Genomic DNA, 55,597 nt, shown 5'->3' with positions numbered 1-55,597 from the left:
TTTTTCACACCTGGAACCGATGTGAAAATAAATGTCGAAACGGGCTTGATCCTAAAAAAGCTCTGACATAGGTTCCGCCGCCTCGCCGGGGGCCATCGCAAGATGAACCGGGCGAACCAGACCGCAAGGTCCGGGGCTTTAGCTCAGTTGGTAGAGCGCTTGCATGGCATGCAAGAGGTCAGCGGTTCGACTCCGCTAAGCTCCACCAGTTTCCAAGGGGCCGGCTGCGACGCAGCCGGCCCCTTTTAATTTTCCGGACCCTGATCGACTCCGCCCGCCGCCGCAAAGGCGTTTACCCTCAGTTGGTAAGTTGCGGCCTATGTTTCACCGAACGACGCTCAGAACGAGACGGTTAGTGAACATCCAGCATCATGATTTCGCCGTCACGGCCGGTCTCCCCGTCCAGCCGACAGCCATCATCGACCAGCTCGAAACAGCGCGTGCGCTGATCGAAAGCCGTTTCTCCGACGCCGGGGGCCGGCTGGCGGGGTCGTTGGAAATGGTGGGACGACTGATCGAATCCCTGGATCGGCTTGAGGTCACCCTGGACGCCAAATCCGTGTCGGACACGACCCAGGACCTGTTGTCCACGGCCGAGGGACTGAACGCCCTGCCGGAGGCCCAGCAGGACCGGATCGCCTATTTCGCCAACATCAAGGTCGCCGGCGCCCAGCTTCAGGCCAATATCGAGTCGATGCGCACAACGCTGCGCTACCTCCGGGCCTTTGCGCTGAACGTCAAGATAACGGCCGGGTCCACCATCCGCGCGTCGGACGAGTTCGCCGGCTTCGCCGAGCGCATGTGCAGCCAGCTGGACCTGGGCGTCGGCCAGTTGGACGAACTGGCCGATCAGCTGACGGATCTGTCGACCCGCCTGCAACAGGCCCTTGAGTTCGAACAGACTCTGAGCGGCAAATACGCCGCCCTGATCCCCGCCGTGCCGGACCGGCTGGCGGTCGACGCCCGCGCCATTCAGGAACAGCATACCCAGATCGCCGACGTCGCCCGTTCGATCGCGGCCATCGCCCGCGACATCCAGACCAAGGTCAGCAAGGCCCTGATGGCGCTTCAGATCGGCGACATCACCCGTCAGCGCATCGAACACGTCCAGCTGGGCCTGCGCGTCGCCAGCCGCCTGGCGGCCCAGTCGGACTTGGCCGAGGAGGCGCGCGACCGGGCCGAACGTCGGCTGCTGCACATGCTGGCTGCCCAGATGTCCGATATCGCGGCCGATTTCGAGGCGGAAGCGGTCAAGGTGACCCAGAGCCTGAACGGCATGGCGGCGGACACGGCCCAGATCCTGGCGGTCAACGCCCTGGGCGGCCGGGGCGGCAAGGGCGGATTGCGCGAACTGGAAGAGAGCCTGGGACACGCGGGCCTTCTCGTCGGCGACGTGACTGCGGCCATGGCCAACGCCCACAGGATCAGCAACGAAACCGTCTCGGCGGTCGAGGCCCTGTCGCGCCGGGTCGGCGCCATCCAGGGCGTCAAGCGCGACATCCAGCAGATGGCCATCAACAGCAGCCTGCGCTCCAACCGCCTGGGCGACATCGGCAAGCCTTTGAGCGTGATCGCCATCGAGCTGAGCAGCCACGCCGGCCAGCTGGAGGAAGAGGCCGATCTGACGCTCAGCTCCCTGAACGCACTGGCGGGCGTCGCCAATGACAGGCCGGCGGGCGGCGATCAGGACGGGCGGGTGGACGCCGGTCGTCTGAACGGGGTGCGCAGCCGTCTGCGCCAGGCCGCCGACGTGGTCGAGCACGACCTGAGCGGCCTCAGCGACCAGGGCGCCGCCACGGCGCGGTCCCTGACCGTCGCCGCCGAACAGCTGGGGCTGAAGGCCGACATGGGCGACGCCCTTCACGCCGCCGCCGCCGCCCTGGTCGAGGCCGCAGGGCCCGAGGTGGACGACCTGTCCCAGATCGAGGCCGCCCTGGACGAGGCGATGAACGAGATCGGGCGCTGCTATACGATGGCGCGCGAACGGCTGATCCATGCCGAATACGCCGTTCCCAAGGACGCTGCGCCGGAAGGCGAAGAGGCTCAGGCCGAGACGGCGGCCGTCGAAGCGGCGCCGGCCGAGGCGGACGAGTTCGCCGACCTGCTGTTCTGAAGATCACGCAGCCCTGAAATGAGAACGCCGCGCCGACGTCTCCGTCGGCGCGGCGTCAACTGTCGAACAGGCCGAAGACCAGGCCTGGTTCAGCGCGACCGATCGACCGCCATGATTTCGCGCGCGATATGTTCCAGCGCCATGATCTTTTGGGCGGCGCCCCGGGCGATGGCCTCCTTGGGCATGCCGAAGACGATCGAGCTGGCCTCGTCCTGGGCCACGGTCACGGCGCCGGCCTCCTTCATCTCCAGCAGGCCGCGCGCCCCGTCGTCGCCCATGCCGGTCATGATGACCCCCATGGCGTTGCGGCCGGCCGCGCGGGCGGCCGAGCGGAACAGGACGTCCACCGAGGGCCGGTGCCGCGAGACGGGCGGACCGTCCTTGATCGCCACCTGATAGCGGGCGCCCTGGCGTTCCAGCAGCATGTGTTTGTCGCCCGGCGCGATCAGGACGTGGCCGCGCAGGACGGGATCGCCGTGCTGGGCCTCCTTGACCTCGACCTCGCACAGGCTGTTCAGCCGTTTGGAGAAGGCGGCGGTGAAGCCGGCCGGCATATGCTGGACGATGACGATCCCCGGCGCATTGGCCGGCAGGGCCTGCAGGACTTCGCGGAGGGCTTCGGTGCCGCCGGTCGAGGCGCCCAGACAGGCGACCATTTCGGTGGTGCGGGCCATGGCCGCGCCGCTGGGCGGCGGCAGCATGGCGTCGGCCGTCAGCTTGGTGCCGGGATCCAGCGTCCGGGCGGTCGGGCGGCGGGCGCCGACGCGGGCGCGGGCGGCGGCCTTGACCACGTCGCGGATGCGGTCGCCGCTCTCGGCCAGATGGTCCGCCGCCCCGATCCGCGGCTTCAGGATGATGTCGACGGCGCCGGCTTCGAGCGCCTGCATCAGGGTCTCGGAGCCCGCCTCGGTCAGGGAGGAGCACATGACCACCGGGATCGGGCGCTGAGACATCAGTTTCCGAAGGAAGGTGATGCCGTCCATGCGCGGCATTTCCACATCCAGGGTGATGACGTCGGGCACGTCCTCGGCGATGCGGCGGGCGGCGACGAAGGGATCGGACGCCACCCCCATGACTTCGATCTGCGGATCCGCCGACAGCACGTCCACCAGGGTCTGGCGCACGCTGGCGGAATCGTCGATCACCAGAACACGAACCTTGGGCATGAGGTCAGGTCTTCCGGAAGATGGTGTTGGCGACGGTGACCAGCGGCAGTTCGATGCCGGTGATGCTTTCCGAATGGCCGATGAACAGATAGCCGCCGGGCCGCAGACGGGCGCACAGACGGTTCAGAACCTTGGCCTGGGTCTGTTTGTCGAAATAGATCATGACGTTGCGGCACATGATCATGTCGAACGGATCGCCGACCGAATAGGCCTCGTCCATCAGGTTCAGCCGCGCCAGCGACAGCTTGGACCGCAGGGACGGATGAATGCGGCTTTCGCGGCGGCTGGCGTCGCGCGCCCTCATCACCCAGCGCTTCATGTCCGCCGGCACGGGCGTCAGCATTTCGTCGGGATAGACGCCGCGCAGGGCCGTCTCCAGCACCTCGGTCGACAGATCGGTGCCCAGGATCTGATAGTCCGGCCCGCCCTCTTCGTCGGCGAACTTCTGCAGGACCATGGCCATCGTATAGGGCTCGGCGCCCGTGGAACAGGCCGCGCTCCAGGCGCGGATGCGACGCTGCCCGGCGGCCTTGAACTCGGGCAGGACGTGGCTGGCCATATAGTCGAAATGGCGCGGCTCGCGGAAGAAGTCGGTCTTGTTGGTCGTGACCGCGTCGATCAGGAAGACGGACTCGGTCTCCAGCCCGCCGTCCTTGAACAGATAGTCGCAATAGCGGTCGAAGGTCTCATGGCCGGTGACGCGCAGCCGGCGACGCAGCCGTCCCTCCAGCATGGTGCGCTTGGACGAGGGCATCTTGATGCCGCTGTAGTCATAGATGTAGCGCGCCAACCGTTCGAAGTTGCGGGCGCTGATCTGATCAAGCGTGGGGGCGGACCGTTCTAGCGCCGCTTGGGACAAGGCGTTTCTCTCTTCTTTTTTATGGGCCGTTCGCGCCGCCCTCAGGCGGCGCGTTCGACAGGGGCGAAGGCGGCGAGATCGGCCGCATCGCCAGTGGTGGACAGGAGGCGAGGCAGGTCGATCAGGACGACGAAGCCGTCGTCGCGCCGCACCACGCCGGAGATATAGTCCGAGCGCCATTTGACGCCGATGTCGGGCGAGGGCTCGATCTGGTCGGCGGCGAAGCTGGTCACCTCGAACACCCGGTCGGCGACCAGACCCAGGCTCAGGGTCCGGTCCTCCAGCGGAATGTCCAGGACCAGGATCCGGGTGTTCAGGGTCGGTTCGACCGGCGCCATCCCCAGGCGGATCCGCAGATCCGCCGTGGGCACGCCCTGGCCGCGCACATCCGTCAGACCCATCAGATAGGCGGGGCTGTTGGGGATGCGCGACGGGGGCTGATAGGTCAGGATCTCCCGCACCAGGCCGACCGGGGCGGCGAAGATTTCATCGCCCAGGCCGAAGGTGACGTACTGGCCCTCAGCCGCACCCGCTTTTTCCACGGGGCCGGACATCAGGCGCTCTCCCGGAAATCCATGTCCTCAGCGTCGGCGCCGCCGCTGGTCAGGTCCAGGGCGAAGCCCTGGGCCCGGGCCTGCTGGGCGTGGACCGGAGACTTGGCCGAAGACGGGGCCGCCGATTTGGCGACTGGACGGGCGGCGGGCTTGGGCGGCGACTTGAAGGTCGAGGCGCGGGCGGGAGCTCGGGCCGGAGCCCGTCCGCTGCGGCCGCCGGCCGAGTCGGTGCGGAAGAAGGCGATGGAGGCCTGAAGCTCTTCGGCCTGGGCCGCCAGTTCTTCCGAGGTCGCCGACATCTCTTCCGAGGCGCCCGCATTCTGTTGCGTCACCTTGTCGAGCTGCTGAATGGCCTCGTTGATCTGGTTGGCGCCGACGTCCTGCTCACGGCAGGCGGCGGAGATTTCCGAGACCAGTTCGGCGGTCTTGCGGATGTCCGGCACCAGGCGCTGCAGCATGTCGCCGGCCTCTTGAGCCGCCTTGACCGTGTCGCCCGAGACCGCGCTGATCTCGGCGGCGGCCGTCTGGCTGCGTTCGGCCAGTTTGCGCACTTCCGAAGCCACGACCGCGAAGCCCTTGCCGTGTTCCCCGGCGCGGGCGGCCTCGACCGCCGCGTTCAGGGCCAGCAGATCGGTCTGACGCGCGATCTCCTGCACGATGCCGATCTTGTCGGCGATGGTGCGCATGGCGTCCACCGCGCGGGTCACGGCCTCGCCGCTCAGTTCGGCGTCCTTGGCCGACTGGCGCGAGATCTTTTCGGTCTGGGCGGCGTTGTCGGCGTTTTGCTTGATGTTGGCGGCCATCTCCTCCATCGAGGCCGAGGCCTGTTCGGCGGCGGCGGCCTGTTCGGTGGCGCCCTGGCTCATCTGTTCGGAGGTGGCCGACAGCTCCTGGCTGCCCGAGGAGACGTTGTCGGCGGCCGACAGGGCGTCGGCGACCACGCCGCGCAGGCGTTCCACCATCGACTGCAGCGACAGGCCCAGGGTGTCCTTGTCCGACAGGGGCTTGGGCTGGACCGTCAGGTCGCCCTGAGCGATCTCGTCGGCCATGGCGGCGGTGGCGCGCAGATTGGCCGTCATGCGATCGACCGTATCGACCAGATCCTTGATCTCGTCATTGGTCGTGACCTTGATGTCCTGATCCAGGTCGCCGATGGCGACCGCCTCGATGGCTGTGGAGACCTTGCGCAGGCCCAGGGTGACGGTGCGCGAAATCCACAGGGCGGCGACCACGCCGATCACCAGTCCGGCGACCACCAGGGCGATGAACATCGTCCGGGCTTCGGCGAAGACCTTGTCGCCTTCGACGCTGGCGGCCTTGCCGCCGTCGACGTTCAGGTTCACGAGCTTCAGCAGGTCGGCCGACAGGTCGTCATACAGCGGCTTGCTGGCGCGCATGGCCTCGGCGGCGGCCTCGTTCTGATTGACGCGCGAGAAGGTCAGCATCCGCTCGCCGTCCCGCAGATAGTTTTCGAACTTGCCGGCGAACTGATTGTAGAGCGCCCGCTCGTCGTCCGAGGAGATGAGGGCCTCATACTTCGTCCGTTCGCTCTTGATCGTGTCGAGCGTGGCGGCGATGTCCTTTTCGACCTCGGCCATGCGCGCCGGATCGGTCGAGGTGATGTGGGCGTACTGCTGGGCCCGCAGGTCCGAGGTCGCCGTATTGAGGCTGTGGATGGCGTCGATGCTCGGCATCCAGTTTTCGGTGATGACGGTCGACTGATCGTTGACCGCGCTCATCTTTATGACGCCGACGACGCCCAGAACCATGGCGATCGCCAGGACGGCGGCGAAGGCGCCGGCCAGTTTTGCTTTAATCGTTAGGCGCATTTCAGAGCCCCTTTTCTGAAGTCAGGTCGGCGAATGGCGGACGCGGGTTACTGAGGACGGTACTGGGTCGGCGATGTTGGAGGACGGAGATTCCGGACATCAGGCGCTTTCCCGGAAGTCCATGTCCTCGGCGTCGGCGCCGCCGCTGGTCAGGTCCAGGGCGAAGCCCTGGGCCCGGGCCTGCTGGGCGTGGACCGGGGATTTCGCAGGGGACGCCGACTTGCCGACCGGACGGGCGGCGGACTTGGCGGGCGCCTTGAAGGTCGAGGTGCGGGGGGCGCGGGCCGGAGCCCGTCCGCCGCGACCGCCGGCCGAGTCGGTGCGGAAGAAGGCGATCGAGGTCTGAAGCTCTTCGGCCTGGGCCGCCAGTTCTTCCGAGGTGGCCGACATCTCTTCCGAGGCGCCCGCGTTCTGTTGCGTCACCTTGTCCAGCTGCTGGATGGCCTCGTTGATCTGGCTGGCGCCGACGTCCTGTTCGCGGCAGGCGGCGGAGATTTCCGAGACCAGTTCGGCGGTCTTGCGGATGTCCGGCACCAGACGTTGCAGCATCTCGCCCGCTTCCTGGGCGGCCTTGACCGTGTCGCCCGAGACCGCGCTGATCTCGGCGGCGGCCGTCTGGCTGCGTTCGGCCAGTTTGCGGACCTCGGAGGCGACGACGGCGAAGCCCTTGCCGTGTTCCCCGGCGCGGCGGCCTCGACCGCCGCGTTCAGGGCCAGCAGATCGGTCTGACGCGCGATCTCCTGCACGATGCCGATCTTGTCGGCGATGGTGCGCATGGCGTCCACGGCGCGGTTGACCGCCTCGCCGCTGGCCTCAGCGTCCCTCGACGACTGACGCGAGATCTTCTCGGTCTGGGCGGCGTTGTCGGCGTTCTGTTTGATGTTGGCGGCCATCTCCTCCATCGAGGCCGAGGCCTGTTCGGCGGCGGCGGCCTGTTCGGTGGCGCCCTGGCTCATCTGTTCGGAGGTGGCCGACAGCTCCTGGCTGCCCGAGGAGACGTTGTCGGCGGCCGACAGGGCGTCGGCGACCACGCCGCGCAGACGCTCCACCATCGACTGCAGCGACAGGCCCAGGGTGTCCTTGTCCGACAGCGGCTTGGGCTGAACCGTCAGGTCGCCCTGGGCGATCTCGTCGGCGATCGCCGCCGTCGTGCGCAGGTTCAGCGTCATCCGTTGCAGGGCCTGGCCCAGGATGTCCTTGTCCGACAGGGGCTTGGGCTCGACGCTCAGGTCGCCCACGGCGATCTGATCGGCCATGGCGGCCGTGGCGCGCAGGTTCCGGGTCATGCCTTGCAGCGAGAGACCCAGGGTGTCCTTGTCCGACAGGGGCTTGGGCTCGACGCTCAGGTCGCCCATGGCGATCTGATCGGCCATGGCGGCCGTGGCCTTCAGATTGTCGGTCATGGTGTTGAACACCCCGACCAGGTCCTTGATCTCGTCGTTCGACTTGATCTCGATCCGCTGGTCCAGATCGCCGATGGCGACGGCGTCGGCGACCGTCATCAGACGGCTGAGGCCGGCGCTGATGCCCAAGGCGATCCACAGGGCGAAGGCGACGGCGATGGCCAGGGCCGCGATCGTCAGACCGATGACCAGGTTGCGGGTGTCGGCGTACTGTTTGGACGTGTCCTGATCGGCCTTCACCATGGCGGCCTGGTTGCGCTCGACGATCTTGGCGAAGATCTCCGACATCTCGACCGCGATCTCGCGCGATTCGCCGGTCGACAGAGCGATGGCCTGGGCGTGCTGGCCCGAGCGCACCAGGTCGGCCATGCGGCCCTCCATCGTCGTCATCTGAGCCAGCAGGGCCTCCAGCCGCTGCCAGTCAGGCTTGTTGACCTCGGACGCCTTCTCCTCGCCGGCTTTCAGAAGTTCAGCCATCTCCTCGCGGGCCGTCTCACCCGTTTCGATGTGACGACGCATTTCCTCCGGCGTGGTCGAGAGGATCAGGTTCTTTTCAGCCCGGATCGACTCCAGCAGGCGGATGTTCGCCGTCTGCGAATTCTCCAGTCGCTTGGCCGGGCCCGACATGACGTCGTCCATGGCCTTGTTGAAGCTGCCCAGGCTGTGAATCCCGAGGAACGCAATCCCGATCAGCAGGACGATCATCATCCCGAAGCCGGCGGCCAGCTTGGCCTTAATCGTGAAACGCATGGCTGTTCTCCCCGAAGAGCCGGTCAGTGACGCGTGGCGGACGCGACCGGCGAGCGGGCGTCGTGCTGTTGGTTGAAGAGGGTCTGGAGGGCGGGAACGACGATGAATTCGCCGTCGCGCTTGACCAGGCATTGGATGAACTCGGGCCGCCAGCGCATGCCGACGCTGGGCGGGGCCTCGGCGTCGGCGCGGGCCAGGGTGGTGACCTCATGGACCTTGTCGGTGCGCAGGCCGACCAGGGTCGGCTCTCCGTCCAGATCGATCTCGATGACCACGATGCGGCTGTCGATGGTGGGCTCGCCCCGCTCCATGGCGAAGGCGACGCGCAGATCCGACAAGGGGATGACCTTGCCGCGGAAGTTGATCACGGCGCCGGCGAAGGCGCCGGCCCCTGGCACCACCGTCTCGGGCGCCAGGTCCATGATCTCCTGCACCGCGACGGCCTCCAGGGCGAACAGTTCGCCGTTCAGCTCGAAGGTCAGGACCTCCATCTGCTCCGCGCCGGTCCAGCCGGTGGTTTCAGCCGTCTCGCTCATACCGCCTCACGCATCTGCGCCTCCTGCTGCTGGCCCTTGGCGACCAGGTGGCCCACGTCCAGGATCAGGGCGACGCCGCCGTCGCCCAGGATGGTGGCCCCCGAGAAGGTCGGCAGGCCGGAATGAAGCTTGGACATCGACTTGATCACCGTCTGGTGGTCGCCGATGATCTGATCGACGACCAGGCCGATCCGCTCGGCGCCGGTCGAGACGACCACCACCTTCTGATGCAGTTCGGGCGGGGTGCCGGTGTCGAACATCTCGCGCAGGCGCAGGAAGGGCACCAGGCTGTTGCGCAGGGAGATGAAGCTGCGGCCGCGCGAACGCAGATCCTCGTCCAGCGACAGCTCCAGACACTCCTCGACCGCGTCCAGCGGAATGACGTAGCGGCCGTGGCCGACGCGAACCAGAAGGCCGTCGATGATGGCCAGGGTCAGGGGGATGCGCAGCGACACCTCCGACCCCTCTCCGGGCCGGCTGGCGATGTCGATGGAGCCGCGCAGGCCCTCAATGGTGCGTTTGACCACATCCATGCCGACGCCGCGGCCCGACAGGTTGGTGACCGCCGCCGCCGTCGAGAAGCCGGGATGGAAGATCATCTGCAGCAGGTCATGGTCGCTGATCGCCGCGCCGGGCTCGATCAGCCCCTGGCTCTCGGCCTTGGCGCGGACGCGGTCGCGGTCGATGCCCCGGCCGTCGTCGCGGATGGTGATGACCACTTCGCCGCCCGACTGATGGGCCGACAGGCGGATGCGGCCCGTAGCCGGCTTGCCGGCGGCGGCCCGGTCCTCGGCCGTTTCCAGACCGTGGTCGGCGGCGTTGCGGATCAGGTGGACCAGGGGGTCGGCCAGACGCTCGATGACGGTCTTGTCGATCTCGGTGCTCTCGCCGTCGGTCGACAGTTCGATCGCCTTGCCCGTCTCGCGCGCCAGGTCGTGGACCAGGCGGCGGAAACGGCCGAACAGGGTCGAGACGGGCACCATCCGCAGCACCATCATGGTGTCGCGCAGTTCGCCGGACAGGCGCTCGATTTCTTCCGACACGGCGCGCAGGGCCACGTCGGTCCCGCCGGCGGCGATCTGGCTCAGGCGGGACTGGGCGATGACCAGTTCGCCGACCCGGTCCATCAGCTCATCCAGGCGGTCGGCCGGAACGCGCACGCTCTCAGCAGCCTTGGCGGCCTTGGCGCCGCCTGCTTCAGCCGGTTCGGCGGCGGGCGCAGCAGGGGCGACGGCGGCGGGCTTGGCCGCCGAAACCGGAGCCTGAGCCGGCTCGGCGGCGGCCTGGACCGGGGCGTCTTGGGGGGCGTCTTGGGGGGCGGCTTGGGGGGCGGCTTGGGGAGCCTCTTGCGGGGCGGCGGCTTCGGCGTCCACCGCTTCGATGCTCAGGGTCATCTCGTCCATGACGAAGATGAAGACGTCCTCGATCGCCGAGCGGCCGTGCTCGGTCGTCAGGGTGACGGTCCAGCCCAGATGGAGGTCGGTCGGCTCCATCCGGCTGAGCGGCGGCACCCGCGAGGTATCGACCACCACATGGGCCTCGCCCAGGTCGCGCAGCTCGTTCAGCAGGGCCAGGGGGTTGGCGCCGTTGCGGAAGGCGTCGGCGGGCAGTTCGAACTTCACGCGCCAGGTCGTCGCGCCGGCCTTCGGGGTCTCCGGCGCGGCGGCGCCGTCAGCCTCGCGCACTGCGCGCTCCAGATCGGCCAGCAGGGCGTCGCCTGCGGCGCCGTGATCGCCCGACGGATCCTCCAGCAGCTGTCGCATGTGGTCGCGGGCGGCCAGAACCGCAGAGACCAGATCCGTGGTGGCCGCCACCTCGCCCTTGCGGACCCGGTCGAAGGCGGTTTCGCAATGGTGGGTGAAGCCGGCCAGGGCGTCGAAGCCGAACATGGCCCCCGACCCCTTCAGCGTGTGCAGGCCGCGGAAGACGGCGTCGACCAGATCCCGGTCTTCGGGACGATCCAGCAGGTCCAGCAGGCCCTGTTCGATCAGTTCCAGGTTCTCGCGCGCCTCAACCTGGAAGATGGCGATGGCTTCGTTCATCGGCCCAGCACCTTCTTAGCGATCCGCACCAGCTGGTCGGGATCGAACGGTTTGGTCAGCCAGCCCGTGGCGCCCGCGGCCTTGGCCCGCGCCTTCATGCCCTCGTCGGACTCGGTGGTCAGGAAGACGATCGGCACGCCCATCTGTTCGGGCATGCGGCGCATCTCTTCGATCATGGTCAGGCCGTCCATGACCGGCATGTTCAGATCGGTGATGATCAGGTCGAAGGCGCTGGCCTTGGCCTTGGCGATGCCCTCGGCGCCGTCGCCGGCCTCGGCGACCGAATAGCCGGCGCCGGTCAGGGCGATCTTCAAGGCCATGCGGATGCTGGGCGAGTCGTCAACGGTCAGGATGGAAGCCGTCATTGAACCGATCCTTCATGAAACCAGAACCGCAGGTCGTCCTCGGACGCCTCGGTCAGAAAACCCGCCGCTTCCAGCACCGGGCGAAACGCCTCGCCCGGATGCGCCAGGCTCAAGGTCTTGCCGACGGCCTGGGCCTGACGGCGCGCCGCCTCGATCAGCTGGACGCCGCACAGATCGACGGCCTCCTCGACCAGGTCCAGGGTGACGGCGTCGTCCTCTTCGAAGGCGTCCAGAATGGACTGGCGCAGACCCGCGACATTGCGAACCACCAGGGCCGCATCCACCAACACTCGTCTCATCCATCCCCCGCACGGCTATGGCGCTACAACTGGAAGCATCATTGACGTGGATGGTTAAATGCCGCCCAAGCTTGCCATACGCAGATGTACCTAGACTTGCGCGGGCAATATTTCACCGGCCCGATTTACTCCGACTTCATCTCCGTGCGGCATACTGAGGAGCTGAATCGTGTTGAGTGTTTAGGAGTTCAATGTTGAACAGGTTCGCTCCTCAAGCCGAGACGGCTTACGAAGGCGATGCTTTTCACGCCCAACTCGCAGAAGCTTGTCCAGCGAATGTATGGCTGCTTAACCCCTCGGGGCGAATAGTCTACGTCAACAGCGCGGCGCGGCGACTTCGAACTTCCGCTCCGAACGACCCCGCCCAGGATTGGCGCGACATATGGCCGTCCGCCTGCCGCGCCTCGGTGGATCTTGCGGTCAGGGAGGCGCGGGCCGGTCGCGCCTTCTCCTTCCGCGCCCGGCTTTCCAGGTCCGAAGGCGCTGAGGACGGCGCGGGCCTCTATCTGAACACCCTGGTCAGCGCGGTCCGCGACGATCAAGGCCGGATCGTGCGGCTGTTGGCCAAGTCGGAGGACGTGACGGCCGAGACGGAATCGAGCGCCTTTCTGAATACGGTCATCGATGTCCTGCCCCTGGCCCTGACGGTCAAGGACGCCCGGACCGGACGCTTCATCCTGGCCAACAGGGCCGCAGAGACCCTGTTCGACCGGGTGGGGGGCCTGGCGGGGCTGAAGCCCGCCGAGGTCCTGCCTTCGAGCCTGGCCGAATGGACGGCCGCCGCCATGACCAGAGGCCGAGAGACCGCCGTGCATGAGGATCACGGCCGCGGCGGCGTCCGCTATCTGGAGGCGACCAAGGTCGCCACCTATGACGACGACGGTCTGCGCCATCTGATCGGCCTGGCGGAAGACGTGACCCAGAGACAGCGAGACGCAGACGCCCTGCGATCCGCCCTGGAGCAGGCCGAACGCGCCAATCACGCCCGCAGCGCCTTCATATCGAACATCACCCACGAGATCCGCACGCCGCTGAACGGGGTGATCGCCGGCGCCGACCTTCTGGACAGTCGCGCCGACACCGTCGACATCCGCGAGATCGCCGCAATGATTCGGGCCTCGGCGACGTCGCTTCAGCACCGTTTCGAGGATCTGATGGCCGTGTCGCGCATGGGCGCTGCGCCCAGCGCGCCCAAGGCCGGGCCGTTCGAGCCGACCGCCTTCGCCGAACAGCTTGTCGCGCCCCACCGCGCGGCGGCGGAGGCCAAGGGTCTGGCCCTGCATCTCGAGATTTCGCCCGACCTCCCGGCCCGGCTGTTGGGCGACGCGGAGGCCCTGGGGCGCATCCTGACGCCCCTGTTGCAGAATGGACTGAAGTTCACCGACCGGGGCGAGATCCGCCTGAGGATCGAAGGCCGCGAGAACGGCGTGATCCGTTTCGCCTGTCTGGATACGGGCGTCGGCTTCGCGCCTGAAAAGAAGGACGCCCTGTTCACCCCCTTCCATCAGAGCGACGACGCCCTGACGCGGCGCTTCGGCGGCATGGGGCTGGGTCTGGCTCTGGCGCGCGAGCAGGCAAGGGCTATGGGCGGCGAGGTGGACGGCGAACCGCGCGAGGGCGGGGGCTCGGTCTTCTGGCTGGACATCCCCCTCGCCGCCGCCTGCGACGACCCGGGGGCTGCGGCGGCCGAAGGGCGAATGAACGTCCTGGTCGTCGACGATCACCCCACCAACCGGCGGATCGTCGAGATGATGCTGGACGGCGTCGCCGACGTGGTCATGGCGGAGGACGGGGTGGAGGCGGTGGAGGCCGTGGAGCGCGAACGGTTCGACCTGATCCTGATGGACATCCAGATGCCTCGGATGGACGGAATCACGGCGGTCGCTCGCATTCGCGACCAGGAACAGGCCGCGGGTCGGCCGCCGGCGCCCATCATCATGCTGACGGCCAATACCCAGGCGGAGCATGTGGCCGCCTGTCGGGAGGCCGGGGCGAACCGTCACCTGGGCAAGCCCTTCACCTCCGCCGGGCTGTTCGGCGAAATCCAGGCCGTCATGGGTCACTGACGGAAACGCGCGTCATCGCGGGCGGAACCTTGGCCTTTCGCCGCGCGCTTGAGGCGGATGGTCTCTACGATCGAGAAGCTGAACCTGGAGGCGATCGAACAGTCGCCGGTCCTGCGGATCGCCGGGGCCAGCCTGACCGTCGGCGGTCTGGTCGGCGCAGGCGTGATCCTGATCGGCGCCTTCTGCGTCAGCTGGCTGATCACCCGCGCCCTGCGGCGCGTGCGCGAACGGGCCGAACGCAGCCGTCAGGCCCTGTATCTGCTGGAGCGGCTGTCCGGCTATGCGGTGATCATACTGGGCGTCATGGCGGCCCTGTCGACGGCGGGGCTGAACCTGTCGTCCCTGGCGGTCTTCGCCGGCGCCCTGGGCATAGGCGTGGGTCTGGGCCTGCAAGGGGTGGTCAAGGAGTTCGTCTCGGGCCTGTTCCTGATCTTCGACCGGATGGTCTCTGTCGGCGACTATATCGAGATCGAGGACATCGGCATTCGCGGCGCCATCATGGAGATCGGGCCGCGCGCGACGCGGGTCAGGACCAATGACAACGTCAATGTCCTGGTGCCCAATTCGCGGCTGATCGAACAGCCGGTGACCAACTGGACCCTGAAGGGCGACACTCGGCGGATCCATGTCCCCTTCGCCGTCGCCTATGGGTCGGATCGGGGCAGGGTGCGCGAGGCGGTGCTGGCCTGCGCCCGGTCCAGCCCCTTCACCCTGCCCGAGACCGAGGCGCGCAAGAGCCAGGTCTGGCTGGTGGGGTTCGGCGACAAGGGGCTGGAGTTCGAACTGCTGGTCTGGCCGACGCGCGAGGCGGTCAAGCGACCGGCGGCCATGCACGCGGCCTATACCTGGCTGATCGCCGACGCCCTGGACGGGGCCGGCATCGAAGTCCCCTTCCCCCAGACCGACCTGCGGATTCGCAGCGCCTTCGGCCTGGAGGGCGACGAGGCGCTGGGCCGGTTCGGCTACGGCGATCGTGCGTGGTCGGCGACGAACCGCCCCGCCCCGCCGCCCGGTCCGGCCCAGGGTCAGACCTCCGGCGCCAACAATGACGCCGCCGAGGACCTGATGCTGGCCGAAGACGAGGACGGGCCGCTGGAGCGCGCGCCCGACCTCCCACCGGGGCGAACGGGGGGCTGAAGGCTTTTCCGTCCCGACACCCGGCGCTCACCCCGAGGGCGACGGACGCTGATTGGCGTCAGTGTGCGGCCTTCGCCTTAAGTCGATAGGCGTGAAGCAGGGGCTCGGTATAGCCGTTCGGCTGCTCCACCCCTTGGAACACCAGGGCGCGGGCCGCCTGATAGGCCAGGTTTGTATCGGGGCTGGCGTCCGGATCGGGCGCCATGGGACGATACAGCGGGTCGCCGGCGTTCTGGGCGTCCACCTTGGCGGCCATTCTCAGAAGGGCCGCGTCCACCTGTTCGGCCGTGCAGACGCCGTGCAACAGCCAGTTCGCGATATGCTGGGAGCTGATCCGCAGGGTGGCGCGGTCCTCCATCAGGCCGATGTCGTGGATGTCGGGCACCTTGGAGCAGCCGACCCCCTGGTCGATCCAGCGGACGACATAGCCGAGAATGCCCTGGGCGTTATTGTCCAGCTCGGCCTTCACCTCGTCCTCGGACCAGTTGACGCCGTTCGCCAGGGGCGGGGTCAGCAGATCGTCCAGCCCCGGCGTCGGCCGCGTCGCCACCTCGGCCTGGACGGCGAAGACGTCGACCGCGTGATAGTGGAGCGCATGCAGGGTGGCGGCGGTCGGCGACGGGGTCCAGGCGGTGTTGGCGCCGGTCCGCGGATGGGCGATCTTCTGCTCCAGCATGTCGGCCATCCGGTCGGGCGCGGCCCACATGCCCTTGCCGATCTGGGCCTTGCCTGACAGGCCGCATTTCAGGCCGATGGCGACGTTGCGCGCCTCATAGGCGGCGATCCAGGCGCTGGACTTGACGTCGCCCTTTCGCACTACCGGGCCGGCCCGCATGGCGGTGTGGATCTCGTCTCCGGTGCGGTCGAGGAAGCCGGTGTTGATGAAGACGATCCGGTCCCTCACCGCATGGATGCAGGCGGCCAGATTGGCCGAGGTGCGGCGCTCCTCGTCCATGACCCCGACCTTGATCGTGTGGCGCGGCAGGGCCAGCAGATCCTCGACCGCGTCGAACAGCCGGTTGGTGAAGCCGCACTCGTCCGGGCCGTGCATCTTGGGCTTGACGATATAGACCGAGCCCGTGGCGCTGTTGCCCAGCCCGCCCAGCCCCTTGATGTCGTACAGAGCGATCAGGCTGGTCACGACGGCGTCCAAAATCCCTTCCGGCGCCTCGGACCCGTCCGGCAGCCGGACGGCGGGGGTGGTCATCAGATGGCCGACGTTGCGCACGAACAGCAGCGAACGCCCCTTCAGCGTCAGGGTCGAACCGTCCGGCGCGATGAAGGCCCGGTCCGGGTTCAGGCGGCGGGTCAGGGTCTTGCCGCCCTTGTCGAAGGTCTCGACCAGGTCGCCCTTCATCAGACCCAGCCAGTTGCGATAGGCGCAGACCTTGTCCGCCGCATCGACGGCGGCCACCGAATCCTCCAGGTCGCAGATGGTGGTCAGGGCCGATTCCAGCACCACATCGGCGATTCCGGCCGGATCGGTGCGCCCGACCGGATGGGCGCGATCGACGATCACCTCGATATGCAGCCCGTTGTGGCGGAACAGGCGAGAGCCTTCCGTCCGCCCCACGAACTGGGCTGCATCCTTCAGCACGACGGCGTCGATGTCGGTCAGATCGGACCATGAGCCTTGGGCCAGAGAGACGGCCTCGTCCAGAAACGCCTTGGCGCGGGCCACGACCCGGGCGCCGCGTTCGGGATCATAGCCGCCGCCTTTCGGCAGGTCGCCCAGGGCGTCCGTCCCGTAAAGGGCGTCATACAGACTGCCCCAGCGGGCGTTGGCCGCGTTCAGCAGGAAACGGGCGTTTAGAATCGGGACCACCAGCTGCGGCCCCGCCATCCGGGCGATCTCGGCGTCCACCCCGGTCGTGCCGATGGTGAAGGGCTCAGGCTCTTCAACCAGATAGCCGATCTCGCGCAGGAAGGTCTGGGAGGCGGCGACGTCATAGGGCCGGCCTCGACGCCCGTCGTGCCAGTCGTCGATCCGGGCCTGAAGGGCGTCGCGATGGGCCAGAAGGGCGCGGTTTTCCGGGGCGAACCGGGCGAAGACGGCCGCCGTTCCCGACCAGAAGCCCGCCGGGTCCAGACCCAGGCCCGGCAGGACCTCCTGTTCGATCAGGGCCGCGAGTTCGGCCGCGACCTGCAATCCAGCGCGATCTTCATAAACGGTCATGCGGAACCCTTTCCGGCGGCGGCCAGGCTGTAACAATGCGTGATCACGTAAGCCGACCACGCCGGGCTTCGCAAGGGTCACGTCGCGTCAGCCCCTTCGCTTTTCGTCTAGGGGCGCGCGGGGGCTCGGTCGCCCCTTGCCGAGGGCGCGCCGGGCGTCATGATCGGCGGTCATGAGCCTGTTTCGCCCCCTTCGCCTCTACGGCGTCCTCCTCGCCAGCCTGGGGGTGGTGATCGCCGTCGCCCTCTTCACCCCTGTGGCCGACGACGCCTTGACCCGGACGGCCTATGGCTGGATCGCCGGGGTCGCGGTCTTCATCGCCGCCACCCTGGCGCGGATGGCCCGGGCCCAGGACGCCGATGCGATCCGCCGGCGCGCCGCCGCCCTGGATCAGACCGGCGCGGCCGTCCTGCCGCTCAGCCTTCTGGCGGCGGCGGCCAGCGTCGTCGTGGTGGTCGGCGAGGCGCGCAGCCACGGCTCTCCCCTGACGGGCGGCCTGCTGGCCCTCGGGACGGTCGCCCTGTCCTGGACCTTCATCCATCTGATGTTCGCCCTGCACTACGCCCACGCCTTCTATCAGCGGGATCACGAGGGCGGGGACCGCGGCGGCCTGATGTTTCCCGGCGAGACCCAGCCCGACTATTGGGATTTTCTGCATTTCGCCCTGATCATCGGCGTAGCCTGCCAGACGGCTGATGTGCAGATCAGCGACCGGGGGGTCCGTCGGCTGTCCAGCGTCCACAGCCTGACCGCCTTCGTCTTCAACACCGTGATCGTAGCCCTGGCGGTCAATCTGGCGGTGGGCGCCCTGGGTGCGGGGTGATGGGCGTGGGGTGATGGACGCGGGCTGAGCCCGCCGGTCACAAAGGCTTAACCGCGTCCGTGAACGGGACTGCAAGCCAAGGCGGCTAAAACGGGGATCACGGACGACATCGCGTCCGGATCGCCGAAGGCGTCGCGCCCATGCTGTTTCTTCTGAACGACGTCGTGTTCGACCTGGACGAGGCCTGCCCGGTCACGCCCGCCGACGCGCGCCGGTTCGAGAAGCTGGGCTTCGACTATGTGCTGGAGCTGGGTTGCGAGCTGTTCGCCGAGGATCCGCTGCTGCACCGCAACGATCCCGCACGGGCGCGCCGCCTGGCCTGGCTGATCGCCGAGCGCAGCCCGGACGTCAACGCCGCCCTGTTCGCCGCGCCCGAGGCCGGGTGCAATCCCGATCTGGTCGAGCCGCGCTTCTGCACCCTGCCCGACGCCGTCATGGGACAGCTGCACGACAAGGGCCGTCGCCTCGACGCGATCGCCGCCGATCGCGCCGTCTGGAACCGTCTGGCCGCCTGAAGCGGCGGCCTTCAAACCCGCGTCAGAGCGCCGTGAACAGGATGTGCACGACGGCGGCGACGGCGAAGATGAAGCCGAAGCCCATCGCCAGCCCTATGGCCGGGTGCATCTTGCGCGGGCGCTCGTAGGACGAGCGATCGAGGCCCGAAACGCGGTCTTCTGGATGGATCACAGCCATCGTCATTTCCTTTCCCTATGAACCCGGATCGCTCCGGGAGAGGAACGCCCGGCTCTGACGGCCTGATCGCTTCCTCAAAGCCGAGCATGACTCCAATAGCCCCTGATGGCGAGGGGTTATTTGATGTGGCGCAAAGGCGCAGCGCTCCGGCGAGTGACTTTCTGCGCCGGGCGCGCTAGTCGCGCGCCATGTCCTCACTGACCCTGCCTGAAGAAGCCGCGCGCCGGCGCACCTTCGCCATCATCGCCCACCCGGACGCCGGCAAGACGACCTTGACCGAGCATATCCTGCTGGCCGGGGGCGCCATTCGCGCGGCCGGCGCCGTGCGGGCGCGGGGCGAGAACCGGCGGACCCGGTCCGACTGGATGAAGATCGAGAAGGAGCGCGGCATTTCCGTCAGTGCCTCGGTCATGACGTTCGAGCACGACGGCAAGATGTTCAACCTGCTCGATACGCCCGGGCACGAGGACTTCTCGGAAGACACCTATCGCACCCTGACCGCCGCCGACTGCGCCATCATGGTGCTGGACGCCGCCAAGGGGATCGAGCCGCAGACGCTGAAACTGTTCGAGGTCTGTCGTCTTCGGGACATTCCGATCATCACCTTCATCAACAAGCTGGACCGCGAGGCCCAGGATCCGATGGCCCTGCTGGACGACATCGCCTCGCGGCTGCAACTGGACCCGGCGCCCATCTGGTGGCCGGCCGAGAGCGGCAATCGTCTGCGCGGCATGGTCGAGGTCGGGACCGGCCGGTTCCAGCCCTATGCCCGCAAGGCCGCCGGCGCCGCCGAGGACCCCGACCATCCCCCCGCCCTGCCCCTGGACCAGGCGGCCCAGTATTTCGAGGCGGGCGAGCAGGCGGCCCTGAGCGAGGCGGTGGAGCTGGTCGAAGGCGGCTATCCGGCCTTTGACCGTCAGGCCTTCCTGGAGGGCCATATGACCCCGGTCCTGTGGGGTTCGGCCCTGCGCCATTTCGGCATAGACGAACTGCTGAAGGCCATCGGCGACTGGGCGCCGGCGCCCAAGGTGATGAAGGCCCGGAAGGAAGCCCCGCCTGAGACCCGCAACGCCCCGGCGCCCGTAGAGACGACGGTGGAGCCCGGCGCCGAAGAAGTCACCGGCTTCGTCTTCAAGGTCCAGGCCAATATGGACCCCAACCATCGCGACCGGATCGCCATGTTCCGCATGGCCTCGGGCGCCTTCAAGCGCGGCATGAAGCTGAAGGTCCAGAACACCGGCAAGTCCCTGTCGGTCAATGCGCCGATCATGTTCTTCGCCAGTGACCGGGAACTGGCCGACGACGCCTTCGCCGGCGACGTGATCGGCATTCCGAACCACGGGGTGCTGCGGGTCGGCGACAGCCTGTCGGAGAGCGGGGTGGTGCGCTTCGCCGGCCTGCCGAACTTCGCGCCTGAAATCCTGCAGCGGGTCCGGGTCAAGGACCCGCTGAAGGCCAAACACCTGAAGAAGGCGCTGGAGGGTCTGGCCGAGGAAGGCGTGACCCAGCTGTTCCGCCCGGAGATCGGGGCGGACTTCATCGTCGGCGCCGTGGGCCAGCTGCAGTTCGAGGTCATGGCCGACCGGCTGGGCGAGGAATACGGCCTGGACGTCGTCTTCGAACCCAGCCCCTATGCCGAGGCCCGCTGGATCGCCCCGACCTCCGACGCGTCCGACGCCGATCTGGAGGACTTCATGGGCAAATACCGCCCCCAGATGGCCCGCGACATCGACCAGGCCCCCGTCTTCCTGGCCAAGTCCAGCTGGGAGACCGGCTACGTCGGCGAACGCTTCCCCAAGGTGGCCTTCACCAAGACGAAGGAGCGGGGTTAGTTGAACGAAACATCGTCAGAGGCGGCTTCAGCAGCCCTCTCCGAAATGGAGCCTGCCCTTCGGACTTTGGCTCGCGAATGGGCCTTTTCGCCTCGACGACCCCGCCCCTCTGCCGAAGCGCTCAAGCGTTGGGATCTTGTGATCGAAGCTTGGGCTGAATCAGATTTGCCCCTGCTATGCCGCACGCCCAATTGGGGGCGCGGCGCTGAGGATGTCCATGATTCAGGTCGGCTCCTTACATGCGCCGATAACACTCCGGCGCACTGGGCCTTCGCCATGGCGCTGAAAGGCCAAACCCCCACGCTTGAGGAAATCTCAACGCTGTTCGACCGCGGGGAAATGCCTTTGGCTTTCGCGATCAAGGCCGCAGAGAAGCCTCGCCTGAAGTACGCGCGTGGAGGGCTTTCTTCCAAACTGAGGCTCAACAAGGACGGCTGGAAGGTCTGCCACGTTTCGCAAGCAGGTCTTCGCCTTCCCGGCCATCCGACCACTCACCCGTTGCCGATTATTAAGGCCCACTTCAAACGGTTCATGTCGCCCAGAAACATGTTTTTGGTGCCGCTCGCCCTTGGCGGTCTAGGAGAGACGCCGCAGATGATCGACGCGATCAGGGACGCCGACCAAACGCCGATCTACCTGTGAGGGCTCAGCCCCGCGCCATGGCGTCCTCGATGATCCGGATCGCCTTGTCCGGCCCGAGGCCATAGGCGACGGCGGTGCGGAACTTGCCGTCCGGTCCCATCAGATAGACGGTCAGGGAGTGGTTCATCGTATAGCCCTCCCCCTCGCCGACCTTTTCGTAATAGGCGCGGTAGGCCTTGGCCGCCTGGGCCACCTGGTCCGGCGTGCCCGTCAGGCCGATGGTCCCCTTGGGGAAGCCGTCTGAGGACAGATAGTCCTTCAGCTGCTGAGGCGTGTCGCGTTCGGGGTCGATGCTGACGAAGACGATCTGGAGATCGTCGGCCTTGTCGCCCAGCCGCTGCTGCACCGCGGCCAGCTCGGCCAGGGTGGTGGGGCAGAACTCGGGGCAGTAGGTGAAGCCGAAGAAGACCAGGCTCCATTTGCCGTTCAGCAGGGTCTGATCGACCGGACGCCCGTCCTGGTTCACCAGTTGGAAGTCGCCGCCGACCAGGGGCTGGCCGGTCGCGCCGATCTCGCCCCGGGTCGCGCTGGGCCGATTGCCGACCACCACCACGGTGACGATGGCCAGGGCGGCGGCGATGGCGAGACAGGCGCCGGCGAACAGCAGGATGGAACGACGCGGCATGACGACCTCTGACGAAAACCTCGGCCCCGGTCTATAGAAGGCCCGTGACCTCGACAGAAGACCACATCGCGCCGCACGGGCGGCCGTCCCTTTCAGAGGGGGCGGCCGTGGACAGCGCCCTGTCGCAGCCCGGCCCCGCCGACGGCGCCCGTAGGGGACGCGGCTTTTCCCTGCGGACTTTGATCGTCCTGCGCTGGCTGACCATACTGGGGCAGAGCGCGGCGATCCTGACGGCGTCTCAGGGGCTGCATTTCCCCCTGCCGCTGTGGCCCTGTCTGATCGTCATCGCCGTCAGCGCTGCGGTGAACGTGGGCGCCATGGCGCGGGTGCGGCGGCTGGAGGCCAGCCTGCCGGACGGACGCACCACGGCCCTGCACCTGGGGTTCGACATTTTTCAGCTCAGCCTTCTGCTGGGCCTGACCGGCGGGCTGGAGAACCCCTTCTGTCTGCTGCTGGTGGCCCCGGTGACGATCGCGGCCGCCGCCCTGCCCGCGCGCCAGGCCGTGGCGCTGGGCCTTCTGGCCCTGATCGCCGTGGGGGTGCTGTTCTTCTGGTCCGAGCCCCTGCCCTGGCGTCCGGGCGAGAATTTTCACCTGCCCCTGCTCTATCGGCTGGGGATGGCCATGGCCCTGGTGACCGGTGTGGTCTTCACCGCCGGCTACGCCTGGCGGGTGGCGGCCGACGCCGAGAAGCTGGAGCTGGCCCTGGCCACGACCCAGGACGTGCTGCAGCGCGAACAGAGACTGGCGGCCCTGGGCGGTCTGGCGGCGGCCGCGGCCCATGAGTTGGGCACGCCGCTGGCCACCATCCAGGTCGTAGCCAAGGAACTTCAGCGCGCCTCGGCGCCCGACAGCGACGCCGCCGAGGACGCGGCCCTGATCCTGCAACAGGCCGAACGGTGCCGGGGCATATTGGCCCAGCTGTCGCGCCGACCGGAGGGGGACGACGCCCTGTACGCCGACGTGGCCCTGAAGGCCCTGCTGGAGGAGGTGGTCGAGCCGCACCGGGGCTTCGACCTGGCCTTTGAGGTCCTGGTCAAGACCCCGCCCGGTCAGCCGGCCCCGCGCGTGCGCCGCCTGTCCGAAGTGGTGCACGGCCTGTCGACCCTGGTCGAGAACGCCGCCGACTTCGCCGCCTCCACCGTGCGGGTCCAGGCCCAGGTCGACGCCGGCTGGATCGAGATCGCCATTCTGGACGACGGGCCGGGCTTTCCCAGCGACATCCTGCCCCGGCTGGGCGAGCCCTATGTGACCAGCCGCCCGCACGGCAAGGCGCGCCTGGCCCTGGCGGCCCAGATCGCCGCTGCGGCCTCCGGCGCCGGGCGCGGCGGGCCGGAGACCACGGTCGCCCCCAGCCAGGGCGGCATGGGCCTGGGCTTCTTCATCGCCCGCACCCTGCTGGAGCGGACCGGCGGGGTGGTCAGCGTGGGCCAGGGCCTGCCGCGGCCGGGCGCCGCCCCCGAAGGCCGCGCTCCCCTGCGCGGCGCGCGCGTGGCGGTGCGATGGGCCCGTCCGGCGCTGGAGGTGGCGGCCTGAGCGCGTCCAAACCCCGTCCCCGCCCGTATTGGGTCGAAGCGTCGCAGGCGGCCGCTCGCCCTTGACCGAACGACTTCCGGCCCCGACTTGATTCAGCAGGAGAACAGAATGCCCGAGCTTGAGACCCGCATCGCCGCCCTGCCCGACAAGTCCCTGCTGCTGCTGGACGACGACCAGGCCCTGCGCACCCGGATGGGGCGGGCGCTGGAGGCGCGCGGCTTCGAGGTGACCACCGCCGCCTCGGTCGCCGAGGCTCAGCTGCGGCTGAACGAAAAGGCCCCGGCCTTCGCCGTCCTGGACATGCGGCTGGAGGACGGCAACGGGCTGAAGATCGTCGAGGCGGTGCGCGAGCGGCGCGAGGACGCCCGGATCGTGATGCTGACCGGCTACGGCGCCATCGCCACGGCGGTTGCGGCGGTCAAGGCCGGCGCCGTCGACTATCTGTCCAAGCCCGCCGACGCCGACGACGTGGTCAAGGCCCTGCTGGCGAGCGGCGACGCGGCCCCCGAGCCGCCCGAAAACCCGATGAGCGCCGACCGGGTGCGCTGGGAGCATATCCAGCGGGTCTATGAGCTGTGCGACCACAATGTCTCGGAAACCGCCCGCCGCCTGGGCATGCACCGCCGCACCCTGCAACGCATCCTGGCGAAACGCGCGCCGCGGTAAGGGGCGAGGCGAGGCCGTGGGCTGAGAGCGGTCGTGCTCGCTTCCTGGTCGATCGTTGGCGAACCTCCGGGCCGCCATCTGTGGCTGATGTCGCGCACGCCCCAACCTTCGCCTCAGGTCCGCGACGCCCTGATGAACCGCGCCCGCGACCTGGGCTACGACCTGACCCTGCTGCGACCGACACAACAGCCACAGCCCTGAACGGCGCATGCGCTGGGCTCGACAAGTCTTCGATTGTCTTGGGGAGGAATGGTGGACGCGACAGGGATTGAACCTGTGACCCCTACGATGTCAACGTAGTGCTCTCCCGCTGAGCTACGCGTCCGCCGTGGCGGCTCTCGATCGGTTCGAGAGCGGGAAGGGCGGTCGTATAGCGGCACGACCGGCCCGCATCAAGCGGCTTTGACCGCCGCAACGAGATTTCTGGAAAACCGTCGCGATTTCAACGCTCAGGCCGCCACCATCCGTTCGACCTCATTGACCAGGTCACGCAGATGGACGGGCTTGGACAGGACCTTGGCCTGGGGCGAGGCCTGGGCGGCGGTCAGGGCGACGGCGGCGAAGCCGGTGATGAACATGATGCGCAGGCCCGGCTGGCGGGCGGCGGCGACGCGGGCCACCTCGATCCCGTCGGCGCCGGGCATGACGATGTCAGTCAGCAGCAGGTCGTAGGGGCCGTGCTCCAGGGCGTCGATGGCGTCGTCGCCGTTTTCGCAGTCGATGACCTGATGGCCCGCCCGCTCCAGGGCGCGGGTCAGGAACCCGCGCAGCGAACTGTCGTCTTCGGCCAGGAGGATGCGCGCCATTCGAAAAGGCCCCTTGAATTCAGAGGAGCGACGCTAGGCCCACAACGGTAAACCGGCGATGAAATTCGCCGGTCGCACGACTTCCTTCCACAGCGAAACGCGCTATGCGGTGGACATGACCCCGGCCGGCGCCAATTTCGCGATCACGACGCCGCCTGCGGACGCGCCCCAGACGGCCCTGGTCTTCGCCTCGCCCCATTCGGGCGATCTCTATCCGGCGGACATGGCGCCCGCCCCCGGCCTGGCGGACGCCAGTCTGAAGAGCGCGGAGGACGCCCGGGTCAACGCCTTGGTGCAGGCCGGGCCGGCGTGCGGCGCGCCCCTGATCGAGGGCCGGATCGGCCGCGCCTATGTGGATCTGAACCGTGACCCCGCCGAACTGGACCCCGAACTGATCGAAGGGGCTGACGGTGCGGTCGGGGCCAAGACCCGAGCCGGATACGGCGTCATCCCCCGCCGCAGCGGCGACGGCCTGCCGCTTTATGACCGGCGCCTGTCGCGGGCCGAGGCGGAGGCCCGGATCGCGGCGGTCCACCGGCCCTATCATCAGGCGCTGGAGGGCCTGATGCGTCAGACCCTGGCCCGCCAGGGGCGCGCACTGCTGATCGACTGGCATTCGATGCCGGCGCGGGCCGCCGGGGTGGAGGTGGTGCTGGGCGACCGACACGGCGCCGCCTGCGATCCGCGGCTGACGCGGCGGCTGCGCGACCTGTTCCAGGGGCTGGGCTGGCGGGTGGGCCTGAACCACCCCTACGCCGGGGGCTGGTCCACCCAGGTCTGGGGCCGGCCGAAGGAGGGGTTTCACGCCGTCCAGATCGAACTGAACCGCCGTCTGTATCTGGACGAGGGCCGCCAGGCGCCCAACGCCGCCTATCAGAAGACGCACAAGGCCCTGACCCGCGTCATCGCCGCCCTGTGCTCTGAGCCCTGGGGCGTTTAGGCCGGCGCGACTTATCGGCGACCAGCCAAAAAAAAGCCGCGCCCGGAGGCGCGGCATGAAAGTCTATAGGGAGGAAACGCCCAGGAAGGGCAAGACGCCCGGAGGCGTCAGAGGAGAACTTAGGTTGCAACGCACAAACGGTCAAGGGCTCTGCGCGTCCTGACGGTCACAGGATGTTACGCAATTACGGCGGTTACGGTCCTAATTCGCCTCATAGGCGCCACACCGCGCGGGAAGCCCGTTGTGCGCCTGCACAATGATCAGCCTTCTCCCAGCAGACGGCGGGCGTTGCGAATGGCGCGCGCGGCCGGCGACGCCTCCTGGCGATAGATCAGAAGGCCGAAGGCCGAAGCCACGCCCAGGGCCAGCCACATCGGGCCGAACAGCCAGGCCGCCGCCGCCAGGGCGAAATAATAGCCCCTGACCCCCTGGCTGAAGGCGCTGAGCGCGGGGTTCAGCAACTCCCCCGCCGCCTGGCCATAGGCCTTGCGGTCCGTTTCGGACTGGATCTCGGGCGCCGCCCCGATCAGGGCCAGGGCGTAGTTCATCTGACGCAGGGCCCAGATGAAGTCCAAAAAGCCGCGCGCCAGGCACATCAGCACCAGGGCCAGCTTGGCCTCCAGAATGCGGATCGGCACGTTTTCGGCCCCCACGGCGGCGAAGCCTTCCAGCTTGCTCTCCCCGCCGAACAGAATCCCCCCCACCGCCGCGATCAGCAGCAGATTGGTCGAGGCGAAAAACGAGGCCGAATTGATCGAATGGCCCATCAGCTGGCTGTCCACCAGCCGGATCTCGCGGTGGGTCATGGCCGCCATCCACCGATTGCGGACATGGACCATGTCCTCGTTCAGGGCGCCGCCGTGCCGGGCGATGAATCTCAGGATCGGCCCATAGCCCAGCCAGCAGACGAAAAAGAGGGTCAGGGCGGTCCAGTCGATCCAGGTCATGGCGCCTAGTGAACCCGCTCCGACGCCGGGCGCAAGGGTCTGAACGCACGTCGCCCTTGCCCAGGCGGCCCGCCCGTCCTATCACCCCTCGCTTTCAAGATTTTCGCAGTCGCAGCAAAGACCCGCCATGAACCTCGACGCCATTCCGGTCGGCCCGAACGCTCCCTGGGACATCAATGTCATCATCGAGATCCCGCAAGGCGGTCTGCCGGTGAAGTATGAGATGGACAAGGAGTCCGGCGCCCTGTTCGTCGACCGCTTCCTGCACACGGCCATGTACTATCCCGGCAACTACGGCTTCGTTCCCCATACCCTGTCGGACGACGGCGACCCCTGCGACGTGATCGTGCTGAACCCGACGCCGGTGGTGCCGGGCTGCGTCATCCGCTCGCGCCCGATCGGCGTGCTGAAGATGGTGGACGAGGCCGGCGGCGACGAGAAGATCCTGGCCGTGCCGGTCGACAAGCTGAACCCCTATTACACCGAGATCGCCAGCTATCGTCAGCTGCCGGCCATCCTGATCGAACAGATCGAACACTTCTTCACCCGCTACAAGGACCTGGAGAAGGGCAAGTCGGTCACGGTCAAGGGCTGGGGCGACGCCGGCGAGGCCGCCGAACTGATCTCGGCCGGCATGAAGGCCCACCAGGACAAGCTGGCCGCCAAGAAGGCCGGCAAGGCCGCCTGAACCGGCGACGACGTCTGGCGCATTGAGACGTCCTCCGGTCCGGGGGACGTCTTTTTGCTATCCGCCGACCCGGCGGCCGTCGGCGTCGATCACCACCTCGCCGTCCGCTTTGACGAAGGGTTTCAGCCCCTCGTCGGGCAGCAGGTCCAGCACCGCCTCGGACGGCCGGCACAGTTTCACGCCGCGCGGCGAGACCACGATCGGCCGGTTCATCAGGATCGGATGGGCCTCGATTGCGTCCAGCAGCTGATCGTCCGACAGGCCGGGGTCGCCCAGGCCCAGCTCCGCATAGGGGGTGCCCTTTTCGCGCAGGATGTCGCGCACCGATCCGCCCGTCCGTTCGATCATCTGCGCCACCAGGGTCCGGCTGGGCGGGGTCTTCAGGTATTCGACCACATGGGGCTCGATCCCGACGTGGCGGATCAGGGCCAGGGTGTTGCGGGACGTCCCGCAGGCGGGGTTGTGATAGATGACGATGTCCATAGGGGCCTCAGTCGCAGCAGGGGGCCAGTTCGGCCAGCAGGGGTCGGCAAAGTTCGGCGCGGCCCTGGCAGCAGTCCTTCAGCAGGAACAGCACCAGGTCGCCCAGCCGATCCAGATCGGCGCGATAGACGATCGAGCGGCTGCGTCTCTGGGCGCGGATCAGCCCCGCCCGCGACAGCACGCCCAGATGGGCCGACATCGTATTGGCCGGAACCGCCAGCCGATCCGCCACCGCGCCGGCCGCCAGGCCGTCCGGCTCGCTGCGAACCAGCAGGCGAAAGGCCTCCAGCCGCGTGGGCTGGGCCAGGGCCGCGAGGGCGAGGATGGCGGGTTCGGATTCCATTATTCCAAGATACTAGAAATATGACGCGGCGCAAGCTACAGGTTCGCTGCGGACGCCGGTCCGCGCTAGGATCCGCCCATGATCGTCGCCCTTCTGATCTTCGCCGTCACCATCGTCCTGGTGCTGTGGCAGCCCAAGGGGCTGCAGATCGGCTGGAGCGCCCTGGGCGGGGCGGCGGCGGCCCTGCTGCTGGGGGTGGTGGCCCTGAACGACATCCCCGTGGTCTGGGGCATCGTCTGGAATGCGACGGCGGCCTTTGTCGCCATCATCGTCATCAGCCTGCTGCTGGACGAGGCCGGCTTCTTCGAATGGGCGGCCCTTCACATCGGTCGCTGGGGCGGGGGCCATGGGCGGCGGCTGTTCGGCCTGGTGGTCCTGCTGGGCGCGGCCGTCTCGGCCCTGTTCGCCAATGACGGGGCGGCCCTGATCCTGACGCCCATCGTCATCGCCATGCTGCTGGCCCTGGGCTATGGGCCCAAGGCGACCCTGGCCTTCGTCATGGCGGCGGGCTTCATCGCCGACACGGCCAGCCTGCCGCTGGTCGTCTCCAACCTGGTCAATATCGTCTCGGCCGACTTCTTCGACATCGGCTTTGATCGCTATGCGGCGGTCATGGTTCCGGTGAATCTGGCCTCGGTCGCGGCGACCCTGGCCGTCCTGTTCGCCGTCTTCGGGCGCGACATCCCCAAGGCCTATGAGGTGGACCGCCTGCCACGGCCCGAGACCGCCATCAAGGACCGGGCGACCTTCATCGCCGGCTGGCTGGTGCTGGGTCTGCTGCTGCTGGGCTTCTTCGTTCTGGAGCCTCGGGGTCTTCCCGTCTCGGCCATCGCCGCCGCCGGCGCCGTCGTGCTGCTGATCGTCGCCGGGCGCGGGTCGAAGATCAGCACCACCAAGGTCCTGCGCGAGGCGCCCTGGCAGGTCGTGATCTTCTCGCTGGGCATGTATCTGGTGGTCTATGGACTGGGCGACGCCGGGCTGACGCGCCATCTGGCCCAGCTGATGGACGGCTTCGCCGAAGGCGGCGTCTGGGGGGCGACCTTCGGAACCGGCTTCCTCACTGCGGCCTTGTCGGCCGTCGCCAACAACCTGCCCACGGTCCTGATCGCCGCCCTGTCCATCGACGCCTCCTCGGCGACCGGCCCGGTGCGCGAGGCCATGATCTACGCCAATGTCATCGGCAGCGACCTGGGCCCCAAGATGACCCCCATCGGCTCCCTGGCCACCCTGCTGTGGCTGCACGTCCTGGCCCGAAAGGGGGTCCGCATCGGCTGGGTCTATTACATCAAGATCGGCCTGATCCTGACCCTCCCCGTCCTTGCCGTCGCCCTGACCGCCCTGGCGTTGAGGCTGGCGGTCTAGCGAAACAGCGCCGCGACGCCCTGCCCTCTCCCGCAACGGTTCTCGGCCTCCTATGTGAGCGCCATGACTGACCTTTCCCCCCGCGAAATCGTCTCCGAACTGGATCGCTACATCGTCGGCCAGGACGACGCCAAGCGCGCCGTGGCCGTGGCCCTGCGTAATCGCTGGCGTCGCAAGCGCGTGCCCGAGGATCTGCGCGACGAGGTGACGCCCAAGAATATTCTGATGATCGGCCCGACCGGCGTGGGCAAGACCGAGATCGCCCGGCGGCTGGCGCGGCTGGCGGGGTCGCCCTTTCTGAAGGTCGAGGCGACCAAGTTCACCGAGGTCGGCTATGTCGGCCGCGACGTCGATCAGATCATGCGCGACCTGGTCGAGAGCGCCCTGGTCATGGTGCGCGACCGTCGCCGCGGCGAGGTGCGGGCGCGGGCGGAAGGGGCGGCCGAGGACCGGATTCTGGACGCCCTGGTCGGCCCCGGCGCGGGGCCGACGACGCGCGACAGCTTCAGGAAGAAGCTGCGGGCCGGCGAGCTGGACGACAAGGAGATCGAGATCGCCCTGGCCGACACGGGGTCGCCGATCCAGGGGCTGGACATCCCCGGCGGCGGGGCCGTGGGCCTGCTGAACCTGTCGGAGATGCTGGGCAAGATGGGCGGCGGCCGGACCAAGACGGTCAAGCTGACGGTCCGCGACGCCGTCGCCCCCCTGATCGCCGAGGAGGGCGACAAGCTCTTGGATCAGGACAGCCTGACCAAGGAGGCCCTGATCCTGGCCGAGAACGAGGGCATCGTCTTCCTGGACGAGATCGACAAGGTGGCGGCGCGTCAGGGGGCCTCCGGCGCCGACGTGTCGCGCGAGGGGGTGCAGCGCGACCTCCTGCCCCTGATCGAGGGGACCACCGTCTCGACCAAATACGGGCCGGTGAAGACCGACCATGTGCTGTTCATCGCCTCGGGCGCCTTCCATGTGGCCAAGCCGTCGGACCTGCTGCCCGAACTTCAGGGGCGGCTGCCGATCCGGGTCGAGCTGAAGGCTCTGACGCGCGACGACTTCAAGCGGATCCTGACCGAGCCCGAGGCCAATCTGATCCGTCAGAACCAGGCCCTGCTGGCGACCGAGGACGTGACCCTGACCTTCACCGAGGACGCGATCGAGGCCCTGGCCGATGCGGCGGTGGCGGCCAATTCGGCGGTGGAGAACATCGGCGCCCGGCGGCTTCAGACCGTGCTGGAGCGGGTGCTGGAGGAGACCAGTTTCAAGGCCTCGGACCTGGCGGGCCAGACCGTCACCTTCGACGGGGCGGCGGTGCGCGACAAGTTGAGTCTGCTGACCAAGGACGTCGACCTGAGCCGCTTCATTCTGTAGCGGCCGCGTCCCGCTCGCGGCGGCTGCGGCGGCGCGTCAGCCGGTCGGCCATGGCCTCGGCGTGGCGCTGGGTGAAGGCCAGGGCGGCCGGATTGCCCCGGCGCGCGCCCACCGTATCGGCGACCTTGGCGCCCCGATCCCCGATCGGCTGAGGCTTGCCGGTCGTGGTGTCCATGGCCGTCTGGTGCTCGATCTCGGCGTTCAGCTCGGCCCCCATCAGGATCACCTGCACCGACAGCCAGGTCCACAGCAGAAAGCCCATAATGGCCGCCAGGGGGCCGTAGGAGTCGGTGCGGACGAAGTTGGTCAGATACCAGCTGAAGAGGAAGGAGACGGTCAGGCTGAGCAAGGCGGCGAAGAGGGCGCCCGGCGTCAGCCAGCGCCAGCGCGCCTTCTGCCGACAGGGGCCGAACCGATAGATCAGGGTCAGGGCCGCGACATAGCCGACCAGCAGCAGGGGCCAGCGCAAAAGGGCGAACAGGCCCCATTCCTCCTGAAGGCCGAACAGCCGGATCACCACCGGCGCCCCGACGACCAGGGCCGAGGTCAGCAACAGGGCCAGAATGGCCCCGATGGTGAAGCCCATGCACAGCAGATTATAGCGGACGATGTTACGCCGCTCGACCTCGTGATAGGCGACGTTCAGCCCGTAGAACAGCACCTTGACCGCCCCGTTGGCGGTCCACAGCGAGAGGGCCAGGGTCCAGATCAGGGTGAAGGTCAGCTGGCCGCTGGAGTTCCGGGCCAGCCGCTCCATCTCTCCGCCCAGGAACTGGGCGATGCTGTCGGGCATGACGGCATAGAGGAACTGCAGCCGGCTCCAGGCGTCGGCCGGATCGGCGAACAGGCCGTAAAGGGTGACGAAACTCCCCAGCAGCGGAAACAGGGACAAGAGGGTGAAGAAGGTCACGCCCCCCGCGACGAAACCGACCCGGTCGCCGAAATAGGAGCCGCCGGTCCGCCACAGTATGTCGATCCAGCCCTTGTGTGGAATCTGTTCCGGCCGTCTGGCCAGCCGGCCCCGGCCCGGCTCCCTGGCTTCATAGTCTTCAGGCGTCGGCGGCTTGGGCGGCAGGGGTTCGGGGCGTTTGGGGCGCAGCTCCACCCCCACCTTATGCCCCTGGGTGTAGAGCAGATGGGCCGCGCCCGCCCCGGCGGTCAGGCCGCCCAGGGCGGCGGCGACGAACCTCCACCAGGGACGACGACGGGGCTGCGGCGAAGATCTGAACCTGAACATCAGCAGGCGAACGGCGAAGCCGCCCCCCGCGTTCCCAGGCCACGGCGCCCGGTCGCGCTTGAAATCCCCTGTGCGAAGGGCCAATCAGCCGTCATGACCCTCGAGCCCCTCTCCCCCAAGCCCGCCGACGGCGCCGCGACCCTGTTGACCGTGTGGAAGGCCGCCCAGGCCCGACTGAAGGACGGCCGCATCGACAGCCCGGCCATCGACGCCCGCCTGTTGCTGGAGGCCGCCGCCGGCGCCAGCCGCACCGACATACTGACCGACCCCTATCGGATCGTCACCCCCGAGCAGCAGGCCGCCTATACGGCCATGATCGACCGCCGCCTGCGCCGCGAGCCGGTCTCGCGCATCGTCGGCAAGAAAGGTTTTTGGAAGATCATGCTGAACGTCACCCCCGACGTCCTCAGCCCCCGGCCCGACACCGAGACCCTGTTGGACGTCGCCCTCCTGGCCTTCGCCCGGCACGAAGCCTTCACCGCCGTCGACCTGGGCACGGGTTCAGGCGCCATTCTGCTGGCCCTGCTGGCCGAGCGGACGGCGGCCAAGGGGGTGGGCACCGACATCTCCACCGAGGCCCTGGCGGTCGCCAAGGAGAACGCCGCCAATCTGGATCTGAACGAGCGCGCCACCTTCCTGCGCACGGAATGGGCGGCCGGTTTCGGCGACGCGAGCTTTGACCTGGTGCTGTCCAACCCGCCCTATATCCCGACCGACCTTATCGCCGGCCTGGACCCGGAGGTGCGCGACCACGACCCGCATCTGGCCCTGGACGGCGGCCCCGATGGCTTGCAGGCCTATCGCGACCTGGCCCCCGAGATCCGGCGCATCCTGAAGCCTGGCGGCGTCTTCGCGGTCGAGATCGGCTGGGACCAGGGCCCGCAGGTCAAGGCCCTGTTCGAGGCGGAAGGCTTTGCGGACGTCAAGATCGTCAAGGATCTGGGCGACCGCGACCGCGTCGTCACAAACGGCCCCGACCCCCGCACCAACCCCATTCCGCAGGAATAGGGTCGGGGCTCAAGGCCGGTTCAGAAGGGCAGCAGATTGCGCTGGCGGCTGTAGCTCATGGTGCCGACATTGGCGCCCAGGCGCAGGCCCACGCCGGTGCGGATGGGGGCCAGGGTGATCCCGTCGGCCCGCTGATAGTTCACGCCCAGGCCCGCGATCAGATAGGCCGAGCCTTCGACGCCCGGAAAGCGGCGATAGATCATGTCCGGATGATACAGGCCATAGACCAGGGTGAAGACGCGGCTGGCGTTGCCGCCCCAGTCCCAACCCACCGAGGCGCCTTGCCAGAACACTTCCTGAGAGGCCGACAGGTCCTTCATATGCAGGGCGCCGCGGCCGTAGCGGGCGCCGACGACCACGGCGCCGGAGCCTTCCTCACCCGCGATATAGGCGGTGGGGCGATCGCCCTGGTCGGCGAAGACCCGCTCGATCGCCCCGCCCACCACCTCGGCGGCGATGCCCAGCTCCTTGGACCCGGCCGCGACCAGCTCGTCGAAGGTGTAGGCGGGCGCCGAATTGTCGGAGCTGATCGGATAGTTGGGATTGGCCGGCGCCGAGGCGCAGGCGCCCAGAGACGAGGCCCCTGCGGCGGTGGCCAGGCCGGACAGGATCATTTGGCGGCGATGCATGGGGGGGGCTCCGAGAACGGCGAGAAGACGGGTCGGCGGGTCCGCCGAGGTTCGCGGCACCGTCCCCGACCTTTACGGCAGACTTGCGGCTTCAAGGTTAACGCAGGCTTACGTCTGGACCCCGTCCGCGTCCGGCAGATCCTTCAGAAAGGCCAGCAGCAGGGCGTTCACCGCCTCGGCCTTCTCCTGCTGAATCCAGTGACCGGCGCCGGGCACGACCACCGACCGGCTCAGGTTCGGAACCCAGTCCTTCAGCCCCGCCTCGGCCGATCCTGCGTAGTGGCGCACAGGGTCGTTCTCGCCGACGATGAACAGGGCCGGCTGGAGGATTCGCTGCTCCTGCGCAAAGGCCGTCAGCGACCAGTTCAGGTCGATGGCGCGGTACCAGTTCAGCGGGGCGTCAAAGCCGCCGGCCGAAAAGGCCTCCACATATTCGGCGAAATGGGCCGCGCTCATCCACGGCGGCAGGTCGGCGGCGTCATCAATACTGTCCAGCAGGCCGACGCCCCGCGCCATGAAGCCGGTGGCCCGTTTCGACGCCGGAGTGGCGCCGTCATAGGCCCAGAACAGCTTCCTCAGCGTCATCGCCGGATCGGCCTCCAGCGCCAGATGAGCGTCGGCCGCCTGGAACCGGTTGATATAGAGGTCGCCCATCCCGGCCCGTTCGGACAGGACGGCCATGACGGTCGTCGGCGGTCCCTGGGGCCGGCGCGGCTGAAACGGCACGGACAGGCCGGCCACCGCCGTAAACAGATCAGGCCGCAGCAGGGCGCAGCACCAGGCGACCGGCGCGCCCCAGTCGTGGCCCACGACGACGGCGCTCGATTTGCCCAGGGCCCGCACCAGATCGACCATGTCCCCGACCAGATGCAGGATCGAAAAGGCGGCGGCGCCCTGGGGCTTGTCCGTGCCGCCGTAACCGCGCATGTCCGGCGCCGCGACATGGTATCCCGCCAGGGACAGGGCTTCGACCTGGGCGCGCCAGCTGATCCCCAGTTCGGGGAAGCCGTGGATCAGCAGGACCAGGGGCGCGTTAGGCTGTTCATACCCCGCCTCCAGCACCTGTTGGACAAGGCCGTCGGTCTTGATAAGCCGGGTACGCATCTCAACCTCTCCATACCCAAGCCAAGGCGGCCTTTCGCCGCGAATGGAACAGGACCGACATGACCCGCCTCGTCACCTTTGCAGACGGTACGACCGTTCCCGCCCTGGGCCAAGGGACGTGGGAGATCGGCGACCATCCCGCCCGGCGCGACGCCGAACAGCAGGCCCTGGCCCGCGGCATCGACCTGGGCCTGACCCTGATCGACACGGCCGAACTGTACGGCGACGGCCGCTCCGAACGGCTGGTGGGCGAGGTGATCGCCGGCCGTCGCGACGAGGTCTTTCTGGTGTCCAAGGTCCGACCCGAGAACGCCTCCGAACTGAAGATGATGCTGGCCTGCGAAAAGTCGCTGGAACGGCTGGGGACGGACCGGCTGGACCTCTATCTGCTGCACTGGGAGGGCCGCGTCCCCCTGGAGGAGACGGTCGCCGCCTTCCAGGAACTGGTCGATGAAGGGATGATCGTCCGCTGGGGCGTGTCCAACCTGGACCTGCGCGCCATGAAGCGGCTGATGGAGATCGAGGGAGGCGAGGACTGCGCGGCCAATCAGCTGCTCTATCATCTGGGGTCGCGCGGGGTCGAGTTCGACCTGCTGCCCTGGCTGCAGGCGCGCGACATGCCGATGATGGCCTATTCGCCCCTGGGGCGCGGCGGCCTGCTGGACCATCCGCTGATCCGCGACATCGCCGACCGCCACGACGCCGACCCGGCCCAGGTGGCCTTGGCCGCCGTCCTGCGCCAGGACGGGGTGATCGCCATCCCCAAGGCGAGCTCGGTCGAGCACGTGGAGGCCAACGCCGACGCCCTGGAGATCCAGTTCGACGCCGAGGACCTGCACCGCCTCGACGAAGCCTTCCCCCCGCCGACGCGGGAGACGCCGCTGGACATCATCTGACGGGCGCGCGGCGGCTCACCCGCCCGCGATCAAATCCAACAGCCGCGCCCGCGCCTCCCCCGCATAGGGAACCGCCGGTCCTCGCCCCCAGACCGGATCGGGCCACAGGCCGTCGTCGCGGCGGCGCCCCACCACATGGACGTGCAACTGGGCCGTCACATTGCCGATGGCCCCGACGTTCAGCTTATCGACCGGCCCCAGTCTCCGCACCAGCGCCCCCGCCCGCACCGTCTCCTCCATCAGCACGGCCCGCCGTTCGACGCTGAGGTCCTCCAGCTCCACCGCGCCTTCGACGCGCGGGATCAGGATCAGCCAGGGGAAGCGGGCGTCGTCCTGAAGCCGCACATGACACAGCGGCCATTCGGCGGCGGCGATGGAGCCGGCGGCGAAGGCGGGGTCTGGACGAAAGTCGGTCATTGGGGCTCCTGATCGAACGTCGGCCAGCCTTGCAGCGCCGCCCTTGCGGGTCTAGACCGCCCGCACGATTAATCCCCTTTCGCACACGCAATAACCGGAGACATCCATGGCTCGCGCGAAGATCGCCCTTATCGGCGCCGGCATGATCGGCGGCACCCTGGCCCATGTGGCCGCCCGCGAAGCGCTGGGCGACGTGATCCTGTTCGACATCGCCGAAGGCACCCCCCAGGGCAAGGCGCTGGACATCGCCGAAGCCACCGCCGTCTTCGGCTCGGATGTGGCCCTGAAGGGCGCCAACGACTATGCCGACATCGCGGGCGCCGACGTCTGCATCGTCACCGCCGGCGTGCCGCGCAAGCCGGGCATGAGCCGCGACGACCTGATCGGCATCAATCTGAAGGTCATGAAGGCTGTCGGCGAGGGCATCAAGGCACACGCCCCCAACGCCTTCGTCATCTGCATCACCAACCCGCTCGACGCCATGGTCTGGGCCCTGCAGAAGTTCTCAGGCCTGCCCAAGGAGAAGGTCGTCGGCATGGCCGGCGTGCTGGACTCGGCGCGCTTCGCCTACTTCCTGGCTGAAAAGACCGGCGTCTCGGTTCAGGACATCCACGCCTGGACCCTGGGCGGTCACGGCGACGACATGGTGCCGATGGTGCGCCACTCGACCGTCGGCGGCCTGCCCCTGCCGGACGCCGTCTCGGCCGGCTTCCTGAGCCAGGACGAACTGGACGCCATCGTCGAGCGCACCCGCAAGGGCGGCGGCGAGATCGTCGCCCTGTTGAAGACCGGTTCGGCCTTCTACGCCCCGGCTGAATCGGCCATCGCCATGGCCAAGTCCTATCTGAAGGACGAGAAGCGCGTCCTGCCCTGCGCTGTCTGGCTGTCGGGCGAATACGGCCTGTCCGACCTCTATGTCGGCGTCCCGGCCCTGATCGGCGCCGCAGGCGTCGAGAAGGTGGTCGAGTTCACCACCAATGACGACGAAAAGGCGATGCTGGCCAAGTCGGTCGCCTCGGTCCAGGGCCTGATCCAGGCGTGCAAGGACATCGACAGCTCGCTGGCCTAAGCCACTCTTAATCTCAATGACGACGGGCCGCAGAGCGATCTGCGGCCCTTTTCTTGGGATGCTCAGACCTTCCCCCGCTTGCGGGGGAAGTGTCAGGTCGTGGCGCGCAGCGACACGCCTGACGATGGGGGAAGGCGTCTTTCAGCCAAGCAAGACTCCCCTCTCCGAGCCTGGTCCGCTGCGCGGACGCCGGCCCACCTCTCCCGCAAGCGGGAGAGGGTCTTCTGTCACTCCCGCACGTGGGCCAGCCAGTCCCTGCTCTGCATCTCGTTGAACCGCGACACGGTGCGTTCGAACTCGAACGCCCCCACGCCTTCGGTATAGAGGGCCTCGGGCCGGGCGGCGGCCAGCACGATCAGCTTGGTCTTGGCCTCATAGAGGGCGTCCACCAGGGTCACCAGACGGCGCGCCTCATGGTGGTTGGCGGGCCCCAGGATCGGCACATCCTCCAGGAACAGGGTGTGGAACCGCTCGGCGATCGCCAGATAGTCCTGCGGCCCCAGCGGCCGGCCGCACAGGTCCGCAAAGCTGGCCCGGGCCATGGCCCCCACGGTCCGCTCCACCACGACATCCCGCCCCAGGACGGTCAGGTGCGCCGGTTCTTCCGGCTCGCCCCCCTTCAGTTCGCGCCACAGGGCTTCGAACCCGGCGCGGTCGTCGGGCGTGTGCCAGACCTGGGCGGAACTGAGCCGGTCCAGCCGCCAGTCGCGCGCGCCCGCCGTCTGCACCACTTCGCAGCGGTCGCGGATGATGTCGATGAAGGGGGTGAAGAGCTGGCGGTTGATGCCGTTCTTGTAGAGGTCCTCCGGCGCCCGGTTCGAGGTGACGGCCAGCACCACCTTGTCCTCGAACAGGGCCTCGAACAGCCGGCCCAGGATCATGGCGTCGGCGATGTCGGTCACCTGAAGCTCGTCGAAACACAGCAGCCGGGCTTCGGAGGCGATCAGCTTGGCGATCGGCGGAATGGGATCGTCGCCCTTGTGCGTTCCGAACACGGCCTTTCGGCTTTTGGAGTCCCCCTCGCGCCACTGGCGCACCAGGTCGTGGATCCGGGCCATGAAGGCGTGGAAATGGGCGCGCTTTTTCCGCGGCTCGGGCGTGGCCGAATAGAAGAGGTCCATCAGCATGGACTTGCCCCGCCCCGGCGGGCCGTAGAGGTAGATCCCCTTCACCTCAGGCGGCCGCCCGAACAGGCCGCGCCTGGCCAGATCGCGCTCCAGCCGCTCAAGGGCGACCAGGACTTCGGCCTGAGCCGGATCGGGCGACAGAACGCCCTCTTCCACGCGGATGTCGTAGGCGTTTCGGATGCGGGAGGTCATGAGAGCCCTGCTTAAAGCCCCAGGCGCCGAAAAGCGATTGCTTCGCGGCTGCGAACGCCTAAATGCACTTCGCAATCACCAAAATCGCGCTCAAGCAGCGAGGCTCCGCCGAGCCGAGCGGTAGCGCGTCCGAAGGACCAAGCATCATGGGTTATCGCGTCGCGATCGTCGGGGCCACGGGCAATGTGGGCCGCGAAATGCTGAACATCCTCGAGGAGCTGAATTTCCCCGTCGATGAAATCCACGCCATCGCCTCGCGCAAGTCCAAGGGGGTCGAGGTCTCGTTCGGCGACCGGACCGTCAAATGCCAGGACATCGAACAGTTCGACTTCTCATCCGTCGACATCGTCCTGATGTCGGCCGGCGGCGCGGTGTCGCGGGAGTGGTCCGAAAGGATCGGCAAGGCCGGCCCCATCGTGATCGACAACTCCTCGGCCTTCCGCAAGGACCCGGACGTGCCGCTGATCGTGCCCGAGGTGAACCCCGACGCGGTCAAGGACGCCAAGAAGAAGAACATCATCGCCAACCCCAACTGCTCGACCGCCCAGCTGGTCGTGGCCCTGAAGCCCCTGCACGACGCAGCCAGGATCAAGCGGGTGGTGGTCTCGACCTATCAGTCGGTGTCCGGCGCCGGCAAGGAAGGCATGGACGAGCTGTGGAACCAGACCAAGGCCATCTACGGCCTGGGCGACGCCACGCCCAAGAAGTTCCCCAAACAGATCGCCTTCAACGTCATCCCCTTCATCGGCGCCTTCAACGAGGACGGCTATACCGACGAAGAGCAGAAGATGTGGGACGAGACCCACAAGATGCTGGATCCGAACATCAAGCTGACGGTCACCTGCGTGCGGGTGCCGGTCTTCGTCGGCCATTCGGAAGCGGTGACGGTCGAGTTCGATCGCCCCATCGAACCGGACGAGGCCCGCGCCATCCTACGCGAGGCGCCGGGCGTGCTGGTCGTCGATAAGCAGGAGCATGACGGCTACATCACCCCGGTCGACGCCGCCGGCGAGTTCGCCGTCTACGTCAGCCGCATCCGCAAGGACCCGACGGTCGAGAACGGCCTGAGCTTCTGGGTGGTGTCCGACAATCTGCGCAAGGGCGCGGCCCTGAACGCCGTCCAGATCGCCCAGCTGCTGGACGAGACGGGCACGATCAAGCCGTCGTCGGGGTATCGTTCGATCACGGTCTAAACCGCTCCGCTTAGCTTTCGTCATCCTCCGGCAAGCCGCGTCTTCGCGGCGCAGACCGGGGGACCCAGCGCGCCGAAGGCGAAATCCATCCGCCGCTGGGTACGAAAGACCTCTTCTGCGACAGGTTCGCGCTCGCGCGCGCCGCTGGGTCCCCCGGTTCCGCTTCGCGGCCCGGAGGATGACGAAAGTAAAATCACGTGCGCTCCCCCATGACCGCCTCCCCCTCCCCCAACGATCCCCGCGCGGTCGGCACGGCCATCGCCTGCTACACCCTGTGGGGTCTTCTGCCCCTGCTGTTCATGGCCCTGGCGGCCCACGGCTTCAGCGCGCCCGAGATCCTGGCTCACCGGGCGGTCTGGTCGGTCTTCGTGGCGGGTCTGGTCCTGCTGCTGGCGGGACAGTGGAACGAGGCGAAACAGGCGCTGGCGACGCCGCGCGTCTTCGGCTGGCTGGCCCTGTCGGCGGCGATGATCGCGGTCAACTGGAGCCTCTATGTCTTCGCCACCACCCATCATGCGACGCTGGAGGCCAGCCTCGGCTATTACATCAACCCGCTCTTGAACATGGCCGCAGGGGCCCTGCTGTTCCGCGAGAAGATCGACCGCTGGAGCGGCGTCGCCATCGCCCTGGCCGCCGTGGGGGTGGCCGTCCAGACCGTCGCCCTGGGCCATGTGCCGATCATCGGACTGACGCTCGCCGTCACCTTCTGCGCCTATGCGGTGATCAGAAAGCGCGTGCCCGCCTCGGCCCAGACCGGCCTGTTCGTCGAATGTCTGGTGCTGATGCCGTTCGGCGCCCTGTTCCTGGCCTGGCTGGCGGCCCATGGGCAGGCGACCGGCTTTTCCTCGCCCGCCGGACTGGCCTGGGCCCTGGTCAACGGACCGGCGACGGTCATTCCTCTGGTGCTGTTCGCCTGGTCGGCGCGGCGTCTGCCCCTGTCCACCGTCGGCTTCATCCAGTTTCTGGCGCCGACGCTGCAGTTCGCCTGCGGCGTCTGGGCGGGCGAGCCCCTGACCCCGCTGCGGATCGTCTCCTTCGGCTTCATCTGGGCCGGAGCGGGCGTCTTCGCCCTGGGCGCGGCGCAGCGGTCGCGCGCCGCCCGACGCGCGGTCGTCCTGTCGGAAACCATCTAGACCGCGGCGTAGAGGGCGTCCAGCAGGCGCCGGGGGCGCGGGTCGCCGATCAGGTGCGGCGACTGGCGCGTCATCACATAGGCGGCCGACAGGCGACGCGACGGATCGGCCATGGCCATGGATCCGCCCCAGCCGTAGTGACCGAAGGACTCGCCCGGTCCGAAGACGTTCAGCCCGTCGTTGCGCATCAGGCCCGCCGCCCAGCTGATCACATAGGGCAGCACCTTGTCCTGACCGTGGATCCGCTCGCGCGTCAGGTCGCGCAGCACGCCCTTGGACAGCACCCTTCGCCCGTCCAGCATCCCCTCATTGGCCACGACGCCCAGCATCCGCGCCAGGCCCGCCGCCGTGGCGTGCATATTGGCCGAGGGGATCTCCATCTTGCGCCATTCGGTCGAACCGCGCCCGCCCGGCGCCGAGCCCCGGTCCAGGAAGGCCGCCTGTTTGATCGGATTTATGGTCCCCAGGCTGGGCGCGGCCGAGGGTTTGCGCATCTGGGCCACCCGCCCGTGCTGGTCCTCCGGCAGGCCGATCCACAGGTCCAGGTCGGCGAAGTCGGCACGCAGGGCCTGGCCCATGGTCCGGCCCGTCGTCAGGCGGAACACCTCATTGGCCAGATAGCCGACCGTGACCGGATGATAGCCCGAGGCCGTCCCCGGTTCCCACATGGGCGCCTGGGCCGCCAGCCGGGCGTTGACCGCCGCCGGATCGAACCACAGCGACGGCTCCACCGGCTCCGAGAAGCCGGGCAGGCCCGACTGGTGGCTCATCAGCTGGGCGACCGTGACCTTGTCCTTGCCGGCCTGGCCGAAGGTGGGCCAGATATGGGAGACCTTCTCGTCATAGGCCACCTTGCCCGCCTCGACCGCCGTGGCCATCAACAGGGCCATCACCGCCTTGCCGGTCGAGAAGACCGGGGTCAGGGTGTCCTCGGCGAAAGGCGTCGTCTTGGCCGTATCGGCGTGCCCCGCCCACAGATCGACGACCGGCGCCCCCTCGATCATCAAGCAGAACCGCGCCCCCACCTCGTTCAGCCCCTCGGGCGCATCGGTGAAGTTGGCGGCGAAGGCGTCCTTCACCGATGCGAAACGCGGATCGCAGGCGCCGTGGATGTCGAGAGCTTCGGTCATGGAGGCGTTCTAGCCCTTCCCCCGCTTGCGGGGGAAGTGTCAGCTCGTCGAGCGGAGCGAGACGGCTGACGATGGGGGAAGTCTTCTTCCGGAGTGAAACCTCCCCCTCCGTCGCTGGATCGCTTCGCGATCGACGCGACACCTCCCCCGCAAGCGGGAGAGGGCAAAGAAAAAGGCCCCCCGCCGAAACGGGAGGCCTCACTCTTTACGACCCTGAGAAAGGATCAGGCCGCGACGACCTCAGTCGCCTGTTCGGCCAGGATGGTCAGGCCTTCGCCGTTGACGTCGGCGAAGCCGCCCTTGACGTCGTACTGGGTCCTGGTCCCGCCGACATAGACGGTCACCAGGCCCTCGCGCAGGGCCGTCATGAAGGGGGCGTGGGCCGGCAGGACGCCGAAGTCGCCCTCGACGCCCGGCGCATCCACCTGGTCCACGAGGCCCGAAAAGACCTCGCGTTCCGGCGAGACGAGGGAGAAGTTCAGCTTGCCGGCCATGTTCAGGCTTCCGCCGCCATCTTCTCGGCCTTGGCGACGGCCTCTTCGATCGGGCCGACCATGTAGAAGGCGGCTTCCGGCAGGTGGTCGTACTCGCCGGCCACGATGCCCTTGAACGAGCGGATCGTGTCCTTCAGGTCCACGAAGGCGCCGGGGGTGTTGGTGAACTGTTCGGCCACGTGGAAGGGCTGGGACAGGAAGCGCTGGATCTTGCGGGCGCGGGCCACGATCAGCTTGTCCTCTTCCGACAGCTCGTCCATGCCCAAAATGGCGATGATGTCCTTCAGGCCCTTGTACTGCTGCAGGACTTCCTGAACCGAACGGGCGACCTGATAGTGCTCCTCGCCGATCACCAGCGGGTCCATGATCCGCGAGGTGGAGTCCAGCGGGTCCACGGCCGGGAAGATGGCCTGGGCGGCGATGTCGCGGCTCAGAACGGTCGTCGCGTCCAGGTGGGCGAAGGAGGCGGCGGGCGCCGGGTCGGTCAGGTCGTCGGCGGGGACGTAGATGGCCTGGACCGAGGTGATCGAACCCTTCTTGGTCGAGGTGATCCGCTCTTGCAGGTTGCCCATCTCGGTCGCCAGGGTCGGCTGATAGCCCACGGCCGAGGGGATGCGGCCCAGCAGAGCCGACACTTCGGAGCCGGCCTGGGTGAAGCGGAAGATGTTGTCGACGAACAGCAGGACGTCCTTGCCTTCCTCGTCACGGAAGTATTCCGCGATCGACAGGCCGGTCAGGGCGACGCGGGCGCGGGCGCCGGGGGGCTCGTTCATCTGGCCGTAGACCAGGGCGCATTTGGAGCCCTCGGTCGAACCGCCGTTCTTGGCCGGGTCCACGTTCACGTTGGACTCGATCATCTCGTGATACAGGTCGTTGCCTTCGCGGGTGCGCTCACCCACGCCGGCCAGAACCGAATAACCGCCGTAAGCCTTGGCGATGTTGTTGATCAGTTCCTGCATGGTCACGGTCTTGCCCACGCCGGCGCCGCCGAACAGGCCGATCTTGCCGCCCTTGGTGTAGGGGCACATCAGGTCGATGACCTTGATGCCGGTGACCAGGATCTCGGCCGAGGTCGACTGCTCGTCGAAACTCGGGGCTTCCTTGTGGATCGGACGGTAAAGCTCGGTCTTGATCGGGCCGGCTTCGTCGATCGGCTGGCCGACGACGTTCATGATGCGGCCCAGGGTGCCGGGGCCGACCGGCGCCTGGATCGAGGAGCCTGTGTCGGTGACGGGCTGGCCGCGGGTCAGGCCCTCGGTCGTGTCCATGGCGATGGCGCGGACCATGTTCTCACCCAGGTGCTGGGCGACTTCCAGAACCAGGGTGAAGGGCTCGCCCGTCTTCTGATCGACGTTCTGGGTGTGCAGGGCGCTGAGGATGGCCGGCAGATGGCCGTCAAACTCGACGTCCACGACGGCGCCGATGACCTGGGCGATCCGGCCCGTGGCGACGGCGGAGACAGGGGCGGCGGGCGCGGCGGCCTTTTTGGCGACGGCCTTGGGGGCGGCCGGCTTGCGGGCGGCGGGCTTTTTGGGGGCGACGGTGTCGGTCATGGCTGGGGTCCGTATCGGAATGTCTGTTCGGTCGGGATCAGAGGGCTTCGGCGCCGGCGATGATCTCGATCAGCTCGGTGGTGATCTGGGCTTGGCGCTTGCGGTTGTACTGCAGCGTCAGGGCGTTGATGAGGTCGCCGGCGTTGCGCGTCGCATTGTCCATCGCCGCCATCTGCGAACCGAAGAAGCCCGCCTGGTTCTCATAGAGGGCGGCCAGGATCTGGGTCGTCAGGTTGCGCGGCAGCAGGGTCTCGAGGATTTCCTCTTCCGAGGGCTCGTACTCATAGACCGCGCCGTTCAGGTCGACCGGGGCCGCGTCGCCCTCGACCACAGCCGGGATCAGCTGTTTGGCGGTCGGAACCTGGGAGATGACAGACCTGAACTGGCTGTAGAACAGGGTGACCACATCGGCCTGACCGTCCTCGAAGGCCGTGGCGATCATTTCGGCGATGGGCTGGGCCGAGGGCAGGCCCACCGTCTTGTGCTCGCTCAGTTCGAAGGTGCGGACCAGCTTGTCGCCGTACAGGCGCGACAGCTGATCGCGCGACTTGCGGCCGACCGCGATGATCCGGACGTCCTTGCCGTTCGCGATCAGGCTGTTGATCCGTTCGCGCGCGGCGCGGATGACATTGGTCGAGAAACCGCCCGCCAGGCCCTTGTCCGCCGTCGCCACCACGATCAGGTGACGCTGGTCCTGACCCGTGCCGGCCAGCAAGCGCGGCGCATCGGCGCCCGAGACGCCGGCGGCCAGGTTGGCGATGACCGAGGCCATCTTCTTCGCATAGGGCCGGGCGCTTTCGGCCTGGTCCTGGGCGCGTTTCAGCTTGGCCGCGGCGACCATCTGCATGGCTTTCGTGATCTTCTGCGTGGCTTTCACGCTTCCGATCCGATTGCGCATTTCCTTGAGGCTGGCCATCCGGCGCTACTCTCTCAGCTTATCCGGTTGAACTCAGGCGAAGGTCTTGACGAAGGCGGCCAGGATGTCCTTCAGCTCGGCCTCGAGGTCGGCGGTCAGGTCCTTCTTGGTGCGAATGCCGTCCAGCAGCGAGGCGTGGTTGGCGTGGATGCGCGCCAGCAGCTCCTTCTCGAACCGGCCGACGTCGCCGACCGCGATGCCGTCGATATAGCCGCGCGTGCCGGCGTAGACCGAGACGACCTGTTCTTCCATCGACAGGGGCGAATACTGGGGCTGCTTCAGCAGCTCGGTCAGTCGGGCGCCGCGGGCCAGCAGCTTCTGGGTCGAGGCGTCCAGGTCCGAGCCGAACTTGGCGAAGGCGGCCATCTCGCGATACTGGGCCAGTTCGCCCTTGATGGTGCCGGCGACCTTCTTCATCGCCTTGGTCTGGGCCGAGGAGCCCACGCGCGACACCGAGATGCCGACGTTCACGGCCGGACGGATGCCCTGATAGAAGAGGTCCGATTCCAGGAAGATCTGGCCGTCGGTGATCGAGATCACATTGGTCGGAATATAGGCCGAAACGTCGTTGGCCTGGGTTTCGATGATCGGCAGGGCGGTCATGGAGCCCGAACCATAGTCCTCGTTCAGCTTGGCCGAACGCTCCAAGAGGCGGCTATGCAGGTAGAAGACGTCGCCCGGATAGGCTTCGCGGCCCGGCGGACGGCGCAGCAGCAGCGACATCTGGCGATACGCGACAGCCTGTTTCGACAGGTCGTCATAGACGATCAGGGCGTGCATGCCGTTGTCGCGGAAGAACTCACCCATGGCGGTGCCGGCGAACGGGGCCAGGAACTGCAGCGGGGCCGGCTCGGACGCCGTGGCGGCGACGACGATGGTGTATTCCAGCGCGCCCGACTCTTCGAGGGTCTTGACGATCTGGGCGACGGTCGAACGCTTCTGACCGATGGCGACGTAGATGCAGTAGAGCTTGGCGCTCTCGTCGTCGGACTTGTTGACGTTCTTCTGGTTCAGAATGGTGTCGACGGCGACGGCGGTCTTGCCGACCTGACGGTCGCCGATGATCAGCTCGCGCTGGCCGCGGCCGACGGGGATCAGGGTGTCGATGGCCTTCAGGCCGGTCTGCATCGGCTCATGAACCGACTTGCGGGGGATGATGCCCGGCGCCTTGACGTCGACGCGGCGGCGCTCGGTGAACTGGATCGGGCCCTTGCCGTCGATCGGCTCGCCCAGCGGGTTGACGACGCGGCCCAGGAGGCCCTTGCCGACCGGCACGTCCACGATCTCGCCCAGGCGGCGCACGTCGTCGCCCTCGGCGATGGCGGCGTCGGCGCCGAAGATCACGGCGCCCACATTGTCGCGCTCCAGGTTCAGGGCCATGCCCTTCACGCCGGCCTTGGTGAACTCGACCATTTCGCCGGCCTGGACATTGTCCAGACCGTGGATGCGGGCGATGCCGTCGCCGACCGACAGCACGCTGCCGACGTCGGAAACGTCGGCTTCGACGCCGAAGTTGGCGATCTGCGACTTGAGGATGGCCGAGATTTCAGCGGCGCGGATGTCCATGACGGGCTCTCTGTTCTTCAGTCTTTTTGCGGTTGCGCCGTTCAGGCGCCGACAATCGGGTGGACGGGGGCGGCGCTTACGCGCGCTTTAGGGCGAACTTCATCTGGTCGAGCTTGGTCTTCAGCGAGGCGTCGAACAGTTTCGAGCCGACCTTGACCTTCAGGCCGCCCAGGATGGCCGGATCGACCCGCGTGGTCAGTTCCGGCGCCTTGCCCAGGCTCTTGTTCAGGGCGGTCTTGATCGCGGTCAGCTGCTTGTCGTCCAGCGGCTGGGCCGAGATCACCTCGGCGGCGACGATCCCGGCGTGTTTGGCGTACAGGCGCTCGAAACCGGCGATCACCGCGGCCAGATCACGGGCGCGGCCGTTCTGGGCCAGCAGCCCCAGGAAGTTGACGGTGTTCGGCTCGAACCTGGCCTTGGCGGCGACGGCGGTCAGGCCCTTGACCTGATCGTCGGCCGAAATGACCGGCGAGGTCGCCAGGCGGCGCAGATCGGCGCTCTCGATCCAGGCGGTCTTCAGCGAGACGACGTCGGCGCGAACGGCGTCCAGGCGGCCGGTTTCCAGCGCCAGATCAAACAGCGCCTGTGCGTAGCGATCGCCGACTTCCGTCGTTCTGAAATCATCAGCCACTGATTAGGGTCCGAGGTCGTTGTGTCAGGGTCGCGACCGACTGCGAGGGTCGCAACGGTCAAAAGCTTGAAATGCTTGCGGAAAGCACGACAGAGGCCGTATTGGTGAATACGCCCCCTTCAAGCCGGGCGCCTGATAGCACGGGGTTTTGCCGCTCGCAACATTGCGTGAAGGGTGAAGAAGCCGCACCCGGCGTCGCACCTCGGTCATAGCCCCGTGCGACATTCGTCTTTCTTCTCGTCGTCTTAGAGATTCGCCATGAAGTTCCGCGTCCTGATGATCGCTCTCGTCACCGTCCTGACGGGAACGGCCGCCGCCCGCGCAGAGCCTTTCGCAGCGCCCGAGCCCCAGCCGATCCGGCTGATGAGCTACAACATCCGCTACGACGCCCCTGACGATCGGCCGAACTGGCCCGAACGGCGCCCGCACATGGCGCGTCAGATCGCCTTCTTCGCCCCGGACGTGCTGGGCGTTCAGGAGGCCCTGATTCCCATGGTCGCCTATCTGGCCGAACAGGCGCCGGACTACGACCACTACGGCCTGGGCCGCGACGACGGGGCCGAGAGCGGGGAGACGACCACCCTGTTCTGGCGCCGCGACCGGTTCGAGGTCGTCCGCAAACAGACTCTCTGGTGTTCGCCGACCCCGGATCGCCCTTCGAAGGGCTGGGACGCGGCCCTGCCCCGCACCCTGACGCGGGTGGTGCTGCGCGACCGCTCTGACGGTCGTCTGCTGGACGTCCGCAACGCCCATTTCGACCATGTCGGGGTGATCGCCCGCGAGCAGTGCGCCGCCCTGGCGGCCGATCTGCCGCCTGCGACCGCCCAAGGCGAAACGGCGGCCGTGGTCTTGCTGGGCGACTTCAACACCGGGCCCGACAGCGCTCCCTATCGCCGGATCGTGTCGGCCGGCCTGCGCGACGCCCGCACCATCAGCCCCGTCGTCTTCGGCCCTTCGGCCACCTACAACGGCTTCGACCTCGCCAAGGCCGCGGACGGGGCGCCCATCGACCATGTCTTCGTCGATCCCCGCCTGGCGGTGGAAAGGTTCGGCGTCCTGACGGACTCCTTTTCGGGCCAGGTGATCTCGGACCACTTCCCCCTGGTGGTCGATGTGACCTTCGCCGCGCGGTGAGCCAGGGTGCGACCATTGCACCGCACCCCCGCGCTTGATCGGAACCTGAGCCGGGCCTAGCTGTTCCCGCCGACGCCTTTCCCCTCCTGGACATTCCATGCTCGACAGCATCCTGCCCCTTCTCTCCGACCCGGCCGCCTGGGCGGCCCTGGTGACCCTGGTGGTGATGGAGGTCGTGCTCGGCATCGACAATCTGATCTTCATCTCGATCCTGTCGAACAAACTGCCCGAGCATCAGCGCCAGAAGGTGCGGCGCATCGGCATCGGCCTGGCCCTGGTCATGCGCCTGGCCCTGCTGTCGATCATCGCCTGGCTGGTGGGCCTGGTTCAGCCGGTCTTCACCGTCGCGGGCAATGCGTTCTCGTGGAAGGACCTGATCCTGATCGCGGGCGGCCTGTTCCTGGTCTGGAAGGCCACCAAGGAGATCCACCACACCGTCGATCCCACGCCCACCCATGACGTCATGGACAAGAAGGACGTGATGATCACCAACGCCGGTGCGGCCATCTTCCAGATCATCCTGCTGGACCTGGTCTTCTCGATCGACTCCATCCTGACCGCCGTGGGCATGACCGAGCACCTGCCCATCATGGTCGTGGCCGTCCTGGTCGCCGTGACGGTGATGCTGCTGGCCGCCGACCCGCTGGCCAACTTCATCAACGACAACCCCAGCGTCGTCATGCTGGCCCTGGGCTTCCTGCTGATGATCGGCATGGTGCTGATCGCCGACGGCTTCGGCTATCATGTGCCCAAGGGCTATATCTACGCCGCCATGGCCTTCTCGGCCGGGGTCGAGGCCCTGAACATGCTGGGCCGTCGCTCCGCCTCCAAGAAGGAAAAGGCCGAGGCCGCCCGCGCCGAGGCCGACCGAGCCGAGGCCCGCGCCCGCAAGGCCGAGGCGGAAGCGGCCGGCGAAGGCGCCTGACCATGCCGCGCCCGCCCCTGCGCTTCGCCGGCCTGATCGTCGGCCTGCTTCTGGCGGCGGGCGCGACCCTGCCCGTTCGGGCCGAGGTTCCGACCCAGGCCTATCAGGTGGTGCGCGCCTATCCGCATGACCGGACGGCCTTCACCGAGGGCCTCTTCTTCCACGCCGGCGCCCTTTACGAGAGCACGGGCCTCTATCCGTCGTCGGTGCGCCAGGTGCGTTTGGAGGACGGTGAAATCCTGCGTCGACGCGACCTTCCCACCGTCTATTTCGGCGAGGGTTTGGCCGCCCTGAACGGCAAGCTCTACAATCTGACCTGGCGCAACCACATCGGCTTCATCTTCAAGCTGGAGGACTTCTCGCCCCTGGGCGGCTTCTCCTATCCGGGCGAGGGTTGGGGGCTGACCACCGACGGACGTCGACTGATCATGAGCGACGGCACCGATCAGATCCGCTTCCTCGATCCCGACACCCTGGCCGAGACCGGCCGGATCTCCGTCACCGCCGACGGTCGGCCGCTGGACCAGATCAATGAGCTGGAATGGATCGACGGCGAGGTCTTCGCCAATCTGTGGCAGGACAACCGCATCGCGCGCATCGACCCGGAGACCGGTGTGGTGAAGGCCTTCATCGACCTGACGGACCTGGTCCCCAAGGACGCGGGCCTGGACCCGAACGACGACGTCCTGAACGGCATCGCCTGGGATGCGGCGGGCAAGCGGCTGTTCGTCACCGGCAAGCGCTGGCCCCAGCTGTACGAGATCAGGCTGCGCTGACCGGGGCGAGGTGTTCCGCGCCGAAAAGGCTGAGATAGGCGTCCAGCTCGGCGCTTTTCAGACCCAGCGAGTCCAGCACCGCCCCCATGAAGCTGACCGGCGCCGTGCCCGCCGCCGTGACGATTCGGTCGGCCAGAACGGCGCGAGGCTGGTCGCGGTAATGGGCCGCCCCGCCGTAGCCGGTGATGGAGAGGCTGTCGGGCCCGTTGGCGGTATGGGGCCTCTGGTCCAGAAGCCCCGCGCGCGCCAGGGCCAGGGTTCCGTCGCAGATGCCGCCCACCGTCTTGCCCGCCCCATGCGCCCAACGCAGCAGGTCCGAGACGTCCGGCGCGCCGGGCTGACGCCAGATGGAGCCGCCGTTGACCAGGATGGCGTCCACCGCCTCGACGTCGATGTCTTCGATCGAAAGATGGGGAACGACCAACAGGCCGCCGGCCGACACCACCTCCTCCCCATCGGGCGAGGCGAACAGGGTCTCAAACCCATAATGGCTGCGCGCCCCCGCCATGATCAGGGCGGTCTCCCAATCCGCATAGTCCGGCGTCAGAAGCGTTACGATGGTGGTCATGGCGGCGTCCCCTGCTGTCGCCCCAGTTTAACGGCGCTGCGTGACAGTTCATCAGACAAGGATAAGGGCGGACGTCTTGCGACGCCCGCCCCCTTCGCCTCTGCTTCAAAGCCCGATCAGCCGCGCAGGTCGAACCGGTCCAGCTCCATGACCTTGGTCCAGGCCGCCACGAAATCCTCGACGAACTTCTTCTGGGCGTCTGCGGCGGCGTAGACCTCGGCCAAGGCGCGCAGCACGGCGTTCGAGCCGAACACCAGATCCACGCGCGTCCCGGTCCAGCGCAGGGCGCCGGTCTGGCGGTCGCGGCCTTCGAAGACGTCGCGCGCCGCGCTGGTCGGGGTCCACTTCACCCCCATGTCCAGCAGATTGACGAAGACGTCGTTGGTCAGGACGCCGGGCCGTTCGGTCAGCACCCCGTGGGTCGAGCCGCGCACATTGATGTTGATGGCGCGCAAGCCCCCGATCAGCACCGTCATCTCCGGCGCCGTCAGGGTCAGCCGCTGGGCCTGGTCGATCAGCAGGGCCTCGGCCGGGACGCTGTAGCGGGCCTTCTGATAGTTGCGGAAGCCGTCGGCGACCGGCTCCAGATAGGCGAAGGATTCGACGTCCGTCTGGTCCTGGCGGGCGTCGGTCCGACCCGGATTGAAGCGGACGGTCGTCTCATGACCGGCCGCCTTGGCCGCCGCCTCGATCCCGGCGTTTCCGGCCAGGACGATCAGATCGGCCATGGAGACCTTCTTGCCGCCGATCTGGGCCTGGTTGAAGGCGGACTGGACGCCCTCCAGGGTCTTCAGGACGCGGTCGAGGTGTTCAGGCTGGTTGACGTCCCAGTCCTTCTGCGGGGCCAGGCGGATGCGGGCGCCGTTGGCGCCGCCGCGCTTGTCGCCGCCCCGGAAGGTCGAGGCCGAGGCCCAGGCGACGCCGACCAGTTCGGACACGCTCAGACCCGTGGCCAGAATCTGCGCCTTCAGGGCGGCCGCGTCGGCGGCGTCGATCAGCGGATGGTCGACGGCCGGAACCGGGTCCTGCCACACCAGCTCCTCCTTGGGGACTTCCGGCCCGATATAGCGCGAGCGCGGGCCCAGATCGCGGTGGGTCAGTTTGAACCAGGCCCGGGCGAAGGCGTCGGCGAAGGCCTGGGGGTTGTTCAGGAAGCGCCGCGAGATCTTCTCGTATTCCGGGTCGAACCGCAGCGACAGGTCCGTGGTCAGCATGGTCGGCCGACGCTTCTTGGACGGGTCATGGGCGTCGGGAATGATTTCGCCCGCGTCCTTGGCCACCCACTGGTGGGCGCCGGCCGGCGACTTCTCCAGCTCCCATTCGAAGCCGAACAGGTTTTCGAAGAAGAAGTTGCTCCACTGGGCCGGGGTCTGGGTCCAGGTGACTTCCAGGCCGCTGGTGATGGCGTCGCCGGCCTTGCCGCTGCCGTAGCTGGAGGTCCAGCCCAAGCCTTGCGCCTCCAGTTCGTCGGCCTCGGGCTCGGGGCCGACATGGTCAGCCGGGCCGGCGCCGTGGGTCTTGCCGAAGGTGTGGCCCCCGGCGATCAGGGCGACGGTCTCCTCGTCGTTCATCGCCATGCGGGCGAAGGTGTCGCGGATGTCGCGCGCGGCGGCGATCGGATCGGGATTGCCGTCCGGGCCTTCCGGGTTGACGTAGATCAGGCCCATCTGGACCGCCGCCAGCGGGTTCTCCAGATCGCGCGTATGCTGGACCCCGTCGGCCGTGTCGTCGGCGACCAGAACCGCCTCGTCGGCCGGCTTGTCCACCCCGTGCGAGCCGCGCGCATACCGTTCGTCGCCGCCCAGCCAGGTCGTCTCGCGACCCCAGTAGACGTCCTGATCCGGTTCCCAGGTGTCCTCGCGACCGCCGGAGAAGCCGAAGGTGCGGAAGCCCATGGTCTCCAGCGCCACATTGCCGGTTAGAATGAACAGGTCGGCCCAGGAGATGGCCTGGCCGTACTTCTGCTTGATCGGCCACAGCAGACGGCGCGACTTGTCGATATTGACGTTGTCCGGCCAGGAGTTCAGCGGGGCGAACCTCTGCTGGCCGCGTCCGCCGCCGCCCCGGCCGTCGCCGACGCGATAGGTGCCGGCGCTGTGCCATGCCATGCGGATGAACTGGGGCCCGTAATGGCCGAAGTCGGCCGGCCACCAGTCCTGAGAGTCCGTCATCAGGGCGCGCAGGTCGGCCTTCAGCGCCTCATAGTCCAGCTTGGCGAAGGCCTCGCGATAGTTGAACGTCTCGCCCAGGGGATTGGAGCGCGAAGAATGCTGATTCAGCAGGTCGACGCGCAGCTGGCCTGGCCACCAGTCGCGGTTTTGGACGCCGCCGCCCGCGACGGACTCCGTCGTGCGGCCCGAAAAGGGGCATTTGGCTTCGGTGGTCATGCGGCGTGTCCTTCTGCTTCGAGACGGCGCCGGGCGGCGCGCCTCAATGGCCCCTGTGATGTGAGGGATATTGGACACGCGGGCGAGAATAACTCCAATCGATTGTCTTTGTATTTTGCATAGGCCGAGCCTATGTATCGCGCCATGCTCCCCACCCTGCGCCAACTCCAGTATCTGAAGCTTCTGGCCGAACACGGCAGCTTCTCCCGCGCCGCCGAGGCCGCCCACGTCAGCCAGCCCGCCCTCAGCGCCGGGGTGCAGGAGCTGGAGCGGATCCTGGGCGCACCGGTGGTCGAGCGGGCGCGCGGCGCCGTCATCATGACCGCCGTCGGCGCCGAGGCCGTGCGCCGGGCCGAGGACGTCCTGGCCCGGACGGAGGATCTGGTCGAGGCGGCCCAGAACGCCGGCCGTCCGCTGTCCGGACGGTTCCGGCTGGGCGTCATTCCGACCGTCGCCCCCTTCCTGCTGCCCGCCAAATTACCGTCGCTGAAGACGGCCTATCCGAACCTGAAGCTCTTCATCCGCGAGGATCTGACGCCGCGTCTGATCGCCGCGCTCAAGGCGGGTCAGATCGACGCCGCCGTCATCGCCCTGCCCTATGAGGCGCCGGGGATCGAACACGCCCGGATCGGCGACGACGAGATCCTGGCCGCCGCTCCGGCCGACCATGCCCTGGCGGCCCCTGGCCCGATCCGTCCCGGTTCGCTGAAATCCCAGGACCTGATCCTGCTGGAGGACGGCCATTGCCTGCGCGACCACGCCCTGGCGGCCCTGGACATAGAGGCGCCGCGCGGCGACGACGTCTTCGCCGCCACCAGCCTGCACACCCTGATCCAGATGGTCGGCTCAGGGCTCGGCGTCTCCTTCCTGCCCAGGATGGCGGTCCAGGCCGGCCTGGCCGACACCCCGTCCGTCGTCATCCGCCCCTTCGAGAACCAGGCCGACGGCGTCCCGCCCCACCGCGAAATCGTCGTCGCCTGGCGCTCCGGCTCCAGCCGCGCGGCCGAGGCCCGGCTGCTGGCCGAGGCGCTGAAACTGGATTGAGGGCGTCTCAGCGACCGAAGCTCGGCGCTTCCACGATCCGCCACGCCTGCGGGACCGCAGGCTCTGTTGGACACGCCGCCTCCAGGGTGCGCCCGTCCCGCGTCCGATAGCGCACCGACTGCCCCGCCGCGCAGCGCGCCTTTACGGCGTCGAACATGGCCTGACCATCCGCTTGGGGATTGAAACCTTCGACAGAATCAATGATCGGCCCGCCGGACAAGGGGCCGCAATTCTCTCCATCAAGCTTCAACGCCCCAGGCTCGTTGTAGAAGCCATAGGAGCCTGTGAGACAGTTGGCCTTTGCGACGTGAAAGAGCGCCGCCGCCATAAACTCCTGATCCGTGGGTGCGTTGACGACCGTCACGCCCAGGTCCGCCAGACGGTCTCGGATTTTGTCCCAACGCCCTTCTACCTGCGGGTCCAGAACCAGGTGTACGGCGCTTGTGTCGGACAAGGCCGCCAGAAACTCGGCCGTGCCAAACCCGTCGGCTTGGCTGCGGGCGGTTTCCAACATTCTCCCCCACAAGGAAAAGAAATCGCCCTTGCCGGCGTGCCGGAGTTCCAAGTCGGCGATCCATTGAACCACCGTTCCACAGTCGTAGACAGCGCTGCCGGATCTCAGCGCCGTCCGTCGCCCACCTGCGTTCTGATACGTGCGGCGGCAGCCGTTCATTTTTGTACTCATCCGGGCGCGAGCTTGATCTTCCGACATGCCGCCGCTGGAGACCGGCCCCGTGATTGCGGCATACTCGGCGGAACCTTCATGCAGCCAGGGGGCCGTATCTCCGTCCCTGTTGTGCACGCCGTGACCGTTCCACAGATGGAAGGCCTCATGCCAGACGAAGGGCGACACCTCCTCTTGAGCGGACCGCCATCCTTCTCCTTTGAAACGTAGGGATATGACGCCCGTATCCGTGACGTCCCCCCTGAACGCCGAAGGCCCCGGACTATCGACGCTGACCACGAGCACGGGCTTCAAGGTCGGAGCGATACCCAACCGCGACCGATAAAACGCTCGCGACCCGGCAAACTCGTTGCGGATGGACTGGTCCAGTTCAGACGCCAATTGCGGCGGGGCGATCACCAAGGCGTCGCCGTAGTCGGCGACATAGTCCTTGGGCCCGACAAAGACGTATCCATCTATCGCGTCGCTGGACGGCACGGCGACGGACGCGCCGTCTATTTCGGCCCTCAGGGTGGTCGAAATACCCTCGCCCTTCAAACCGGGGCCATAGAGGACGAAGCCGTTTCCGGTTCGGCTCAGCCCCACATAGACGCGGTCAACCTCTGCGAGATCGGGAGTGATCATAAGCTCGAACCCGGAGATCGGCCCATCCCCCGTCACGACGCCGTCCGAAAGCTTCAGTCCGGGCGTCGTCACGCGCCACTGATCTCGGATGATGTCCTTGTCCGCGAATGCGAA

The 55,597-nt window shown here is 67.7% G+C and carries 52 protein-coding genes, 2 tRNA genes and 1 pseudogene (1 of these 55 only partly in view); 24 read left to right on the top strand and 31 right to left on the bottom strand.

What is annotated here, in order from left to right:
- The first annotated feature begins 132 nt into the window (after positions 1–132).
- Together BSP_RS04645 and BSP_RS04640 are read left to right on the top strand one after the other, a co-directional pair.
- Positions 133–208, top strand: a tRNA-Ala gene (locus BSP_RS04645).
- Between the two features lie 147 nt (positions 209–355).
- Positions 356–2,113 carry a hypothetical protein gene (locus BSP_RS04640; protein WP_152949455.1) on the top strand — a complete coding sequence of 586 codons (1,758 nt, stop codon included), beginning with the start codon at positions 356–358 and terminating at the stop codon, positions 2,111–2,113.
- A gap of 89 nt (positions 2,114–2,202) precedes the next feature.
- On the opposite strand, the gene BSP_RS04635 is transcribed toward BSP_RS04640, so the two are convergent.
- The 9 genes and pseudogenes from BSP_RS04635 to BSP_RS04595 all read right to left on the bottom strand — a co-directional run bounded on the left by BSP_RS04635 (position 2,203) and on the right by BSP_RS04595 (position 11,916).
- Positions 2,203–3,279, bottom strand: a complete 1,077-nt coding sequence (locus tag BSP_RS04635; protein ID WP_054764674.1) for a chemotaxis response regulator protein-glutamate methylesterase — start codon at positions 3,277–3,279, stop codon at positions 2,203–2,205.
- A gap of 4 nt (positions 3,280–3,283) precedes the next feature.
- Positions 3,284–4,138, bottom strand: a complete 855-nt coding sequence (locus BSP_RS04630; RefSeq protein ID WP_152949454.1) for a protein-glutamate O-methyltransferase CheR — start codon at positions 4,136–4,138, stop codon at positions 3,284–3,286.
- A 41-nt stretch (positions 4,139–4,179) separates the two neighbouring features.
- Positions 4,180–4,692 (bottom strand): chemotaxis protein CheW, encoded by a 513-nt coding sequence (locus tag BSP_RS04625; RefSeq protein WP_152949453.1) that lies wholly within the window; start codon positions 4,690–4,692, stop codon positions 4,180–4,182.
- Positions 4,692–6,521: a methyl-accepting chemotaxis protein gene (locus tag BSP_RS04620; protein ID WP_152949452.1), complete on the bottom strand. Its 1,830-nt coding sequence runs from the start codon at positions 6,519–6,521 to the stop codon at positions 4,692–4,694. Before BSP_RS04620 ends, BSP_RS04625 begins: the two co-directional genes overlap by 1 nt.
- 99 nt (positions 6,522–6,620) lie before the next feature.
- Positions 6,621–8,629: pseudogene (locus BSP_RS04615) on the bottom strand (methyl-accepting chemotaxis protein).
- A 68-nt stretch (positions 8,630–8,697) separates the two neighbouring features.
- The gene (locus tag BSP_RS04610; protein ID WP_054764669.1) at positions 8,698–9,210 is read right to left on the bottom strand and encodes a chemotaxis protein CheW; all 513 of its coding nucleotides are present in this window, start codon (positions 9,208–9,210) and stop codon (positions 8,698–8,700) included.
- Entirely contained in the window at positions 9,207–11,252 is a 2,046-nt protein-coding gene (locus BSP_RS04605) for a chemotaxis protein CheA (RefSeq protein WP_152949451.1), read from the bottom strand. The genes BSP_RS04610 and BSP_RS04605 overlap by 4 nt, the downstream gene beginning before the upstream one ends.
- A complete protein-coding gene (locus BSP_RS04600) occupies positions 11,249–11,617 on the bottom strand; it encodes a response regulator (protein WP_054764668.1) in 369 nt (122 codons plus the stop codon). Before BSP_RS04600 ends, BSP_RS04605 begins: the two co-directional genes overlap by 4 nt.
- Positions 11,614–11,916, bottom strand: a complete 303-nt coding sequence (locus BSP_RS04595) for a lipid asymmetry maintenance protein MlaB (RefSeq protein ID WP_152949450.1) — start codon at positions 11,914–11,916, stop codon at positions 11,614–11,616. The genes BSP_RS04600 and BSP_RS04595 overlap by 4 nt, the downstream gene beginning before the upstream one ends.
- Positions 11,917–12,107: 191 nt before the next feature.
- Here BSP_RS04595 and BSP_RS04590 point away from each other — a divergent pair, with 191 nt between their 5' ends.
- Both BSP_RS04590 and BSP_RS04585 read left to right on the top strand, forming a co-directional pair.
- Positions 12,108–13,982: a response regulator gene (locus tag BSP_RS04590; protein ID WP_152949449.1), complete on the top strand. Its 1,875-nt coding sequence runs from the start codon at positions 12,108–12,110 to the stop codon at positions 13,980–13,982.
- Between the two features lie 57 nt (positions 13,983–14,039).
- Positions 14,040–15,119 carry a mechanosensitive ion channel family protein gene (locus BSP_RS04585; RefSeq protein ID WP_152949448.1) on the top strand — a complete coding sequence of 360 codons (1,080 nt, stop codon included), beginning with the start codon at positions 14,040–14,042 and terminating at the stop codon, positions 15,117–15,119.
- 58 nt (positions 15,120–15,177) lie between these two features.
- Here BSP_RS04585 and BSP_RS04580 read toward each other — a convergent pair whose 3' ends face one another.
- Positions 15,178–17,295 (bottom strand): malate synthase G, encoded by a 2,118-nt coding sequence (locus BSP_RS04580; RefSeq protein WP_152949447.1) that lies wholly within the window; start codon positions 17,293–17,295, stop codon positions 15,178–15,180.
- A 172-nt stretch (positions 17,296–17,467) separates the two neighbouring features.
- On the opposite strand from BSP_RS04580, the gene BSP_RS04575 reads away from it, so the two are divergent.
- Positions 17,468–18,118, top strand: coding sequence for a DUF1345 domain-containing protein (locus BSP_RS04575; protein ID WP_152949446.1), 651 nt, complete (start codon positions 17,468–17,470; stop codon positions 18,116–18,118).
- Positions 18,119–18,258: 140 nt separating this feature from the next.
- The gene (locus BSP_RS04570; RefSeq protein ID WP_054764662.1) at positions 18,259–18,633 is read left to right on the top strand and encodes a hypothetical protein; all 375 of its coding nucleotides are present in this window, start codon (positions 18,259–18,261) and stop codon (positions 18,631–18,633) included.
- Positions 18,634–18,655: 22 nt separating this feature from the next.
- On the opposite strand, the gene BSP_RS16170 is transcribed toward BSP_RS04570, so the two are convergent.
- Positions 18,656–18,811, bottom strand: a complete 156-nt coding sequence (locus BSP_RS16170) for a hypothetical protein (RefSeq protein WP_182713469.1) — start codon at positions 18,809–18,811, stop codon at positions 18,656–18,658.
- 188 nt (positions 18,812–18,999) lie between these two features.
- Here BSP_RS16170 and BSP_RS04565 point away from each other — a divergent pair, with 188 nt between their 5' ends.
- Both BSP_RS04565 and BSP_RS04560 read left to right on the top strand, forming a co-directional pair.
- Entirely contained in the window at positions 19,000–20,643 is a 1,644-nt protein-coding gene (locus BSP_RS04565) for a peptide chain release factor 3 (RefSeq protein WP_152949445.1), read from the top strand.
- Between the two features lie 276 nt (positions 20,644–20,919).
- Positions 20,920–21,285: a hypothetical protein gene (locus tag BSP_RS04560; RefSeq protein WP_152949444.1), complete on the top strand. Its 366-nt coding sequence runs from the start codon at positions 20,920–20,922 to the stop codon at positions 21,283–21,285.
- A 4-nt stretch (positions 21,286–21,289) separates the two neighbouring features.
- Here BSP_RS04560 and BSP_RS04555 read toward each other — a convergent pair whose 3' ends face one another.
- The gene (locus tag BSP_RS04555; RefSeq protein WP_152949443.1) at positions 21,290–21,910 is read right to left on the bottom strand and encodes an SCO family protein; all 621 of its coding nucleotides are present in this window, start codon (positions 21,908–21,910) and stop codon (positions 21,290–21,292) included.
- Positions 21,911–21,954: 44 nt separating this feature from the next.
- Between BSP_RS04555 and BSP_RS04550 the strand changes: the two genes are divergently transcribed.
- From BSP_RS04550 to BSP_RS04540, 3 genes are all read left to right on the top strand, one after another.
- Positions 21,955–23,445, top strand: coding sequence for an ActS/PrrB/RegB family redox-sensitive histidine kinase (locus BSP_RS04550; RefSeq protein WP_227976038.1), 1,491 nt, complete (start codon positions 21,955–21,957; stop codon positions 23,443–23,445).
- A 108-nt stretch (positions 23,446–23,553) separates the two neighbouring features.
- Positions 23,554–24,111 (top strand): ActR/PrrA/RegA family redox response regulator transcription factor, encoded by a 558-nt coding sequence (locus tag BSP_RS04545; protein ID WP_054764658.1) that lies wholly within the window; start codon positions 23,554–23,556, stop codon positions 24,109–24,111.
- Positions 24,112–24,144: 33 nt separating this feature from the next.
- Positions 24,145–24,312 carry a lipocalin family protein gene (locus BSP_RS04540; protein WP_227976037.1) on the top strand — a complete coding sequence of 56 codons (168 nt, stop codon included), beginning with the start codon at positions 24,145–24,147 and terminating at the stop codon, positions 24,310–24,312.
- Positions 24,313–24,361: 49 nt separating this feature from the next.
- Here BSP_RS04540 and BSP_RS04535 read toward each other — a convergent pair.
- Positions 24,362–24,436, bottom strand: a tRNA-Val gene (locus BSP_RS04535).
- A 124-nt stretch (positions 24,437–24,560) separates the two neighbouring features.
- A complete protein-coding gene (cpdR, locus tag BSP_RS04530) occupies positions 24,561–24,917 on the bottom strand; it encodes a cell cycle two-component system response regulator CpdR (RefSeq protein ID WP_054764657.1) in 357 nt (118 codons plus the stop codon).
- Between the two features lie 58 nt (positions 24,918–24,975).
- On the opposite strand from cpdR, the gene BSP_RS04525 reads away from it, so the two are divergent.
- Positions 24,976–25,857, top strand: coding sequence for an N-formylglutamate amidohydrolase (locus tag BSP_RS04525; RefSeq protein ID WP_152949442.1), 882 nt, complete (start codon positions 24,976–24,978; stop codon positions 25,855–25,857).
- A 260-nt stretch (positions 25,858–26,117) separates the two neighbouring features.
- Here the strand turns inward: BSP_RS04525 and BSP_RS04520 are convergent, their stop codons facing one another.
- Positions 26,118–26,804, bottom strand: coding sequence for a DUF599 domain-containing protein (locus BSP_RS04520; protein ID WP_054764656.1), 687 nt, complete (start codon positions 26,802–26,804; stop codon positions 26,118–26,120).
- Between the two features lie 127 nt (positions 26,805–26,931).
- Between BSP_RS04520 and ppa the strand changes: the two genes are divergently transcribed.
- Positions 26,932–27,492: an inorganic diphosphatase gene (gene ppa, locus BSP_RS04515; RefSeq protein ID WP_054764655.1), complete on the top strand. Its 561-nt coding sequence runs from the start codon at positions 26,932–26,934 to the stop codon at positions 27,490–27,492.
- Between the two features lie 57 nt (positions 27,493–27,549).
- On the opposite strand, the gene arsC is transcribed toward ppa, so the two are convergent.
- Complete coding sequence (gene arsC / locus BSP_RS04510) at positions 27,550–27,975, bottom strand: arsenate reductase (glutaredoxin) (RefSeq protein ID WP_152949441.1); 426 nt, start codon at positions 27,973–27,975, stop codon at positions 27,550–27,552.
- Positions 27,976–27,982: 7 nt separating this feature from the next.
- Complete coding sequence (locus BSP_RS04505; RefSeq protein WP_152949440.1) at positions 27,983–28,318, bottom strand: helix-turn-helix transcriptional regulator; 336 nt, start codon at positions 28,316–28,318, stop codon at positions 27,983–27,985.
- Positions 28,319–28,396: 78 nt separating this feature from the next.
- Between BSP_RS04505 and BSP_RS04500 the strand changes: the two genes are divergently transcribed.
- The gene (locus tag BSP_RS04500; RefSeq protein ID WP_152949439.1) at positions 28,397–29,680 is read left to right on the top strand and encodes an arsenic transporter; all 1,284 of its coding nucleotides are present in this window, start codon (positions 28,397–28,399) and stop codon (positions 29,678–29,680) included.
- Positions 29,681–29,743: 63 nt separating this feature from the next.
- On the top strand, positions 29,744–31,045 hold the full coding sequence (hslU, locus tag BSP_RS04495; RefSeq protein ID WP_152949438.1) for an ATP-dependent protease ATPase subunit HslU: 1,302 nt from the start codon (positions 29,744–29,746) through the stop codon (positions 31,043–31,045).
- Here the strand turns inward: hslU and BSP_RS04490 are convergent.
- A complete protein-coding gene (locus BSP_RS04490) occupies positions 31,035–32,366 on the bottom strand; it encodes a YihY/virulence factor BrkB family protein (protein WP_224761167.1) in 1,332 nt (443 codons plus the stop codon). The genes hslU and BSP_RS04490 overlap by 11 nt on opposite strands.
- A gap of 9 nt (positions 32,367–32,375) precedes the next feature.
- Between BSP_RS04490 and prmC the strand changes: the two genes are divergently transcribed.
- Positions 32,376–33,290, top strand: a complete 915-nt coding sequence (gene prmC / locus BSP_RS04485) for a peptide chain release factor N(5)-glutamine methyltransferase (protein WP_152949437.1) — start codon at positions 32,376–32,378, stop codon at positions 33,288–33,290.
- A gap of 20 nt (positions 33,291–33,310) precedes the next feature.
- On the opposite strand, the gene BSP_RS04480 is transcribed toward prmC, so the two are convergent.
- Positions 33,311–33,919 (bottom strand): DUF1134 domain-containing protein, encoded by a 609-nt coding sequence (locus BSP_RS04480; RefSeq protein WP_152949436.1) that lies wholly within the window; start codon positions 33,917–33,919, stop codon positions 33,311–33,313.
- Positions 33,920–34,027: 108 nt separating this feature from the next.
- Positions 34,028–35,023 (bottom strand): alpha/beta fold hydrolase, encoded by a 996-nt coding sequence (locus tag BSP_RS04475; protein WP_152949435.1) that lies wholly within the window; start codon positions 35,021–35,023, stop codon positions 34,028–34,030.
- 59 nt (positions 35,024–35,082) lie between these two features.
- Here BSP_RS04475 and BSP_RS04470 point away from each other — a divergent pair, with 59 nt between their 5' ends.
- Positions 35,083–35,919 (top strand): aldo/keto reductase, encoded by an 837-nt coding sequence (locus BSP_RS04470; protein WP_054764647.1) that lies wholly within the window; start codon positions 35,083–35,085, stop codon positions 35,917–35,919.
- Between the two features lie 15 nt (positions 35,920–35,934).
- Here the strand turns inward: BSP_RS04470 and BSP_RS04465 are convergent, their stop codons facing one another.
- Positions 35,935–36,336 carry an HIT domain-containing protein gene (locus tag BSP_RS04465; protein ID WP_054764646.1) on the bottom strand — a complete coding sequence of 134 codons (402 nt, stop codon included), beginning with the start codon at positions 36,334–36,336 and terminating at the stop codon, positions 35,935–35,937.
- 106 nt (positions 36,337–36,442) lie between these two features.
- Here BSP_RS04465 and mdh point away from each other — a divergent pair, with 106 nt between their 5' ends.
- Complete coding sequence (gene mdh, locus BSP_RS04460; protein ID WP_054764645.1) at positions 36,443–37,405, top strand: malate dehydrogenase; 963 nt, start codon at positions 36,443–36,445, stop codon at positions 37,403–37,405.
- Positions 37,406–37,632: 227 nt separating this feature from the next.
- Here mdh and zapE read toward each other — a convergent pair whose 3' ends face one another.
- Positions 37,633–38,724 (bottom strand): cell division protein ZapE, encoded by a 1,092-nt coding sequence (gene zapE, locus BSP_RS04455; RefSeq protein ID WP_152949434.1) that lies wholly within the window; start codon positions 38,722–38,724, stop codon positions 37,633–37,635.
- A gap of 146 nt (positions 38,725–38,870) precedes the next feature.
- Between zapE and BSP_RS04450 the strand changes: the two genes are divergently transcribed.
- Positions 38,871–39,917, top strand: coding sequence for an aspartate-semialdehyde dehydrogenase (locus BSP_RS04450; protein ID WP_152949433.1), 1,047 nt, complete (start codon positions 38,871–38,873; stop codon positions 39,915–39,917).
- Between the two features lie 209 nt (positions 39,918–40,126).
- On the top strand, positions 40,127–41,050 hold the full coding sequence (rarD, locus tag BSP_RS04445; protein ID WP_152949432.1) for an EamA family transporter RarD: 924 nt from the start codon (positions 40,127–40,129) through the stop codon (positions 41,048–41,050).
- On the opposite strand, the gene BSP_RS04440 is transcribed toward rarD, so the two are convergent.
- From BSP_RS04440 to BSP_RS04415, 6 genes are all read right to left on the bottom strand, one after another.
- Positions 41,047–42,180 (bottom strand): serine hydrolase domain-containing protein, encoded by a 1,134-nt coding sequence (locus tag BSP_RS04440; RefSeq protein ID WP_152949431.1) that lies wholly within the window; start codon positions 42,178–42,180, stop codon positions 41,047–41,049. The two genes, rarD and BSP_RS04440, sit on opposite strands and share 4 nt — an antisense overlap.
- Before the next feature lie 224 nt (positions 42,181–42,404).
- On the bottom strand, positions 42,405–42,674 hold the full coding sequence (locus BSP_RS04435; protein WP_054764641.1) for an ATP synthase F1 subunit epsilon: 270 nt from the start codon (positions 42,672–42,674) through the stop codon (positions 42,405–42,407).
- Between the two features lie 2 nt (positions 42,675–42,676).
- Entirely contained in the window at positions 42,677–44,227 is a 1,551-nt protein-coding gene (gene atpD / locus BSP_RS04430; protein WP_152949430.1) for a F0F1 ATP synthase subunit beta, read from the bottom strand.
- A 37-nt stretch (positions 44,228–44,264) separates the two neighbouring features.
- Positions 44,265–45,143 (bottom strand): F0F1 ATP synthase subunit gamma, encoded by an 879-nt coding sequence (locus BSP_RS04425; protein ID WP_152949429.1) that lies wholly within the window; start codon positions 45,141–45,143, stop codon positions 44,265–44,267.
- 33 nt (positions 45,144–45,176) lie between these two features.
- A complete protein-coding gene (atpA, locus tag BSP_RS04420; RefSeq protein ID WP_152949428.1) occupies positions 45,177–46,709 on the bottom strand; it encodes a F0F1 ATP synthase subunit alpha in 1,533 nt (510 codons plus the stop codon).
- Between the two features lie 76 nt (positions 46,710–46,785).
- Entirely contained in the window at positions 46,786–47,340 is a 555-nt protein-coding gene (locus BSP_RS04415) for a F0F1 ATP synthase subunit delta (protein WP_152949427.1), read from the bottom strand.
- Between the two features lie 258 nt (positions 47,341–47,598).
- Here BSP_RS04415 and BSP_RS04410 point away from each other — a divergent pair, with 258 nt between their 5' ends.
- From BSP_RS04410 to BSP_RS04400, 3 genes are all read left to right on the top strand, one after another.
- Positions 47,599–48,474 carry an endonuclease/exonuclease/phosphatase family protein gene (locus BSP_RS04410; RefSeq protein ID WP_152949426.1) on the top strand — a complete coding sequence of 292 codons (876 nt, stop codon included), beginning with the start codon at positions 47,599–47,601 and terminating at the stop codon, positions 48,472–48,474.
- 97 nt (positions 48,475–48,571) lie between these two features.
- A complete protein-coding gene (locus tag BSP_RS04405) occupies positions 48,572–49,399 on the top strand; it encodes a TerC family protein (protein WP_152949425.1) in 828 nt (275 codons plus the stop codon).
- A gap of 2 nt (positions 49,400–49,401) precedes the next feature.
- A complete protein-coding gene (locus BSP_RS04400; protein WP_152949424.1) occupies positions 49,402–50,175 on the top strand; it encodes a glutaminyl-peptide cyclotransferase in 774 nt (257 codons plus the stop codon).
- Here the strand turns inward: BSP_RS04400 and BSP_RS04395 are convergent.
- Both BSP_RS04395 and katG read right to left on the bottom strand, forming a co-directional pair.
- Positions 50,162–50,743: a DJ-1/PfpI family protein gene (locus BSP_RS04395; RefSeq protein ID WP_152949423.1), complete on the bottom strand. Its 582-nt coding sequence runs from the start codon at positions 50,741–50,743 to the stop codon at positions 50,162–50,164. The genes BSP_RS04400 and BSP_RS04395 overlap by 14 nt on opposite strands.
- A 116-nt stretch (positions 50,744–50,859) precedes the next feature.
- On the bottom strand, positions 50,860–53,130 hold the full coding sequence (gene katG, locus BSP_RS04390; RefSeq protein ID WP_152949422.1) for a catalase/peroxidase HPI: 2,271 nt from the start codon (positions 53,128–53,130) through the stop codon (positions 50,860–50,862).
- A 144-nt stretch (positions 53,131–53,274) separates the two neighbouring features.
- On the opposite strand from katG, the gene BSP_RS04385 reads away from it, so the two are divergent.
- Positions 53,275–54,174: a hydrogen peroxide-inducible genes activator gene (locus BSP_RS04385; protein ID WP_054766817.1), complete on the top strand. Its 900-nt coding sequence runs from the start codon at positions 53,275–53,277 to the stop codon at positions 54,172–54,174.
- 7 nt (positions 54,175–54,181) lie between these two features.
- On the opposite strand, the gene BSP_RS04380 is transcribed toward BSP_RS04385, so the two are convergent.
- Positions 54,182–55,597: the 3' portion of a hypothetical protein gene (locus tag BSP_RS04380; protein ID WP_152949421.1), read on the bottom strand. Its footprint extends 60 nt past the window's final position; only the last 1,416 of its 1,476 coding nucleotides appear in the window; the start codon falls outside the window, past its right edge; its stop codon occupies positions 54,182–54,184.

It is taken from the genome of Brevundimonas sp. Bb-A (genome assembly GCF_009394735.1).
In the GTDB taxonomy this organism is placed as follows: domain Bacteria; phylum Pseudomonadota; class Alphaproteobacteria; order Caulobacterales; family Caulobacteraceae; genus Brevundimonas; species Brevundimonas aurantiaca.
The sequence above is the reverse complement of the archived record's forward strand: the minus strand, read 5'-3'. Positions and strand labels throughout refer to the sequence as shown.

Excerpts from the sequence above, each read along its gene's own strand:
- BSP_RS04635 (WP_054764674.1), bottom strand. The coding sequence starts at position 3,279 with ATGCCCAAGGTTCGTGTTCTGGTGATCGACGATTCCGCCAGCGTGCGC.
- BSP_RS04625 (WP_152949453.1), bottom strand. The coding sequence starts at position 4,692 with ATGTCCGGCCCCGTGGAAAAAGCGGGTGCGGCTGAGGGCCAGTACGTC.
- BSP_RS04620 (WP_152949452.1), bottom strand. The coding sequence starts at position 6,521 with ATGCGCCTAACGATTAAAGCAAAACTGGCCGGCGCCTTCGCCGCCGTC.
- BSP_RS04610 (WP_054764669.1), bottom strand. The coding sequence starts at position 9,210 with ATGAGCGAGACGGCTGAAACCACCGGCTGGACCGGCGCGGAGCAGATG.
- BSP_RS04605 (WP_152949451.1), bottom strand. The coding sequence starts at position 11,252 with ATGAACGAAGCCATCGCCATCTTCCAGGTTGAGGCGCGCGAGAACCTG.
- BSP_RS04600 (WP_054764668.1), bottom strand. The coding sequence starts at position 11,617 with ATGACGGCTTCCATCCTGACCGTTGACGACTCGCCCAGCATCCGCATG.
- BSP_RS04595 (WP_152949450.1), bottom strand. The coding sequence starts at position 11,916 with ATGAGACGAGTGTTGGTGGATGCGGCCCTGGTGGTTCGCAATGTCGCG.
- BSP_RS04590 (WP_152949449.1), top strand. The coding sequence starts at position 12,108 with ATGTTGAACAGGTTCGCTCCTCAAGCCGAGACGGCTTACGAAGGCGAT.
- BSP_RS04585 (WP_152949448.1), top strand. The coding sequence starts at position 14,040 with ATGGTCTCTACGATCGAGAAGCTGAACCTGGAGGCGATCGAACAGTCG.
- BSP_RS04580 (WP_152949447.1), bottom strand. The coding sequence starts at position 17,295 with ATGACCGTTTATGAAGATCGCGCTGGATTGCAGGTCGCGGCCGAACTC.
- BSP_RS04575 (WP_152949446.1), top strand. The coding sequence starts at position 17,468 with ATGAGCCTGTTTCGCCCCCTTCGCCTCTACGGCGTCCTCCTCGCCAGC.
- BSP_RS04570 (WP_054764662.1), top strand. The coding sequence starts at position 18,259 with ATGCTGTTTCTTCTGAACGACGTCGTGTTCGACCTGGACGAGGCCTGC.
- BSP_RS16170 (WP_182713469.1), bottom strand. The coding sequence starts at position 18,811 with ATGGCTGTGATCCATCCAGAAGACCGCGTTTCGGGCCTCGATCGCTCG.
- BSP_RS04565 (WP_152949445.1), top strand. The coding sequence starts at position 19,000 with ATGTCCTCACTGACCCTGCCTGAAGAAGCCGCGCGCCGGCGCACCTTC.
- BSP_RS04560 (WP_152949444.1), top strand. The coding sequence starts at position 20,920 with ATGGCGCTGAAAGGCCAAACCCCCACGCTTGAGGAAATCTCAACGCTG.
- BSP_RS04555 (WP_152949443.1), bottom strand. The coding sequence starts at position 21,910 with ATGCCGCGTCGTTCCATCCTGCTGTTCGCCGGCGCCTGTCTCGCCATC.
- BSP_RS04545 (WP_054764658.1), top strand. The coding sequence starts at position 23,554 with ATGCCCGAGCTTGAGACCCGCATCGCCGCCCTGCCCGACAAGTCCCTG.
- cpdR (WP_054764657.1), bottom strand. The coding sequence starts at position 24,917 with ATGGCGCGCATCCTCCTGGCCGAAGACGACAGTTCGCTGCGCGGGTTC.
- BSP_RS04525 (WP_152949442.1), top strand. The coding sequence starts at position 24,976 with ATGAAATTCGCCGGTCGCACGACTTCCTTCCACAGCGAAACGCGCTAT.
- BSP_RS04520 (WP_054764656.1), bottom strand. The coding sequence starts at position 26,804 with ATGACCTGGATCGACTGGACCGCCCTGACCCTCTTTTTCGTCTGCTGG.
- ppa (WP_054764655.1), top strand. The coding sequence starts at position 26,932 with ATGAACCTCGACGCCATTCCGGTCGGCCCGAACGCTCCCTGGGACATC.
- arsC (WP_152949441.1), bottom strand. The coding sequence starts at position 27,975 with ATGGACATCGTCATCTATCACAACCCCGCCTGCGGGACGTCCCGCAAC.
- BSP_RS04505 (WP_152949440.1), bottom strand. The coding sequence starts at position 28,318 with ATGGAATCCGAACCCGCCATCCTCGCCCTCGCGGCCCTGGCCCAGCCC.
- BSP_RS04500 (WP_152949439.1), top strand. The coding sequence starts at position 28,397 with ATGATCGTCGCCCTTCTGATCTTCGCCGTCACCATCGTCCTGGTGCTG.
- hslU (WP_152949438.1), top strand. The coding sequence starts at position 29,744 with ATGACTGACCTTTCCCCCCGCGAAATCGTCTCCGAACTGGATCGCTAC.
- prmC (WP_152949437.1), top strand. The coding sequence starts at position 32,376 with ATGACCCTCGAGCCCCTCTCCCCCAAGCCCGCCGACGGCGCCGCGACC.
- BSP_RS04480 (WP_152949436.1), bottom strand. The coding sequence starts at position 33,919 with ATGCATCGCCGCCAAATGATCCTGTCCGGCCTGGCCACCGCCGCAGGG.
- BSP_RS04475 (WP_152949435.1), bottom strand. The coding sequence starts at position 35,023 with ATGCGTACCCGGCTTATCAAGACCGACGGCCTTGTCCAACAGGTGCTG.
- BSP_RS04470 (WP_054764647.1), top strand. The coding sequence starts at position 35,083 with ATGACCCGCCTCGTCACCTTTGCAGACGGTACGACCGTTCCCGCCCTG.
- BSP_RS04465 (WP_054764646.1), bottom strand. The coding sequence starts at position 36,336 with ATGACCGACTTTCGTCCAGACCCCGCCTTCGCCGCCGGCTCCATCGCC.
- mdh (WP_054764645.1), top strand. The coding sequence starts at position 36,443 with ATGGCTCGCGCGAAGATCGCCCTTATCGGCGCCGGCATGATCGGCGGC.
- zapE (WP_152949434.1), bottom strand. The coding sequence starts at position 38,724 with ATGACCTCCCGCATCCGAAACGCCTACGACATCCGCGTGGAAGAGGGC.
- BSP_RS04450 (WP_152949433.1), top strand. The coding sequence starts at position 38,871 with ATGGGTTATCGCGTCGCGATCGTCGGGGCCACGGGCAATGTGGGCCGC.
- rarD (WP_152949432.1), top strand. The coding sequence starts at position 40,127 with ATGACCGCCTCCCCCTCCCCCAACGATCCCCGCGCGGTCGGCACGGCC.
- BSP_RS04440 (WP_152949431.1), bottom strand. The coding sequence starts at position 42,180 with ATGACCGAAGCTCTCGACATCCACGGCGCCTGCGATCCGCGTTTCGCA.
- BSP_RS04435 (WP_054764641.1), bottom strand. The coding sequence starts at position 42,674 with ATGGCCGGCAAGCTGAACTTCTCCCTCGTCTCGCCGGAACGCGAGGTC.
- atpD (WP_152949430.1), bottom strand. The coding sequence starts at position 44,227 with ATGACCGACACCGTCGCCCCCAAAAAGCCCGCCGCCCGCAAGCCGGCC.
- BSP_RS04425 (WP_152949429.1), bottom strand. The coding sequence starts at position 45,143 with ATGGCCAGCCTCAAGGAAATGCGCAATCGGATCGGAAGCGTGAAAGCC.
- atpA (WP_152949428.1), bottom strand. The coding sequence starts at position 46,709 with ATGGACATCCGCGCCGCTGAAATCTCGGCCATCCTCAAGTCGCAGATC.
- BSP_RS04410 (WP_152949426.1), top strand. The coding sequence starts at position 47,599 with ATGAAGTTCCGCGTCCTGATGATCGCTCTCGTCACCGTCCTGACGGGA.
- BSP_RS04405 (WP_152949425.1), top strand. The coding sequence starts at position 48,572 with ATGCTCGACAGCATCCTGCCCCTTCTCTCCGACCCGGCCGCCTGGGCG.
- BSP_RS04400 (WP_152949424.1), top strand. The coding sequence starts at position 49,402 with ATGCCGCGCCCGCCCCTGCGCTTCGCCGGCCTGATCGTCGGCCTGCTT.
- BSP_RS04395 (WP_152949423.1), bottom strand. The coding sequence starts at position 50,743 with ATGACCACCATCGTAACGCTTCTGACGCCGGACTATGCGGATTGGGAG.
- katG (WP_152949422.1), bottom strand. The coding sequence starts at position 53,130 with ATGACCACCGAAGCCAAATGCCCCTTTTCGGGCCGCACGACGGAGTCC.
- BSP_RS04385 (WP_054766817.1), top strand. The coding sequence starts at position 53,275 with ATGCTCCCCACCCTGCGCCAACTCCAGTATCTGAAGCTTCTGGCCGAA.